The 57671-nt window shown below is 42.3% G+C and carries 54 protein-coding genes, 1 tRNA gene and 1 riboswitch (1 of these 56 running past the window's edge); of the genes, 20 read left to right on the top strand and 35 right to left on the bottom strand.

The features are described 5' to 3' along the window. On the bottom strand, positions 1-253 hold the 5' portion of the coding sequence (locus K1X76_08185; GenBank protein MBX7149051.1) for a hypothetical protein. The gene continues 317 nt to the left of window position 1, outside the view; only the first 253 of its 570 coding nucleotides appear in the window; it begins with the start codon at positions 251-253; its stop codon lies beyond the left edge, outside the window. A 202-nt stretch (positions 254-455) separates the two neighbouring features. Between K1X76_08185 and K1X76_08180 the strand changes: the two genes are divergently transcribed. Continuing rightward, a complete protein-coding gene (locus tag K1X76_08180; GenBank protein ID MBX7149050.1) occupies positions 456-1910 on the top strand; it encodes a DEAD/DEAH box helicase in 1455 nt (484 codons plus the stop codon). Between the two features lie 6 nt (positions 1911-1916). Here the strand turns inward: K1X76_08180 and K1X76_08175 are convergent, their stop codons facing one another. Continuing rightward, positions 1917-3119: a hypothetical protein gene (locus K1X76_08175; GenBank protein MBX7149049.1), complete on the bottom strand. Its 1203-nt coding sequence runs from the start codon at positions 3117-3119 to the stop codon at positions 1917-1919. A gap of 149 nt (positions 3120-3268) precedes the next feature. Here K1X76_08175 and K1X76_08170 point away from each other — a divergent pair, with 149 nt between their 5' ends. Beyond that, the gene (locus tag K1X76_08170) at positions 3269-3844 is read left to right on the top strand and encodes a TMEM175 family protein (protein ID MBX7149048.1); all 576 of its coding nucleotides are present in this window, start codon (positions 3269-3271) and stop codon (positions 3842-3844) included. Positions 3845-3856: 12 nt separating this feature from the next. On the opposite strand, the gene K1X76_08165 is transcribed toward K1X76_08170, so the two are convergent. After that, positions 3857-4162, bottom strand: coding sequence for a hypothetical protein (locus tag K1X76_08165; GenBank protein MBX7149047.1), 306 nt, complete (start codon positions 4160-4162; stop codon positions 3857-3859). A gap of 128 nt (positions 4163-4290) precedes the next feature. On the opposite strand from K1X76_08165, the gene K1X76_08160 reads away from it, so the two are divergent. Both K1X76_08160 and K1X76_08155 read left to right on the top strand, forming a co-directional pair. Beyond that, positions 4291-4947, top strand: coding sequence for a hypothetical protein (locus K1X76_08160; protein ID MBX7149046.1), 657 nt, complete (start codon positions 4291-4293; stop codon positions 4945-4947). A 60-nt stretch (positions 4948-5007) separates the two neighbouring features. After that, positions 5008-6747, top strand: a complete 1740-nt coding sequence (locus K1X76_08155) for a hypothetical protein (protein ID MBX7149045.1) — start codon at positions 5008-5010, stop codon at positions 6745-6747. A gap of 1 nt (position 6748) precedes the next feature. On the opposite strand, the gene K1X76_08150 is transcribed toward K1X76_08155, so the two are convergent. Genes K1X76_08150 through K1X76_08130 form a run of 5 tightly spaced genes read right to left on the bottom strand, consistent with a single transcriptional unit; the run spans position 6749 to position 10412 of the window. Beyond that, positions 6749-7081 carry a DUF1232 domain-containing protein gene (locus K1X76_08150; GenBank protein ID MBX7149044.1) on the bottom strand — a complete coding sequence of 111 codons (333 nt, stop codon included), beginning with the start codon at positions 7079-7081 and terminating at the stop codon, positions 6749-6751. Beyond that, a complete protein-coding gene (locus tag K1X76_08145) occupies positions 7068-8138 on the bottom strand; it encodes a radical SAM protein (GenBank protein ID MBX7149043.1) in 1071 nt (356 codons plus the stop codon). Before K1X76_08145 ends, K1X76_08150 begins: the two co-directional genes overlap by 14 nt. Beyond that, positions 8135-8740 carry a DTW domain-containing protein gene (locus K1X76_08140; protein ID MBX7149042.1) on the bottom strand — a complete coding sequence of 202 codons (606 nt, stop codon included), beginning with the start codon at positions 8738-8740 and terminating at the stop codon, positions 8135-8137. Before K1X76_08140 ends, K1X76_08145 begins: the two co-directional genes overlap by 4 nt. Positions 8741-8742: 2 nt before the next feature. Then, entirely contained in the window at positions 8743-10053 is a 1311-nt protein-coding gene (locus K1X76_08135; GenBank protein ID MBX7149041.1) for a chloride channel protein, read from the bottom strand. Further along, positions 10053-10412 (bottom strand): stress response translation initiation inhibitor YciH, encoded by a 360-nt coding sequence (locus K1X76_08130; GenBank protein MBX7149040.1) that lies wholly within the window; start codon positions 10410-10412, stop codon positions 10053-10055. The genes K1X76_08135 and K1X76_08130 overlap by 1 nt, the downstream gene beginning before the upstream one ends. Before the next feature lie 90 nt (positions 10413-10502). Here K1X76_08130 and K1X76_08125 point away from each other — a divergent pair, with 90 nt between their 5' ends. Together K1X76_08125 and efp are read left to right on the top strand one after the other, a co-directional pair. Continuing rightward, the gene (locus tag K1X76_08125) at positions 10503-11105 is read left to right on the top strand and encodes a DUF4412 domain-containing protein (GenBank protein ID MBX7149039.1); all 603 of its coding nucleotides are present in this window, start codon (positions 10503-10505) and stop codon (positions 11103-11105) included. 4 nt (positions 11106-11109) lie between these two features. Next, on the top strand, positions 11110-11661 hold the full coding sequence (gene efp, locus K1X76_08120) for an elongation factor P (protein MBX7149038.1): 552 nt from the start codon (positions 11110-11112) through the stop codon (positions 11659-11661). A gap of 2 nt (positions 11662-11663) precedes the next feature. Here the strand turns inward: efp and K1X76_08115 are convergent, their stop codons facing one another. After that, the gene (locus K1X76_08115) at positions 11664-12218 is read right to left on the bottom strand and encodes a 4'-phosphopantetheinyl transferase superfamily protein (protein MBX7149037.1); all 555 of its coding nucleotides are present in this window, start codon (positions 12216-12218) and stop codon (positions 11664-11666) included. 54 nt (positions 12219-12272) lie between these two features. On the opposite strand from K1X76_08115, the gene K1X76_08110 reads away from it, so the two are divergent. After that, positions 12273-13352 (top strand): phosphatidylserine/phosphatidylglycerophosphate/cardiolipin synthase family protein, encoded by a 1080-nt coding sequence (locus K1X76_08110; GenBank protein MBX7149036.1) that lies wholly within the window; start codon positions 12273-12275, stop codon positions 13350-13352. Positions 13353-13359: 7 nt separating this feature from the next. Here K1X76_08110 and K1X76_08105 read toward each other — a convergent pair whose 3' ends face one another. Beyond that, positions 13360-13719, bottom strand: a complete 360-nt coding sequence (locus K1X76_08105; protein MBX7149035.1) for a response regulator — start codon at positions 13717-13719, stop codon at positions 13360-13362. Between the two features lie 106 nt (positions 13720-13825). On the opposite strand from K1X76_08105, the gene K1X76_08100 reads away from it, so the two are divergent. Beyond that, positions 13826-14503, top strand: coding sequence for a PilZ domain-containing protein (locus K1X76_08100; protein MBX7149034.1), 678 nt, complete (start codon positions 13826-13828; stop codon positions 14501-14503). A 4-nt stretch (positions 14504-14507) separates the two neighbouring features. Here K1X76_08100 and gstA read toward each other — a convergent pair whose 3' ends face one another. The 3 genes from gstA to K1X76_08085 are packed head-to-tail and all read right to left on the bottom strand — an operon-like array spanning position 14508 to position 18933. After that, on the bottom strand, positions 14508-15113 hold the full coding sequence (gstA, locus tag K1X76_08095; GenBank protein MBX7149033.1) for a glutathione transferase GstA: 606 nt from the start codon (positions 15111-15113) through the stop codon (positions 14508-14510). After that, a complete protein-coding gene (locus K1X76_08090) occupies positions 15110-16885 on the bottom strand; it encodes a tetratricopeptide repeat protein (protein ID MBX7149032.1) in 1776 nt (591 codons plus the stop codon). Before K1X76_08090 ends, gstA begins: the two co-directional genes overlap by 4 nt. Beyond that, positions 16882-18933, bottom strand: a complete 2052-nt coding sequence (locus K1X76_08085; GenBank protein ID MBX7149031.1) for a cation:proton antiporter — start codon at positions 18931-18933, stop codon at positions 16882-16884. The genes K1X76_08090 and K1X76_08085 overlap by 4 nt, the downstream gene beginning before the upstream one ends. Positions 18934-18987: 54 nt before the next feature. Between K1X76_08085 and K1X76_08080 the strand changes: the two genes are divergently transcribed. Continuing rightward, positions 18988-19611 carry a DUF1295 domain-containing protein gene (locus K1X76_08080; GenBank protein ID MBX7149030.1) on the top strand — a complete coding sequence of 208 codons (624 nt, stop codon included), beginning with the start codon at positions 18988-18990 and terminating at the stop codon, positions 19609-19611. A gap of 350 nt (positions 19612-19961) precedes the next feature. Here the strand turns inward: K1X76_08080 and murI are convergent, their stop codons facing one another. The 17 genes from murI to K1X76_07995 form a co-directional block, all read right to left on the bottom strand. Then, positions 19962-20780: a glutamate racemase gene (murI, locus tag K1X76_08075; GenBank protein MBX7149029.1), complete on the bottom strand. Its 819-nt coding sequence runs from the start codon at positions 20778-20780 to the stop codon at positions 19962-19964. Beyond that, positions 20780-21148: a hypothetical protein gene (locus tag K1X76_08070; protein ID MBX7149028.1), complete on the bottom strand. Its 369-nt coding sequence runs from the start codon at positions 21146-21148 to the stop codon at positions 20780-20782. Before K1X76_08070 ends, murI begins: the two co-directional genes overlap by 1 nt. 112 nt (positions 21149-21260) lie before the next feature. Beyond that, the gene (locus tag K1X76_08065) at positions 21261-22820 is read right to left on the bottom strand and encodes a diguanylate cyclase (GenBank protein ID MBX7149027.1); all 1560 of its coding nucleotides are present in this window, start codon (positions 22818-22820) and stop codon (positions 21261-21263) included. Between the two features lie 42 nt (positions 22821-22862). After that, positions 22863-25592 (bottom strand): hypothetical protein, encoded by a 2730-nt coding sequence (locus tag K1X76_08060; GenBank protein MBX7149026.1) that lies wholly within the window; start codon positions 25590-25592, stop codon positions 22863-22865. 138 nt (positions 25593-25730) lie between these two features. Then, entirely contained in the window at positions 25731-27896 is a 2166-nt protein-coding gene (locus K1X76_08055; protein MBX7149025.1) for a hypothetical protein, read from the bottom strand. Positions 27897-29745: 1849 nt separating this feature from the next. Continuing rightward, on the bottom strand, positions 29746-31965 hold the full coding sequence (locus K1X76_08050) for a hypothetical protein (protein MBX7149024.1): 2220 nt from the start codon (positions 31963-31965) through the stop codon (positions 29746-29748). Continuing rightward, positions 31962-32648 (bottom strand): hypothetical protein, encoded by a 687-nt coding sequence (locus K1X76_08045; protein MBX7149023.1) that lies wholly within the window; start codon positions 32646-32648, stop codon positions 31962-31964. The genes K1X76_08050 and K1X76_08045 overlap by 4 nt, the downstream gene beginning before the upstream one ends. A gap of 140 nt (positions 32649-32788) precedes the next feature. Beyond that, positions 32789-33748 carry a glutathione synthase gene (gene gshB / locus K1X76_08040; GenBank protein MBX7149022.1) on the bottom strand — a complete coding sequence of 320 codons (960 nt, stop codon included), beginning with the start codon at positions 33746-33748 and terminating at the stop codon, positions 32789-32791. Further along, entirely contained in the window at positions 33745-34959 is a 1215-nt protein-coding gene (locus K1X76_08035; protein ID MBX7149021.1) for a hypothetical protein, read from the bottom strand. Before K1X76_08035 ends, gshB begins: the two co-directional genes overlap by 4 nt. Positions 34960-35011: 52 nt before the next feature. Further along, positions 35012-35584: an energy transducer TonB gene (locus K1X76_08030; protein MBX7149020.1), complete on the bottom strand. Its 573-nt coding sequence runs from the start codon at positions 35582-35584 to the stop codon at positions 35012-35014. A gap of 38 nt (positions 35585-35622) precedes the next feature. Continuing rightward, complete coding sequence (locus K1X76_08025) at positions 35623-36390, bottom strand: ABC transporter ATP-binding protein (protein MBX7149019.1); 768 nt, start codon at positions 36388-36390, stop codon at positions 35623-35625. Then, the gene (locus K1X76_08020; protein MBX7149018.1) at positions 36383-37378 is read right to left on the bottom strand and encodes an iron ABC transporter permease; all 996 of its coding nucleotides are present in this window, start codon (positions 37376-37378) and stop codon (positions 36383-36385) included. Before K1X76_08020 ends, K1X76_08025 begins: the two co-directional genes overlap by 8 nt. Continuing rightward, positions 37375-38199, bottom strand: a complete 825-nt coding sequence (locus K1X76_08015) for a helical backbone metal receptor (protein ID MBX7149017.1) — start codon at positions 38197-38199, stop codon at positions 37375-37377. Before K1X76_08015 ends, K1X76_08020 begins: the two co-directional genes overlap by 4 nt. Before the next feature lie 311 nt (positions 38200-38510). Continuing rightward, complete coding sequence (locus tag K1X76_08010; protein ID MBX7149016.1) at positions 38511-40454, bottom strand: TonB-dependent receptor; 1944 nt, start codon at positions 40452-40454, stop codon at positions 38511-38513. 25 nt (positions 40455-40479) lie between these two features. Continuing rightward, positions 40480-40611, bottom strand: a riboswitch (cobalamin riboswitch). 21 nt (positions 40612-40632) lie between these two features. Beyond that, positions 40633-41580, bottom strand: coding sequence for a DNA polymerase III subunit delta (gene holA, locus K1X76_08005; protein ID MBX7149015.1), 948 nt, complete (start codon positions 41578-41580; stop codon positions 40633-40635). Between the two features lie 83 nt (positions 41581-41663). Beyond that, the gene (gene leuS / locus K1X76_08000) at positions 41664-44120 is read right to left on the bottom strand and encodes a leucine--tRNA ligase (GenBank protein ID MBX7149014.1); all 2457 of its coding nucleotides are present in this window, start codon (positions 44118-44120) and stop codon (positions 41664-41666) included. A 243-nt stretch (positions 44121-44363) separates the two neighbouring features. Then, positions 44364-44437, bottom strand: a tRNA-Pro gene (locus tag K1X76_07995). 181 nt (positions 44438-44618) lie between these two features. Here K1X76_07995 and mce point away from each other — a divergent pair. From mce to K1X76_07980, 3 genes are all read left to right on the top strand, one after another. After that, entirely contained in the window at positions 44619-45029 is a 411-nt protein-coding gene (mce, locus tag K1X76_07990) for a methylmalonyl-CoA epimerase (protein ID MBX7149013.1), read from the top strand. 73 nt (positions 45030-45102) lie between these two features. Beyond that, a complete protein-coding gene (locus tag K1X76_07985; protein ID MBX7149012.1) occupies positions 45103-46095 on the top strand; it encodes a CoA ester lyase in 993 nt (330 codons plus the stop codon). An 11-nt stretch (positions 46096-46106) separates the two neighbouring features. Continuing rightward, positions 46107-47753: an acyl-CoA/acyl-ACP dehydrogenase gene (locus K1X76_07980; protein MBX7149011.1), complete on the top strand. Its 1647-nt coding sequence runs from the start codon at positions 46107-46109 to the stop codon at positions 47751-47753. A gap of 2 nt (positions 47754-47755) precedes the next feature. Here K1X76_07980 and K1X76_07975 read toward each other — a convergent pair whose 3' ends face one another. From K1X76_07975 to K1X76_07960, 4 genes are read right to left on the bottom strand one after another with little or no spacing between them, the layout of a single operon-like run. Next, positions 47756-48217 (bottom strand): SRPBCC family protein, encoded by a 462-nt coding sequence (locus K1X76_07975; protein MBX7149010.1) that lies wholly within the window; start codon positions 48215-48217, stop codon positions 47756-47758. A 1-nt stretch (position 48218) separates the two neighbouring features. Then, entirely contained in the window at positions 48219-48800 is a 582-nt protein-coding gene (locus K1X76_07970) for a DNA-3-methyladenine glycosylase (protein ID MBX7149009.1), read from the bottom strand. Then, the gene (locus K1X76_07965; GenBank protein MBX7149008.1) at positions 48793-49350 is read right to left on the bottom strand and encodes a hypothetical protein; all 558 of its coding nucleotides are present in this window, start codon (positions 49348-49350) and stop codon (positions 48793-48795) included. Before K1X76_07965 ends, K1X76_07970 begins: the two co-directional genes overlap by 8 nt. Then, positions 49326-49967 carry a hypothetical protein gene (locus K1X76_07960; GenBank protein ID MBX7149007.1) on the bottom strand — a complete coding sequence of 214 codons (642 nt, stop codon included), beginning with the start codon at positions 49965-49967 and terminating at the stop codon, positions 49326-49328. Before K1X76_07960 ends, K1X76_07965 begins: the two co-directional genes overlap by 25 nt. 154 nt (positions 49968-50121) lie before the next feature. Between K1X76_07960 and K1X76_07955 the strand changes: the two genes are divergently transcribed. The 4 genes from K1X76_07955 to yhbY all read left to right on the top strand — a co-directional run bounded on the left by K1X76_07955 (position 50122) and on the right by yhbY (position 53352). Further along, positions 50122-51282 (top strand): MaoC family dehydratase, encoded by a 1161-nt coding sequence (locus K1X76_07955; protein ID MBX7149006.1) that lies wholly within the window; start codon positions 50122-50124, stop codon positions 51280-51282. A gap of 337 nt (positions 51283-51619) precedes the next feature. After that, positions 51620-52015, top strand: coding sequence for a thioredoxin fold domain-containing protein (locus K1X76_07950; protein ID MBX7149005.1), 396 nt, complete (start codon positions 51620-51622; stop codon positions 52013-52015). Continuing rightward, positions 52005-53042, top strand: a complete 1038-nt coding sequence (locus K1X76_07945; protein MBX7149004.1) for an endonuclease/exonuclease/phosphatase family protein — start codon at positions 52005-52007, stop codon at positions 53040-53042. Before K1X76_07950 ends, K1X76_07945 begins: the two co-directional genes overlap by 11 nt. Before the next feature lie 10 nt (positions 53043-53052). After that, a complete protein-coding gene (gene yhbY / locus K1X76_07940) occupies positions 53053-53352 on the top strand; it encodes a ribosome assembly RNA-binding protein YhbY (protein ID MBX7149003.1) in 300 nt (99 codons plus the stop codon). Between the two features lie 51 nt (positions 53353-53403). Here the strand turns inward: yhbY and K1X76_07935 are convergent, their stop codons facing one another. Then, positions 53404-54213, bottom strand: coding sequence for a hypothetical protein (locus tag K1X76_07935; GenBank protein ID MBX7149002.1), 810 nt, complete (start codon positions 54211-54213; stop codon positions 53404-53406). 61 nt (positions 54214-54274) lie between these two features. Between K1X76_07935 and K1X76_07930 the strand changes: the two genes are divergently transcribed. The 4 genes from K1X76_07930 to K1X76_07915 form a co-directional block, all read left to right on the top strand. Further along, positions 54275-55360: a radical SAM protein gene (locus K1X76_07930; protein ID MBX7149001.1), complete on the top strand. Its 1086-nt coding sequence runs from the start codon at positions 54275-54277 to the stop codon at positions 55358-55360. 51 nt (positions 55361-55411) lie between these two features. Then, positions 55412-56332 (top strand): MBL fold metallo-hydrolase, encoded by a 921-nt coding sequence (locus tag K1X76_07925; protein MBX7149000.1) that lies wholly within the window; start codon positions 55412-55414, stop codon positions 56330-56332. A gap of 172 nt (positions 56333-56504) precedes the next feature. Then, positions 56505-56960, top strand: coding sequence for an Rrf2 family transcriptional regulator (locus tag K1X76_07920; protein ID MBX7148999.1), 456 nt, complete (start codon positions 56505-56507; stop codon positions 56958-56960). After that, the coding region (locus tag K1X76_07915; GenBank protein ID MBX7148998.1) for a Fe-S cluster assembly protein SufB at positions 56957-57671 on the top strand (715 nt) is incomplete at its 3' end. The genes K1X76_07920 and K1X76_07915, both read left to right, overlap by 4 nt.

Genomic DNA, 57671 nt, shown 5'->3' with positions numbered 1-57671 from the left:
TAAAGCCATCGCCATTGCTAAAGCGAACAAGACCTTCTTGACTCCCGTTATGGACAAGGGGATTTTTATTTTTACCGTAATAGCCGGTTACTTTATACAAGATGAACTCGTTTTTCCCATCGCCATTATAATCATCCAAGGCATTTTCTTTGACATAATCAACACCATCGACCTGTACAATTTCACTATTCCACAAATGAATATCGGAACTTGAGGGAAATTGACTGTTATAAAGATCACCTATTGAACCCATACTGTATCCTTTCCGTTTTCAGCCTTATTTTGCGGCAATTGCCTGTTTCTTGTTCACACCATAAGGCCGTAACATACGAAAACATTGTTATTTTTTTCAAAACCGCCCCCTCTATTTTTAAAGATAGCAAGCTTCATGCCAAAAAAAGCACTCGAAATATACCTATCTTTATTTGTTCCCCTAGTGTAGAGCAGGCCCCCTTATGACTACTTTTGCTGATTTAAACTTAAGTGCGCCCTTGATGCAGGCGCTTACCGATCTTAATTATGAAAGCCCTACTGGCATTCAATCGCAGGCACTTCCTATTCTTTTGGGAGAACCCACTGATTTTATTGGATTAGCGGCTACTGGTACGGGAAAAACCGCTGCTTTTTCTATTCCTCTTTTAGAACGCATTGATGTTTCAAAACGCGTGACTCAAGCGCTTGTTTTGTGCCCTACCCGCGAATTAGCCCTTCAGGTGGCTGGACAGATTAATCTTTTAGGAAAACATCTGCATATTAAAGCGCTCCCTATCTACGGCGGGGCCGGTTATCACGAACAGCTTCATGGTCTTAAAGCCGGCGCGCATGTCGTTGTCGGCACTCCCGGCCGCTTGATTGATCATTTGGAACGCAAAACTTTAAAACTGGATAATCTTAAAACCTTAGTTCTCGATGAAGCGGACGAGATGATTTCGATGGGTTTTAAAGATGAACTGGAAGAAATTTTAAAAGCCTCCCCGCGCGAAACCAGCAACATCTGGCTTTTTTCGGCCACCATGGAGCCGCAAGTACGCCGCATTGCCGATACTTATCTTAAAAAACCCAAACATGTGCAGATCAATAAAAAAGAAATGCTCTCAACAACTGTCGAGCAAATTTATTATCTGACCCGCGAGGCCTTAAAGCAGGATGTCCTCTGCAAATTAATTGATGCCGCCGATGATTTTTACGGCATTATTTTTTGCCAAACCAAAGCACTGGTAATGGATTTAACCGAAGCCTTGCGTAATAAAGGCTACAAAGTAGATTGTTTGCACGGCGATAAAAACCAGAACGCCCGCGAATACACCATGCAAGCTTTTCGCAATAAACGCGTAAACATTTTAGTGTGCACCGATGTAGCCAGCCGTGGAATTGACGTGAAGGATGTGACACACGTTATTAACTATTCTATCCCCCGCGAGCTTGATAATTACGTACACCGCATTGGAAGAACCGCCCGCAGCGGAAAATCGGGCTATGCCATGAGTTTAGTAACGCCTTCTAACCGAGGTCTTATCCCGCGGATTGAGAAGATGACCAATAGCCGCATGACCGAAGGCAAAATTCCCAGCGGCAAAGAAATTGCTCAGAAAAAATTGGGTTATATCTTAGCTCCCTTTAAAGAACAAAAGGCTCATGGACGTGTAATGGAACTGTTGAGTGACGAATGGAAACAGGGCCTTGCCGATATGAGCAAGGAAGAAATTGTGGGCCGCTTTTTAGCCATGAAATTTCCGGATTTATTTAAGGAACAAGCCACGCGAGAAGAACGTTCACATAAAAAAGAAGATCATCATAAAGAAGGTAATCGCAGCGACGACCATTCGCATTCAAAACATAAAAAGCACAACAAAAAATTTAAACAACGCCACTACTTTGGTGCCAGCGGCAAAAAGAAACACAAAAAATAACTTTCATTAATAGCACAGGCACATAATGTATGCGCTATCATCGCAAAAACCTTCACTATCATTAATCCACTCAAAATCTCTTACATCTGCCTTCCCTGTAGCTGTACTCATCATACTATCGGTAGACGTCCACTCGTCGCAGGTAAAACCATCCGTTACATCACCAACAACGCTACTCCCACTCCACCAATCTACCGTTAGAGCCGTATCGATAATAGGATCAGAAAACTCTATAGGTTCCGCCAACATGGCAGTCCAGGTATCGGCTATAGCCGCATCCGAATTGGCCGCGTCTAGTATAGGTAAATCTGTTTCTACCCCATAGTTATCCGGCATATTGGAAATTTGATCATCGGTATCAACGCTTAAAAAAGCACGTACACCATTAATGCAGTTTAAGTCGGATAAACTCTGATCGTGTGTGACACGACAAATGAAATCGGCAGCCGTACGTCCTCCAAAATCGGCAGTAAAGGCATCATCCGAGTGAAATAAATAAAGATTACTCATGCTACCAGTTGGTTCTGGAGCTTCTTCGGTAGAGTTTCCTTGGCAACTATAACTTCCTAAATTATTACTAACCCAGGTGACACCTGTATCTACATACTTAAACTGCCACGAACTGGTAGCGGCTGTTGCCCCGAAAATGATATGGATATTCATCGTTCTCACCGAACCACTACTTACTCTTAAACCAAAAGTTCCCCAATATTCGGTTTGATCGGCTGTTGTTTTAAACACCCCATTACCCAACACGATATCGGTGGCCTTAATTCCACTGCATGAAAATGAAAGCTTGGTGGCTCCATTTAAAGAAAAGGCAGTGTACTCACCGCCCTTGCCGCAATAACTATCGGTTGTTAAAGTAACAAAAGAACCACTTCTGCCGGCAATACCAAAAGTACCAGCCAGCCCATTTTGCGCTAAATCCATACCACTGCCACCTGATTCGGTAAAATTACAATTTAAATTGGTGGTATCTACGGTTTTACCTAAAGCTTTAATTGCCGTGGGTGCCGACGTTGCATCCTCTAAACCATTAGCCTGGGCCACAATGTTAAACACTTCTTCAGTAACGGGTAAAATTGCGGCTTCAAGATCTTCCTGAGCTTGTTCTTCGCTTGTAAGAGATGAACCCGAGCCGCAGTGAGCTAAGCCCAAAAAAAGAAAAAATAACGCCATTAAACGAATTTTTGATTGAAACATCATACCCCTCCCCCTGATTAAGATGATCGCTTTATTTTAGAGAATAAAATAAAATAGAAAAGATATATTTAAAAATAATTTCTATCAAAAATAAAACCTATACCCCAACAATGTTACTTGCCAAAAAGAAACACTGCTCATAAACATGCCATATGAATAAAAACAGACTGGAAGCTTTTAGCGACGGAGTACTAGCCATTATCATCACCATTATGGTGTTAGAGCTCACCCCACCACAGGGAACACATCTGGATGCGCTCACCCCTCTTTTTCATACCGTTTTAAGCTACATTTTAAGTTTTATGTATGTGGGTATTTACTGGAATAATCATCATCACATGCTACACACCGTACGCCAGGTAAACGGCCGCATTTTGTGGGCCAACTTACATCTGCTTTTTTGGCTATCTCTTTTTCCGTTTGCTACCGCCTGGATGGGTGAAAATCATTTTGCCCCCACCCCCGTGGCTCTTTATGGAGGGGTGTTGTTTATGGCGGGACTTTCTTATTATATTTTATCGCGTAGTCTTATTAAACTGCATGGAAAAGATTCCACCTTGGCCAAAGCCGTGGGAAAAGACGTAAAAGGCTTATTCTCGCAAGCCCTGTACGCACTAGCCATCCCGCTTTCGTTTGTAGAGCCCTGGGTGGCCTTTGCCATTTACTTAAGCGTGGCCTTTATGTGGATTGTTCCCGATCAACGTATAGAAAAAGTTTTAAACGGTTAATCAAAAAAAATATCATTTTATAACTTCGGCGTTTGTTAACCACAACACATCTAATGTACCATACTCACCTTCTATTTTTACTTTTTCGTGATTAATGGTGGCATTAATGTTTTTGCCAATCAGGGGTTCACATTTTATTTTATCTTGAGGCCACAGGGCCATTTCTTCCAATTGGCCGTCTTCCACAAAAAAACAGTTGGTATGATAAAGACCTTTTTCTACTCGTGAAATACGACCTTTTATGGTCATAGGCCAAGTTACCGCATGGGCGTTAAAGGCTATAAAAAGTAAAGAAACGAGTATTATAATGGTACGCATAGATCCCTTTTAAAAATTAAACATAATAAAATCAAGCGTCTTCACATCATAATCCCGCCCTGTAAAAAATGACGTATTGCGTCATTTTTGTATTTACATTTGCTTAGCACTTACGGTAAGACGCGCGCATGGGCACAAATACAAATACTTATCAGGCACAGATTTATCAAGGGTTGCAGGGTTATAAGGTTAATATAGAACTACCACCTTCGCCCCTTGTGGAGGCGTTAGATACGGGAGACTTTTGTCCTTTAGATGACAATTTGGAAACCTGCGATATTGACCCTTTGGGCTTAAGCACCGAAATAGAAACTTTTTTAAAGCATATTCAGTACAGTACCGATGTGCAGCTTACCTATTTTAGCGTTAACAAATACACACATACCTTAACGGCAGGGTTTTACGATGGCACATACAGCTACGAAGTGACTGATCACTATACCAACGAAAACTTTGACTGCAGTGTTGATAGCATTGTTTACAACAACGGAAATGAAACCGTGACCTTAACGGGCAATATCCCCCCCGTTTTTAGCAGTATTTTATGGGTTGGACTTAGTATTTACGACATACAAGGCTTGTATCAATGGCAATGCATGACAGCCGATTCTATGGTTCCCATTTCTCCCATTGGGCTAACCGTACTTCCTCCACAAAACATGGTAATGGATTGCGTGAACATGACCATCGATCCCGATACACTTCCTGCAGGTACAGTTCGTAATACCACCACGGTTTTACAAAAATGCCCGGCGTGGATTATTTCGGTAAACGGGAAAAGATAATTACATTCATTTGACAGGATTCATGCGTTTAGATACACAAATTCTCTAAGGAGACCCTGCATGAAATCATTGTTCCGTTTTTCTTTAATAGTAATTTGTTCCACTTTTTCTAGCTTTGTAAACGCAGCAACATTTACTCCGACGACAGCTGACGAATTTCAAACAGCGCTGACCACAGCCGAAGCAAATGGCGAAGATGATACTATCGAATTGCCGGCAAGCACAATAAATGTATCAGATAAGGCCGGGGATACTACCTTTACATTTTCATCAGCCGAAAACTTTGCACTCACAGTTACCGGCGAAAGTACCGAAACATCCATATTGGCTGGTGGTGGAGCTACCGATACCGTTTTAAGGATCAACATGACGGGTAGTGGCGATATATCGTTAACAAATCTGACAATTCAAAATGGTTTTGATACCGTTACCCCGGGAGGAGCTAGCTTTTCGAGCCAGGAAGGAAGTATTACTGTAGATGCCGTTACATTTTCCGATAACGTTGGTTTAAACGGTGGTGGATTAGCTGCAACCACAGACACGGGAGATATTTCGATCACAAATTCCACTTTTGAAGGTAATGCAGCCAGCGGTGAAGGTGGTGGTTTTAATATTCTTTCAGCTACCGGAGGAACCTTGACCGTGGAAAACGTCGATGTAACCGACAACGAAGCAACAGGTAGCTATGCCGGTGGCCGCATTAATTGCCGTGGTACATGCAACATATCTAACACAACATTTACAGCAAACTCCATCACGATCGGACCTGCCGTTAGCACAGGAGGCTTATCGGTTTTTGGTAATAGTGCTACAATCACCCTCGATACGTTAACGATGAGCGATAATATTAGCGGTTCCGATTCGGGCGGATTAAACTTAGACCTTACCGATACTTCACTCACTCTTTCCAATTCTACTTTCGAAAACAATGAAGCCCCCACGTCGGGTGGAGGCGTAAAAGCGAGGGTTGATGGGGGTAGCCTTACTTTATCGAATAACACTATTTCAGGCAACAGTGCCGACCTTGTGGCTGGTGGCATTCTTGTAAGCGGACTTAACGGTGCCGATATTGTTTTGGAAAATAACATTATTGCCGAAAACACATCGGCCGATACCGAAGGTGGTGCTAGCATTTCTACCGATGGCGACATTATTTTGGTGAGCAACGTTATTGCCGATAACACATCCGCATCCGATGGTGCCGGAGCAACACTTTCCAGCGAACAAACGCTTACCGTAACCAACAACACTATTGCCAACAACACTTCTGGCGATCAGGGTGGCGGGCTTTTTGTTTTGCTGGATGCAAACGACGTTACCATCAACATTTATAACAACATCATCCGCGGCAACACCGCCACCAACGAAGGTGACGATATTTTTGTAAGCCCCGGCATCTTTACTTACACGGTAAATTTATTTAACAACAACTTTACCGAATACTGCGCCTCTACCGATTGTGATTTAGCTTCTCTGGGCGATAATCAGGGTAATAATTTAGATGTAGACCCTCTTTTTACCGACCCCACTAACGGAGGCTACGCCTTACAATCAACATCGCCTATGATTGACGTAGGCGATGATGCTGCACCCGAATTACCCACCGATGATATTATTGGCACCCTGCGCAGCGAAGGCAGCGCACCCGATATTGGGGCTTATGAATTTGATCAGGCGGATACCAGCGGATCCTCCGGGGGCTGTCAGCTTAGAAACTCTGAAGCACCCTTTCCTGCCGTTTTTCTTGTTTTTATTTTAGGAATAACGTTATGGAGAATTCGCAAAACTCTTAAAGCTTAAATTATTTTTTCACGCTTGCTTCATAGCGTTTAAAATCATCTTTAAGGCGCGAGTATATCCATTGGATTACTGCAATATCGTCCAAATAACCGAGCGTAAAAATAAAATCGGGAATAAAATCGGCAGGATTCACAAAATAAATAAGGCCACCGATAAGACTCATCACCGTTTTAGCTGGCAATTTAAAACGACCACGCGCTACATCACCCACCATTTTAATCATGAGGGTAAGATTAGAACGTACAACGCCCACTTTGCCGGAATTGGCATTTAATTTTTCCTGCGCTTTGACTACCAAAGCTTTAATCCAGTGCAGATCTCTATTTTGCTCCATATGTTGCCTCTTCTATTTCATTCAAACGCTTTCCCGCCAACATCCCGCAGGCTGAATGGCGCGCATTCCCTACTGAGTAACGTCTTACAATAGGCACTTTTAAATCCTGCAACATCATTTGAAAGGCTTTGCGCTCGGCATCATCCGCTCTTTTATAGCCTTGTGGACGTGCATCATTCACATCAATTAAATTTAATTTGTAGGGCGTGTCGCCCATTAGTTTTTTGAGCGCCTCTACTTCATCCATTCCGGAATTAAAACCCCGGATGAGCACCCAGGCCAACGTTAAGCGCTCTTTTCTTTTAGCACCATATGCTTTTAGCACTGTAGCCAATTCTTCCAGCGAATACCCAGCAGCCACAGGGAGCATCTGCTTTCTTTTTTCGAGAACCGCGGATGTGAGTGACACAATAAGACGATAAGGATGATTTTCTTCGGTATATTTTTTAATTTGTGGCACCAAACCTACAGTAGAAATGGTAATATTTTTAGAATCAACACGACATCCACTGGGCGAATTTAAGAGCTGCGCTGTTTTGATAACATTGGCGTAATTATTAAACGGTTCACCCTGCCCCATAAACACGGCACCACTCAAGCGCCCATCCGTTTCAGCCCTAATTTGCCAAAATTGAGCGATCATTTCCCACACTTCCAAATTACGTTTAAATCCCAAACGCCCCGTAGCGCAAAAATCACACTTCATGGCGCAACCCACTTGGGATGAAAGGCACACCGAATAATGCCCCGGCTTTAAAAGAGGAATTTTTACCGCTTCAATGAGTGATCCATCGTGCGATTCAAACAAATAGCGCACACTTTTATCGGCCGGGTCTTCGATCCGTTCGATAATCTTGAGTAATGATGTATCCAAATTTTGAGATAAAACTTCCTGCAAACTTTTACGAATAGGACGACGCAGCGTAAAATCCATTTTGCCGTCTCCTAAAACATGCGCCTGCAGACGCGAGGCTTCGGCAAGCGTGATACTTTGTGGTAAATCCTGAGTTATATTGACAAGATCTTGAGGCAATAAACTAAAGAGATGAGGTTTCATGTTTTTAGAGGCACAAACTCAATCTGCTGCTCTACCATGCGGTTAAAGAGTGTAAGCAGAATATCGTGCGGCTTGCCTTCTCTATCGCCCTTAGGTTCAAAATAATCAAGGATATGATGAATAGCCTCAATGGTAGAATAACAATAGGGCTTGGGCTGTTTACGTATTCTAAAAGAAGATGGTTTGGGTGGTGTAAAACAAATGGTGGGCAATTGTTGAAGGTTGCGACTTAACTTCACTGTTTTTTTAGCCGTAGCCCATGTTCCATCCACCACAAAAATAACTTTTTGTTTTGTCTTCTCTTCTTTTTTAACCAAAACCGATAAATCACAAGCCTCATTCCCCGGATACAAAAGAAAACAATCATTCTGTGGATCTGTAATAATTTTATTCACTTCAATATTATCACTATAATCGTGCCCGGTAATTAAACGTGAATTTTTAAGACACAAATGCGCCATACGGCCTGTGGCAATCTTACGCTTGTTTTCGATGGGATGAATAAGAATAACAAACTGCATAGAACTATCCACCGGCGTTATCAGTCCACAATAACATAAAGCTTTTGGCCGACGACAAAAGTAGCAATTATCTCTCAGCATATTTAAGCTTTATCGGGTGGAACAGAAAAAATTTCAGCGTAAAAATCGGAAAGTGTTTTATAAAGATGCTGTGATCCCGTTAAGCGGGCAACCACAACAGCAATCAAGCAAGCCAGCATAACCGGTAACAACATATGATGATCGTTGGTCATTTCAAAAACAATAATAAAGCTGGTCATAGGAGCCTGAATAGTTCCAGCCAAAAAAGAAGCCATCCCAATTAAAGCAGCACTGGCTAATGAAACATGAAGAACGCCAGCCAGAATATTACCAATAGCCGCCCCAACTGCCAAACACGGGGCAAAAATACCAGCTGCCAAACCGGACCAAAACGTCATCAAAGTGGCAATGATTTTTGTGAGGGGGAATAATATTATACCCTTCACAGTTTCTCCCTCCAACAATTGCTTAGCCACAGTATTTCCAGGCCCCATTACATCTGCATGAGACAAGCTGGCAATACACACCAATATCAAACCACAGATAAACGGCCACGCATAAATCCATTTAGTTTTGGTTATATTTTTCTGAACAAATCTTTGTCCCTTCCACAAACACGTAGAAAACCATGCCCCACACAATCCCGATACAATAGCGATAAAAACAATTGCAGTAAGCGACAAATCGCCCCCCGAAATTAAATTACCAAAATAAAAATAATCGCCAGTAAATGCTTTTGCTGTAATAGCCGCTACAATAATGGCAATCAGTACAATTTCTTTCATACTGGTAAAAACATCTGACGAAAGTTCTTCGATAGCAAAAGCAACTCCCGCTAAAGGCGTGTTAAAAGCAGCCGCCAAACCAGCCGCTCCTCCCGCTACCACAGCCGAACGCATGTCAAATTTTAAGCCTGTAAAACGACGAACAAAAGTAAGGGAAAGGCAAAAAACACACATGGCAATATGAACTGTTGGTCCTTCACGTCCTGTAGAAGCTCCCACAGCAATTGCGGCCAACAACGCCATAGACTTAACTAAAAGAGTAGGAAAAGAAATAAGAGGAAACAATCTTTTTTCGGTACCCGGTTTAAAATGGCGAGCCGCATATACAGCCTGAGGGATCCCAGTGCCGGCTGCAAAGGGCGCAAATCTTTTAATCAATATTACAATAATCAAAAATGACAGTGGCGTTACGAGCCAAACATAAGGGCCAATTGTTACAAAATCGAGACGATGAGATAAAACAATCTCGAATAAACGCATAAATTCCACGCAAACAATTCCCGTTAAAATAGCCGCACCAATATAAGCACATGCCTCTATACTGTGCCTAGAAAACAAATTTAAGAATGCCTTTTTAATATTATCCATCAACCTTTTACCTTTATACCTTTTTTAACCAAGGCATCACGTAAAATATCTCTCTTGTCACCTTGTATTTCAACAATTCCTCCCTTTGCGCCAATAAGAGACGTACCGCCCGCCCCACATTTCCTTTTTAATTCGGTACAGAGTTCCTTTAAAAACTTCTCGGCTCGCGGCAGCTCATCAATAACCGTCACAGTCTTGCCGCCACGGCCAGCTTTTTCAATGCGTAATTTGGCGGTAATTTGATTCAGAACCACTGTTTCATCGGCTACACAAACACATTCCGAAATTAACTCCTTACACTTGGGGCATTGTTTATTCAGTGCTGGATCGGTTGAATACACCAGGCGCGTATTGTTCATATTCATGGTCTAGAGCTCCTAAAAAATGAAGTCAAGAAAACGCACAGGTTTTATTTGCCTTTTAGAGCAAGGACTCGTAGAGTACAGCCCATGAAAAAAATCATCTTTGCCTTCTTGGCTTTAATATCATTTAACGTTCACGCTCAAATCCCTACAGCACCCTGGGCGCAACAAATGTCGGCAGAACAGGAAATTAACATCCCTAACGGGCCAAAGGTTACCAGCAAAATTTACGTTGATAACGGCAAAGTACGCGTGGATGTAAATGCCATGGGCATGCAAATGAGTAATATTACACGTACCGATAAAAATTTAATGTACATTATCATGCACACACAAAAAATGGTAACCACCATGCCTCTAACTCAAAAGGATACCGATAGCGCCATGGCTTTTGACACAAAAAACTTAAAATTTGAACTTGTAGGTGAAGGAACTATGGAGGGCGTACAGTGTGACAAATATAAACTCAATTATGCTACCAGCCGCCCCATGATTTTCTGGATTAACAAAGCTAACCGTACTCCTGTTGTAATGGAATCGGAAGCGGGCGATATGAAAATTATCTGGCGTAACGTGGTACCCGGCCCGCAAGATGCTTCTCTTTTTGAACCGCCTGCCGGCTACCAGGTAATGAATATGCCCTCTATGCCGGGCGCCCCCTCTCCATCCACTCCACCAGTAGGACAATAAATATATGATTGTTGCTACCCAAATTCGTGTTGGTCAAATTTTAAAAATTAACAACAATCTTGTGCGCGTTTTAAAAGTGCAGCACATTACACCTGGTAAAGGTAATGCGGTAATCCAAACCGAAGTACGCAATTTAAAAACTAATAATAAAGACAATATCCGTTTTCGATCGGCCGAAACGGTAGAACAAGTAAGTGTAGCCACACGCAACGTTAATTTTTTATACCAAGATGGCAACACCTTTCATTTTATGGATCCGGCCAGCTTTGAGCAGGTAGAAATTGGTCAGGATATATTGGAAGAAGTTTTGCCTTACCTGGTACCCGAAGGTACTATTACGGTTTCTACTTACGAAGGCACACCTGTAGCAGTAACTCTTCCCCCAAAGCTCACTTTTGAAGTTGCCGAATGCGACCCACCCTCTAAAGGAAGCGCCGGCGCCTTTAAAGACGCCAAACTCATCAATGGATTAATTGTAAAAGTGCCCCTCTTTATTAAAGCAGGCGATGCCATTGTGGTAAGCACCGAAACGGGCGATTACATGGAAAAAGGCTAAGCTTAATTGCCCGGATCCCAATAAACAATAGAACCTAATTTTCCTTTTACCGCTATAGAAGCTTGATACCCCTCTTTTACTTCTAATGCTTCTACTTGATAACCCGCAACTTTTTGAGGATTTTTAGAGAGCCCCCCTGCCAACCCTACTCCTTTAGCTTTAACAATGGCTTCCTTTTGAGTCCAAAGCGTAAAAAAGGAATTGGTTTGATTGGCTTTGGGTAAATTTTGAATAAACTCACATTCCTTTTTTGAAAAATATCGCTCAGCAATTTTACCAACACTGACTTTGCGCATTTTTTCTACATCCACGCCCAGCGGTTGATTTAGGCTAATCGCCAAAAGAGCTAAATTGCCAGAATGAGAAATATTAAAGTGGAGTGGCAAACCTTTTAAGCTGGGTTTCCCCCATTTATTTTTAACAAAAACAAGAGAGGTTTTTGGCAAATAATGTTGTAAAATTTCGTGAAAAGCTTTTTCAACTTTTTTACGGTCTTTATGGCTAAAAGGAAGACTCCACACATGCACTTGATTGGGCTTAATCTCAAGATAACTCATACTTAAGCCTTATTCCAGCTTGCATCATTCGTCAAAACTAATTATCCCATAAACATGATCCAGTTTTTCTTTGAGGGCCCGCTTTATTACAAATCCCTCCGCGACGATATTATGGCGGCCACCACCAGCGTGGATATTGAAATGTATTACTTTGCCAGCGACAAAACAGGTTGGGAATTTGCCGAACTTCTAAAAAAAAAGGCTCAACAAAATGTTAAAGTGCGCCTCTTATGCGATAAACTGGGTTGCCAATCATCATCATCCGATCTTTTTGACGATTTAAAAGCCGGTCAGGTAGAAGTTAAATTTTACAACCCACCCCTAACTCCACAAAGACCCTCGTGGCATCGTAACCATCGTAAAATGATGATTATCGATAAAAAAATAGGATTTCTGGGTGGTTTTAACATTGGGTCGGAATATTTTATAGATGACAATGGTCGTGCCCCCTGGCGCGATACGGGTATCAAGTTTGACATTCCCGAGCTGGTACAAGAAATGTTTTTTTACTTTGGCGATGTGTGGAATCACAATAAACTGTCTCTAAAAAATTTTTGGTATAAATCAAAACCTCCTGTTTGGGAAAAAGGCCCCTTTCATCTGGCATCCTCAAAAGGATGGCGTCGACAAAATGCTATTCGCGCCGAGTATGACCGGGCTATTCGTACCGCTAAAGTTAACATTTTGATTACAAACCCTTATTTTGTCCCTAACAGGCGCCTGGCCCGTTTACTGCGTTTTGTTGCAGCTTCGGGAGTTGATGTACGCATTCTAACAGCCGGCATTAGCGATATTAAACTGGTTAAATGGGCCTCCCAATCAACCTACACTCGTTTTTTAAAGTCGGGGGTTAAAATTTACGAATATCAAAACCGTGTGTTGCACGCCAAAAGTGCAGTTATTGACGGAACATGGTTTACCGTAGGCACCTCTAATTTTGATTATTTAAGTTTATATAAAAATTTAGAAATTAACTTTTTTGGGCAAGATGCAAGCTATGGAGAATTACTAGTAAATCAATTTAAAATTGATTTGGAATCGGCACATGAAATTACATTAGCCCAATGGAAAAAACGCCCATGGTGGCAAAAACTTATTGAAAAATTTGCCTATTTTTTTAGAAAATGGATGTGACATAAACTTACGCAGCATTTAGCACCTGCTGCACGGTAATAAGTAGTTTTTCTAAAGATACCGGTTTGGGCAAATAGGCTTTAGCCCCCATCGAAAGCCCCTCTTCAATTTCTTCTCTAGCACCTTTTGCGGAAATAATAATAACCGGTATGGAGGAGTCATTTTTAAAATAACGACATAACTCGTAGCCATCGGGTGATGGCATCATCAAATCAAGCAAAATAAGATCTGGAGCTTCTTTTTCCATTTCCCATAATCCCGAAAGCCCGGAGTCGGCTTCCACCGTGTGATACCCCGCCTTTTGCAAATTAAATGCAAAGCACTCTCTAATATCGGCATTGTCGTCCACAATTAAAATTTTACACATCCCTACCTCCTTTATGGAGAGTCCTTCAACTGGGTGACAAGTCTGTGACCATCTCGAAAAAGATGTGTAACCTTCCATCAAAAAAGACTATAATAAATACTTATTTATGACGCGTATAGCCCCCGGTTTAGAACAACTCATGGATCCCAACCAACTCACGTTTTATCTTACGTTGGGGACGGTTATTCATGAAATTCCCATCCGTCGTGTGGGTATGGACTTTTTAATTTTGGATTTCTCTCCACAACTTAAGGGAATGGATTACGTAAAAGGCTATGTGGTAGCCAAAGATGGCCGCGGCATTATCCCTATAGAATGTAAACTCACACTCGAGAAAACAGATGATGGCAAAATAGATATCTTGATGTTAAAAATGAACCCTGCCGATCTCAAACTTGTTAATCAGCGCGAGTTTTATAGACTGGCTAACGCGGCTCGCGATAAAGCCACTGTATTATCGGCCGAAGGACAAAGTTATACTGTAGATATTATAAATATAAGTGCCGGTGGGGTTGGATTTACAACTTCCGAGTTTTTAAGTTCGGCCCCCGTGTACCAAATTACCTTTCCCCTATGGAACACCGAAACCAAAATCAATTTGGCCATCAAGGTTGTGTTTTACAAAAAGAAAAAAAACGCAAACGACCCCTGTTACCATGGAGCACAGTTTATTAAAAACCAGTCCCTTACATCTTTTCCGGTACTCACCAAAAACGATCAGGAAAAAATAATTCAATCTATTAACCGACGCTTGCTCGATTTGCGCAAAATTAAAGACGACTAATATACTACTTAAGTCCCTCTTCCTCAAAAGACTTGAGGGTAGCTGGGCGTTCTTTTATACGTACCATATAAGATACCAGCTGAGGCCAGGCACTTAAATCTACCTTTAAATAATTGGCCCAGTTGCATACCGTAAACAAATAAGCATCGGGAGCGGTATAATTTTTTCCCATCAAAAAATCATTTATTTCAAAATGGTTTTCTAAAAAAGAAAAGCGATCTTTTAAATTTTTAACCGCAATTTCTTTATAGGCCTGCGGTGTATCCGGCTTCCATAAAGGACCAAAACCTTTATGCATCTCGGTAGCCACAAAATTAAGCCACTCCAATGTTTTGTAACGCTCCCAGCTTCTAGCCTTGGCTATTAAGCCGGCATCCGGCTTTTGATCGGCTAAATACTGTAATATTACGGCGGCCTCCGTTAAAATATCACCGTTATCCAATTGCAATACGGGAACCGCCCCTTTAGGGTTAACCGCTTTAAAATCTTGGCCATTACCGTATGTTTTTTGGCGTAAATCGGTGCGTACCAAATCAACTTTGATATTTAATTCGTTAACAAGAATATGGGGAGCCAGCGAACAGGCGCCCGGTGCATAATAAAGTTTCATAAAAAGTCCCCACTTAATTTTTTACCTATTTTTTCAATCACTCCATCCCAATGACCGGGGGAAGGCTGTAAAAAAAACTGCATAGTTGAAAACCAAGCATCTGTATAATTTATTCCAGCTTTAGGTCCAAAATAATAGGGTAAAATAACCCACGCTTTTTTCCCCAAAGCACCTGTCAGGTAAGCTGTAGCCGTATTGATGGAAATGACAAGATCCAAATTTGAAACCAGCGCTGCAACACTGTCTATATCATTCCATAAATCCAAATCATCCCAATGGTGAAGGGTTTGTTTAAACTCCCGCTCTATAAATTTTCTTTCCTTTACGGTATCTCCATACTGCAAATTGATAAAATCGAACTGTGTATTTTTTAAAACATCCCCCCACCAATCAATTTCGGTAGAAAACTTAGACCTGGTGCTACTACCCAAATCAATCCCCTTACTCGTCCAGCTGATGCCAATTTTGGGTTTATTCCCCAGGAAATTTAGTCGGCTTTTCCAAAAGGCCGTTTTATGGGCATCAGCTTTAAGGTAGGCTTCTCCCGGAAAGGGAGAATATAAATTCAGGCTACCCACAGGAATTTGATAATCAATTTTTTTGTCTTTTGCCCATACCGAGGAACCATCATCGGTCCTGGCCCTTACCTGTGCCTCCGGGAAGTTTTTTTCAAAAAGAGTAACAAGTTTGGGATGACATTCTAAATAAGTTTGTGAAGCCTGACTCACCACCTGTTTTAAGCAGGATGAAAAAAAAATCTCATCCCCCAACCCCTGCTCACCATATATGAGTATTTTTTTATCTTTTAAGGGCTCGCCCATCCATCGAGGCTGAATATAAGCCCGCATCCACTCAAAGCCCGGCGTTTTAAGCCGCCATTCGTAATCGGGCCAGGCGCGTTTAAAATCTTGCAGCAAAATTAAAATTTGTGCCCGGTTTACATAGGCCTCGGCCAAATTAGGCTTTTGCTTTAAAGCCCTGTCATAACAGGCCAGTGCGTCTTCAAAACGGCCCATTTCTTTAAGCGTAATTCCCTTGTTAAACAAAATTTCAACGGTGGGCTCTCCTATCAGTTCAATTTTTTCATAACATTCAAGTGACTTCTCCAAATGATTTAAATCTTTAAAAACAATTCCCAAGTTATTTAAAACCAATATATTTTGCGGATTAAGACTTAAGGCGTGCTGGTAACTTTCAAGCGCCTTGTCAAACTGGGACGCTCTTTTTTGAATATTGCCCAACTGAACCCACAAGGAAAAGTTATCTGGAAATATTTTGAGCGCCTCCCTACATACTTTTTGAGCTTCACTAAAGCGCGCCTGGGCCGCATGATTTTGCGCCAAATTAAGATGGGCATCTAAAAATAAAGGATAAGCCCGGATGGCCTTTGCAAAAAAATCGGAGGCCTCCTTTTTACGATTTTGTTTTTCCCGCAAAATTCCTAAATTATTGAGTGCCGAGGCATTGGGCTTTTTATCGGTAAGGGCAATTTTAGAATAATATTCTTCGGCTTTATCCAGCTCGTTTAAACCTAAGTAAGCATTTCCCAATGAATTATAAGCCTCATCCAAAGATGGATTGATTTGCAATGCCATTTGCAAAAAAGTTAACGATTCTTCAAAGCGGCGGTCCTGACATTGAAGTGTTCCCAATAAAAAAAGCGCCTGTGCATTGTGAGGATCTTTTTCAAGAATAGCCTGATACAATGACTCGGCCCTGGCAAAATCACCCGTTTTATGAAGTGCAAAAGCTTTTTCCAACATTGCATTCATGCTTTATCCTTTAATAATAAACTACGCGCCATATCTACAACCTCCTGCGGCCCTGTAAGAGTTAGAATATCTCCCTCCTGAAGCAATTCATTACCAGACGGCATAACAACACTACCGGTTTTGCGCGTAATAGCGACAACAGTAGCGCCAGTTAAGGCTCTCAAATTAAGCGTCGACAGGGTTTTATCAAAAGCCGGGCTTTGTCTGGTAACGATCACACTTTCCAAAACCCCCAAACCGGGCAAAAGATTGCTAAGTTGCGGAGATTGTAAAGACATGTTGGAAGGCAGGCGCGAGGATAGAGCTTCTATCACCACCTGTGCCCCGGCTTTCACATGCCCCTGCAAATTTCCCACATTGCGCCAGAAAATAACGGCAATCACAAAAAAACTCATCCCAAAAAGAGAAAGACTGAAGGATAAAGGCACAAAGGGCTGGGTTAAAGCCAGAAAAGGCATAGCGGCAATGGCCAGGATCACCATCTGAATACTCACCACAAAAGCCTTGCGCGGCGTGGCAGCCTTATCCATGGAACCTTCTTTTGCCACAGGCAATATTTTGCTGGACATGGCCACGCCTAAACTGCCAGCGCAACGGATAATGCCCAACACAAAAGGAAAACCCAACACGACACACAAGAACAAAACCAACCCTTTTACCCAAACAAGAGAAAGGGGAAAATAAGGCACAATCAATGCCGTTAAGGCATGAAAATAATACGATACCCCTATAATAAAGCCGGCCAGAATTATCACATCCAATACACACAAACCAATAAGACGTTTAATACGCGAATTGATACCTGGCAAATTGTCGGTAATCTGAAACTCGTGAATCCAAGAACCATAGAGAGACAAAAAAGTATGAAACGAGGCAGGCATGATTTTATCAATAAAATGCACAAAAGGAACCGAAGCTTTAATCAATAACGGTGTAGTGAGAGCAGTGATGCATGATACAGCGATCGCCACCGGATACAAAAAATCGCGCGTAGCTCCAGTGAAAAGGCCCATGGCAGCCAAAATAAAGGAAAACTCGCCGATCTGCGTCATACTCATGCCAGCCCTAATGGACGTGGAAAAACTGAACCCCGATAAAAAAGACCCCATGGAAACCCCCACAAACTTGCCTACAATCACAATCAGCACAAAAACCGAAATCATCTGCCAATGTTTCATCACAAGAACAGGATTAAAGAGCATCCCAACCGCCACAAAAAATACGGCGCCAAACATATCACGCACGGGGCGCACCATATGCTCCACTTTTTTCCCTTCGCCCGATTCGGCAATAAGAGCACCCGCCAGAAAAGCACCCAAAGCCACCGAGTAACCCAGCTTATGCGCCAGAAGAGCCATCAAAAAGCAGATACCGATACTGGTGACCAGAGTAATTTCGGATCGGTTAAAACCCACAATCACCCTCATCAAACGAGGCAAAAGCCAAACACCCACAACAAGAGTAAAAACCAGAAAATGTGCCAGCGAAAGTCCAGCACGCATCAAATCAAGAGGATTTATAGAAAAACCCGCCGAAAAAGTGTTTAAAACAGCCAAAAGCAGAATAGCAATGACATCCTCAAAAATAAGCACACCAAAAACCAAATCCGATATTTTTCCGCGTATATTTTTTTCCTCAAAAACTTTTGCGATAATGGTAGTACTGGATATAGCAACAATAGCTGCCGTATATAAACTTTCGGTTCCTGTTAACCCAAATAGGCGGCCGGCAGCATAACCCAGCCACATCATAAAACTCGATTCAATCAACCCCACAAAACCGGTGGTGGGAGCAAGCTTGATAACTTTGGTAATACTTAATTCAAGCCCAATAGAAAACATGATGAGGATAACTCCCAGCTCCGAAAGCGTATGAATCACACGGCTGTCGGCCACCAGAGGAATAGGGACATGCGGCCCCACCAGCATACCGGCAATAATATACCCCAACACAACAGGTTGTTTAAGTTTATGGCAGATAATGGTGGTAAGCCCTGCAACGGCCAGAACCAGAGCCAGATTTTCTAGAAAAAGATAGGGATTATCCATAAGGCATGTTAAATTAACATCTCTTAAAAGTGCATACAAGGAGTGATAAACCCCATGTTGATTTTTTTAAAAATATATATTCCTCTTTTTGGATTGCTGGCTCTGATGGCCGTTTTTATTTTGCCTGTGTGGCGCATCTATCGCCAGACCGGTAAAAATCCCGTCATTTTCAACCGCCAAGATAATGCCCACAACTTTGTCAGCCGAACTCTTTTTTTTCTGGTGCTGGCAACAGGACTCATACTCACTTTATTTAGTTTCTCATATAAACACTATTTATATCTGGCACCGATCGGTTACCTGCAAACCAAACCCGTTTTTATTACCGGTTTTATTCTGGCACATATTTCTCTTATTTTAACCATGGTGGCTCAATACCAGATGAAGAGCTCCTGGCGTGTTGGCATCGATCACACCACCCACACAGATCTCATCACACACGGACTTTTCAGATTTTCACGTAATCCTATCTACACAAGCATGCTCTTTGCCATCCTCGGTTTTTTTATGATGATGCCTAATGCCCTAAGTTTACTTATTTTAGGTGTGGGAATTGTAGTCATTAATATTCAGATCAGACTAGAAGAAGAGTTTTTGGAAAAATTACACGGCAGTAGCTATAAAAGCTATAAATCTAGTGTTTCTCGTTTTGTGGGGCTGCCTGTATCCAAAAATTAGCGTAGCAGTGGCTACAATGAACACTTATCGGCCATTTGGTCTGCTGACGGCTGATTTCATAGAAAACATCGCAATCCGGACACGTTCCCTCACCTTTTAACACAGTACCTTCTACCGACTGTGTTAAAAAAAATGCCACAATACCACCCAAAAAAAATCCCGGAACCAACACAAAATGGGCAATAGGAATAAATATACAAAAAAAGGCAATTAACCAAAAAAACAATAACCTGCTTAAAGCCCGTTTTATTCTTTCGGAGGGTAAATAAGTTTCACATACGGCTTCTCCTTCTGTTTTTTTACCTGAAGGAGATTCAAATAAAAGAGGCATGGCAAATGTGGATGGCATATTAAACAAGACCGGAGGTATCGGCCTGATGCACTGAACCCAAAGCTCGCCCTAAAAAATGGCCCCCCAAACGGGCCATGGTATCCGGATTATCGGTAGCATAAACCTGAAGAGTTCCTTGCAAGGCTGATGGGGACGCTATTTTATTTTGGATTAAAATTTCTTTTAAAGCTTGGGCCGTTTCGTGGGCCGAATCAACAAGCGTTACTTTATTTCCCATGCATTTTTGAACCGCGTTTTTTAGCAAGGGATAGTGTGTACAACCCAAAATAACCGTATCCGGATTTTGAGTTTTTTTAAGGGGGGCAAGATATTTCTCGAGAACCAAATCAACAATATCACCTGTTAACCAACCTTCTTCGGCAAGAGATACCAACAGAGGACAAGCTACACCAAATACTTGGTGCTTATTGGATAAACGATGCAGGGCCTTTTTATACGCTTCCGACTTAATTGTACCTTCAGTCCCCATCACCCCAATAGAACCGCTTACAGTAGCTTTATGGGCTGCCAATGCCCCCGGTTCAATCACACCCAGTACCGGCACACTAAATTTTCCCTTTAAATATTCTAAGGCGTGAGCTGAAGCTGTATTGCAAGCCACCACAACAGCCTTCACATTTTGTTCCATTAAAAAGAGAGTATTTTGAATAGAATAACGGGTAACAGTTTCACGCGATTTAGTTCCATACGGAACACGTGCCGTATCACCCAGATAAACAAGATTTTCGTGGGGCAATAATTTTTGAATGGCTGAAAGAACGGTTAGCCCGCCAATACCCGAATCAAAAACCCCGATGGGAGCATCCAGATTTGGCATTATTTCTTTTTAGCTTTTCTTACGGTAGCACGAGCCGTTTTACGGGTGGTGCGTTTTAAACTTTTAACAGGAATGGCTTTTTTGCCGATATGATCCACGTTTTTTTCGATGCTAAAAAGTTTTTTCTCAAGGCTCGAAATTTCGTTACGCAGAGGAATATCCATTATTTTAAGAACGTTTTTTACATTATCACGAATTACTTTTGTGACTTCTTCCTTGGTTTGCATCACTCTGGAAAGGGCCTTTACAAACATATCGCTTTTTAAAAGCTCGTGTACCACTTTGGAATTTAAAATTTCGGAAGTGATCTCTTCTTTTAAGGTTTCACCTTTTTCCAATGCTTCATCTAAAAAACTTTTTAAGTTCATAAAAACCTCTGTGTTGTTTTCTTTTTTTCTCTCTCACCATAAGGGAAGAGAAATAAAAAGGAAGGTTTGAGCTACAGCGATTAGCCAGATAAGTCAATAAAAGAAGGCTTTATTAGGCCGAAAAACGACGCGATGGCCCCGACCGTTCAAAAGTTTCCTCGGTTTTAGTAACCGTATCCGGATCGTAACCACATACCCTATTACGGCCCAAACCCTTGGCCCTGTAAAGCGCGCGGTCGGCAAACAATAATAACTCCTCTTCGGTAGTAGCTCTTTCAGGGAAAGACGACACCCCAATGGAGATAGTCAAATTCTTGTTTTGCCCCCGCTGCTTTAAGAAAAAGGCCGAATTATTTTGCACTAAATCTTTTAAATTTTCAGCCACGTGTAGCGAGTTTTCAAAGTTGGTGTCTTCCAATAAAATAACAAATTCTTCACCGCCAAAACGGGCCACCGTATCCACCTCGCGCACATTACTTTCCAACACTTCGGCAATATATTGCAACACCGCATCGCCACTTAAGTGACCATAGCTGTCGTTATATTGTTTAAAAAAATCTACATCAATCATAAGGAGCGACAATGGACGCGAAAAACGCGATGCCTTTTTCCATTCCATCTCCAACATATTTTGAAAATAGCGGCGGTTGTAAAGGCCGGTAAGTTCATCTTTAACAGAAAGCTCCCGTGTTTTCATGTACAGCATAGCGCGGTCGTAGGCCATGCCAATTTGATTAGCGAGCGAGCGAAATAATTTAATATCCGTTTCTGTAAATGCTTTAGTTTGAGGATCTCCCACGTTTAACACTCCAATAACTTCGTCACGCACCATAAGAGGTACACTTACAAACGACCCTTCATCTTGCTTATTGGTTTTATAATGCAAATAGTTTTCTTCGTTACGACGATCTTCAATATAAATGGTTCGTTTTTCTAGAGCCGCCCTACCACTTACACCTTCACCCAATCTAAATTTTACCCCCTGAAGTGCATGGGGCACTTCACCCACCCCTTGAAACTGACGTACTTCTAAATACTCTTTATTATCGTCCAAAAACAAAATTCCAGATTCCTTTAATTTTAAAGTTTCTTTCATCACATGGGTGATGGCCAAAATAAGCTCGTTTAAGGTGAGACTTTGCGACAACACTTGAGAAACGGAGTATAAAACCGACAGTTCTTTGAGCGAATGTTCCAGCTTGCTGTTGGTTTCTTCAATAATTTTAGTTTTAGCTTCCAGCTCGTTTTTAATGGCCAGGTTGTGACGTGTTAACGCTAATTCATGTTCGGTTTCAATTTTACGGGCATCCAAGTCGGTAATTTTGGCTAACATCCGGTTAAAGCTTTGAGATAATTCGCCCAATTCATCGGTTGAAACGTGATCTACTCGCGTTAAAAAATTACCATCCTCCGCCTGACGCACCACATTTTTAATTTTATCTAACGGCCGGTTTATAAGCACATTGGTAGACAAAACAACCAGTAAAACCTCAACAAAAACAAGAAGTAACACAAAAGATGTGAGAAGTTGGATGAAGGTAAATTTAGACAGCAAATTAACGTCTAAAAAAAGGAAAAATAACAGAAAAAGCCCGGTCACAAAAAAGAGAGCCCCTGATGTGAGTAAGGCAATTTTAGATGAAACACGCGTAAGGATGAACGACCGTTTCATGGCAAAAACTATAGTCGTATAAAGCCTACAATGTCAAGGTGCTTAGGTTTCGCTTGTGGGGTATTCGGAATCGTAACAAACGTCTTCTTCAAAGATGTCGGACCAGTCTGACGTTTCAGACGTGTCGGAATAGTTAGAATCGTCCAAAGGTTCTTCGGTAGAACATTCCTGCTCACTTAAGGCCAATATTTCTTCCAGCTTGCGGGCATCTTGGGCCATTTCTAATAACTTATCCAAGTAGGCTTCAAGTTGGGGATGCACTGCCACATACTCTTTTAAATGCCATTCTGCTTCGGGACCGGCACTATCCCAGCTGCGCGAAACTTCAAGAGAAGCCGAATAGCTTATCATCATGCTAAGCATTTCGTTATAAAAAATTTCGGGGTAAGCTTCAATACCGGCTCTCACATCCGGGTTTTTTAAAACTTCATTTAACTGATTAAAATCAGGGTTATTGGCACGTCTTCTTAAAAAAGTTCCAAGAGTTGCCATAAACACTTGGAAGCCCCGTGCATAGGTACCGGTTAAGGCAGAACCTTGAACCTGAGACGGCAAAGGTGTGCGCTCTACAGGTTTAGTGATTTGCTCAAACGTTTCTATCTGTCTCGACTTTAAATAACCTGATCCAGCACCCACCAGCGTAGAAATAAGAACAATAGGATTATATTCGGCCGCATAAGTTTTAAGTAAGTGCCAACCCCCTGCAAAAATACCCACGCCAATAGTGGCCCCTGTAGCATTACCTGCCAACTGAATTTCAGCCCGCGTATCAGCATCTTCAACTCCAATATAGTCTGCCAAGTTAACAGCTTGCTCACCACCCCAGCTCCAACCCATCGACCCAGCCACATAAGCACCGGCCGCCGGCAACAAAATTTTACTGGCAAGAGCACCAAATTCACCGGCCATAATTATTTTTCTGGCAACCCACACCGTATAAACAACACCACCAACTGTTAGCAATTTACCGGTAAATTCCATAGCCGCTTTTACTTGGGTACTAGGCTCATAACCCATTTCAATCATCACAATACCACCTGCAGCAATAAAACCTGACGTTAAGGCCGTTGCCTTAACCAAACCTCCCGGCGTGATAAATTCGGGCTCTACAGGCGCTTGTGGTTCACGCCCCATTAACAAATCAACCGCTGCCTGATCCCGCACTACCGGTGCTGCGGGAGCGGCCTGACGCATTACTACATGAGACGGCGATTCGGGAATGGGCATGTCCATACCGCCTATAGCAGCCCCTTGCGGCACCCACCATTCAGGAAAACTAACTTGAGGCAACGAAGGTAATATTTCGGGATAAACACCCAAAGCATACGAGTAATCGATGGGAACACGGGAAACTTGAGTATCATTGGGCACCTGAGGATCACCACCTGCGTTCGCTTCATCTTCAGCGCCAACACAGCGCCCCATTCCCATCATCCCTAAAACATCCATCTTAGCATCGTTACGCGCCTGTGCTATTAAACGATCTCTCAATGCTGCAAAACCTGGACTGGGGATACTAATAAAAATATCCGTTCCATACCGCACAGCCGTAGTACCAAAACCAAAACCGGCACCCACACTGGCTCCTGTATGCACAGCATGCTCTTGCCACCACGAAGGCTCGCTGGGTGCAGTAAGATTGTAAGCTGCCAACTGCTTTCCCAACCCCACATTAGCGGCATTAACACTTGTATTGGCATGATCGAGTGCTGCATACTGGCTTTGCAACTCGGCTAAAATAGCGGCAATTTCTTCTGGATTTTTAGACTCTAGCCCCGTTGTAAAAGCCTGCACGGCAGCCATGGCCTGAGTTGGATCGGAAAAGTCGATGGGGCCTTTTACATTTTCACAGTAATCGGCAAATTGAGGTGGTGTTGGTTGAGATGTAGCAGCAGCGGGGCCATTGTAGCTATCATAAGCCATTTCGGTGCCCATAAATCCTGTGGCCACCGCAGCGGTTGTCACTGCAACTCCTCCCATCGATAAAAAAGCGGGACTTAAAGGAGGACGACCAGAACACTGATACTCATGCATCAAGCGCAATGTTTCCATGTAACGTGCATGACGGTATAAAAGCGACCACTCGCCCATATTTAAACTACCCCAATTGGTGGCACCGTATTCAAACGTTGTAGTTACCGCACCAAAAAGGGCGGCCGAAGTACCAAAAGCGGCAAAACCACGCCCCGTTGTGGAATGACTCACATAATTCCAATAATCGTCCGTTGTTTCTACATTTTCCCACGCAATGGGAGGAGGATTTTGCTCAAACTTTTCTACCATTCTAAAATTAGCAGCATAATCCGAACATGTTTCGGCTAAATCTTTTTGCATGCCCACAGCTAAACCGTAAGCTGGACCTACTAAGGGCTTTAAATCGGGTGGCGGGGGTGGCGCTTCGGCCGGAGCACGTGTGAGGGTCGGCCATTTCATCTCCTCTAAATGAGTAGTAACGGTCATGGTTTCACGAAACGCCATCGCAGAACCTGCTCCCGATAAAGAAGCTGAACCACCGGGAGGTACCACTTGCTGCAGTTGCCTCAAACCAGGAAAAGTTGAACCAGCCTCTACCAACGGGCCAAAACTACCTTGGGGCAAATAAATAGTTCCATCTGAACTAGTACACGCACCATTAGCAGTAGCCCCAGGAAAACCACGATCTCGAATTTGCTGTATTTTACCGTCTATTAAAGTTGAATCGGTAATATCAAGCGAAGTATAAGCAGTTACATCGGGCGGACATGCCCCTATTGTTGTGTCATTATTTCCCATAAATGCCACATCAATTATCGGAAATAACTAGAAAAAGTTGCGTTCTTTTTTCAGAGGATATTTTTACGGAATATGCGGAAAATCAATAAGTTATATAAAGCCACCAGGCTACAAAACATAGTCTGGTGGCTTTATAAGCTAATTCAAGCGTTTACGGCGCATATAAACCTGAGGCACAATAACAAAAGCCAAGGCTATCAATAATGAGCCAATAGGGTACGGCGAAGAAGCCGTGCGGGTGATATCGCATTTACAACCCGCACCCGAAAAACTGAGTGAAGCTCCCTGGCATATACCAAGAGACTCATCCGAGTATAACTCTACCTTATTTTCATCAAAATTTTCGCTTCCCTGATTTAAAATATCGGAAATGGAAGGTGTCCAAACACCGCCTCCACTTTCGCAAACACCTTTAGTAATAAGGGGATCAGCTTTTTCTATTTTACAAACGGACGAACAGCCATCGCCATCGGTACCATTACCATCATCGCATTCTTCGGCTCCGTTATTATTAACCACTCCGTCGCCGCACACTTCCTTATGACACGATATATCGCAACCATCACCATCGCTTTGATTACCGTCGTCACACTGTTCGGGAGCTTCCTTTTCATTATTTCCACAGGTTTCGGAGCATTCGGGAGTAGAATCGGCATCCAATGGATCTTCAATAGGCGCACCTTTACAGGTACCGCCTTGACAGGTAAACACATTGCAATTTTCAGCCTCTGGATCTGAGCTATGGCACAAGGTGCCATCGGGTAAATTGTTTGTGACCATACCCAGTGTTAAGTCGCAAGACTGCGTTGTACACGGATTGTCATCATCAACAATGGGTTTTGGAGCAAACGAACAAAGTCCTGTAGACAGATTACATGTTCCGGTAATACAGGCTGTGCCTGCACCCTCCAGAGCACAATCGGCATCTACCTTACAGCCCAAAGGTTCCGGTTCATCACAACGGGGATCTGTACTTTGCACATCGGTACAAGTACCACCCTGGCAACTGGCAGGCGAACAGAGTAAATCACCATCACCATCTGCACAAATAGTAGCATCACTACCATTTAATCCATCTATTAAAGGAATGTACTCTGTTTTACCTGTTTTGGGATCACAGTAGTCATTGGTACATGGATTGTTATCACTGACTGCGGCAACAGGAACAGTAGGTGCACACACCCCTTGCAAACAAGCGCCGGTGGTGCAGGCGTTTCCGTCGCTATCGGTACAAGAAGTAGAATCGGGCGCTTCTGTAGTTATACAACCCATATAGTCACTCAGGGGGCTATCGGGATCACAGGTTAAGCTGATACACTCGGTAGAAACACCGCAATCGCTGGCAGCCTCACAGTTACAATCTAAATTAAAGCGACGGCTTAAATCGTGCAAATGCATTTGAGCATTGTTTTCGGCAACCAAATCCAAATCTTGGTCTTCTTTATAAACAATACCGTATAAAAAAGTATCCAAAATAGCCACATGGTCATAATTAGGATTTCCTAAAAATCCAAAATGAGCCCCGGAATTATCGTGGTGGCAGGTTAAGCGCTGCATTCCAAAATCATTTGAAACATCCAGTTTGGTTGTTTCTAAAATAGTGGAACCATTATCATTGGGATCATTTGGATCGTCAAATAAATCATCCACATTAAAGTTTTTACCAACACATTCTAGGCTTTTCTTATCACCAATCCACAAATCTCTTCTATGGGTTGGATCGAGCACATTTGATTCTTCAAAGGTTATGGAAACACCTTCACCTTCAGTTGTAGGCTGAGGTCCACCGGCATACTTAGACACCCAGAAAATTAGGTCGTTAAGCAAATTTTTATGTCCCCAATCTGGGTTACCTCTATGTCTATCGGTTCCAGTCAAATACGAGACGCTATGGCAAGTAGTGGTGGGAATATCCATGCCTGTAAATCTGTAATTTGGATATCTATTGTTAAAACTAAGTGTTGTGTAGGCTAAACGAGATACAGGAGGAACGCTTGTATCAACTAACAACAAGTCTTGTTGCGTTTTTAAATCTGCTTTTGCTTTTTGTAACGTCACAATTGCATCATTATACGCAATACAGTCCTGGACTGGAGCAGTTTTACATGTAGTTTGATTAATATTATTTTTTTCATATTTCAAAATAACTCTTTCTGTGTCCTCTATAAGATTTTCCAGCTGTCGAATTTTATACTCAATGGTTTGCTGAACAGGATAATCTTCCATAAGAAGAACAATGGGGGCTTCATTATCGGGGGCCGAAGATAGAAAATATGGGTCAAATTTAAAAATTCCATTCTCCATACTTTTAGAAACACGGTAGTAAGAACCTGGCGTATTGGTCACTTGTTTTTCAAATTTACCGTCAATACGAATAACGCCTATCTGCCTATCTTCATCACCATCGCTGTCTTTCATACTATAGGCAATGTTACGTCCCGAATTTACAAACTGAACATTTGAATACTTTGTTGAAAGAGGTGTTGCGCGAGTACCCTGCTGCCAACCTTGCCAATCTAAACGATAAAGAGAAATACCAGCTCCTATTCTTCTATCAAGAAAAATTGAACCTACTACATATCCATAGGTAAGATTGCCTTGGCTATCATAGCCCTGACCATCAATAATAAGATTGGGGGGATCATAGGCATCATCATTTACATGAGTTGGATCCCACAAAATATGATGAACTTTATCATCCATGGCATCACTAAAAGCTAACTCATATTGCATAAGTACTGTCCAAGGCACAGCCGGGTGACACATAGCCTCTGCCAAATTGGGATAAATTTCAGCCACTTCTTCACATAAACACTTGCCCACCTCTTGTTTTAATTGATCTTTTTGATCGGGTGTAAGGGTAGATGTATCGTCGGGAATAATATCAGAACACGAATCTAATGTTTGCCCAGGAGTCGCTTTAGGTTGATATTCAACATATTGCCATTTCCCTCTTACCATCTCATATGTGGAATTTTGTATAGCCAATTGTTGAATTTGTGCCTTTTGAGCATCTGTTAATTGCTGCATTTGCGCGCTCTGCGCATCGGCAGGAGCTGCGCCACTGCCTTGGGCCGCTTGAGCCTTATTTCTTTTGTAAGCTACAATTTTAGCAAAGATATCTTTTAATTCGTCAAGCAACTCATCTGAAAAAGGGTTACTGATAGTTACAAAAAACAAAGGAAAAGCATCGTAGGAGGTAACATTAAAACGTGTTCTTGCTGGCTCATTTTTTGCGATTGAGGGCATTCCTGTAAGACGAATATCTTCAACAATGGTATCTCCCCCATTACTTTTAAGCCCTTGTGTAAATATAATGCTTGAAGGGCTTGTTCCGCTTGTAAAGTGCATAGACTTCTCAAACTTTGTTTTATCTAAACATACCGCATATATATTTTTAACGCCAGGTTGCCCTCTATAATAAATATACTGACAGTTGCCTGCAGATGGAAGGGTTCTGACGGTAGAATAAAAATTGACCTCATCAACGGCTGGCCCCCATTGAGGATCCGACTTATTAATATCACTAAAGGTAACTTGAAACTCTGCAAATTGCTGATTGGCATCGCTCACGGCACCGGTATTGTAATAAGGGGTGTGGAACTGGATAAAAACCTGATTATAGTCCCCCACTTTTTTAGTGTAGGCCACCACTTCGCCGGAAGGCAAAAACAGTCTTGATAAACCTTCGTAAGGAACCGGCTCCGAACGGCTATTCGTTGCATATTCTGTTGTATTGTGTCGATTGAGCGCCAAGGCTGGCAAAGCAAATATCAAACACAAACTTAGCACTGCTAAAATTTTGGCCGTTTTCTTCATAAGATATCTCCCTATTTTTTTGTTTTCCCCCTTTTGAAAAAACAAAAAACATTACCAACTATTAATGTTATGCAACCTTTGTACCAACACCAAAAACTTTATGGGCATAGGAGAAAACAATTAAAAATCGGCCACTTAAACTAACATGCTGCGTTAAAAATAATTTTTTAGTTGTAATATTGAGGACTTAAGTCAGCAATAAAAACAGAGTAATCGAGGGGAAAAAACTCCAGGCAAAAAATAGTTTTAAGAATAATGCCGCATCACCCCTTTTCGTCATCCATTTGACGATTCTCTTATCAGTTTGAGAATTGTCAGTTTGATTCAATATACATTACCAAACAAAGGGATTCTGCGGTTCTGGGCTTGGGGGATCAGGAATATTGGTGCATGTAAACTCACAGGCTGTTACAGGATGATGCGTGAGTCCAGACGGCTCATTGTAACCTTGAACAATTTTAAATGTAGCTGCGTTACCACTTCTGGTTACAGTAGAAAGCCCTTGATCTAAAAATAAAGTACTACCCAAAGGCTGAGATACACCATTATGAGTGGATGCACTGATCATTTCTATATTGCACTTATTAGCCGCATCCTCCGAACTGGGGTCACAAATAATGGTAAATGTATTGGCAGGAGTAGTAGGATCCGTATATTTAAACTCTACATTCCCTTCGGATGCATACGTAGCTTCAACAGATCCTGTATTCATAGCGTCACATAAATCAACAGAGCCATTAATCATAATGTTATCAAAGAGAGAATTTTGGGTTACCAAATCTTCCGGTTTTTTATCTATTACACTACAGCTACTATATGTTCCCTCACCAAAACTATCACGATAGCCCCATTCGGATAGTCCCATATACAGAGCCAAGCCCAGCACACGGTCGGAGGCACGCGTATAAGTACCGGCCAAATACTCGGCGGTTTGACCACTAGCACCTTCATCCCAAACTTCAGCACCCAGAAGAATGTACTGATTACCTGCCAATGGCACAGTAGCACCATCATAGAGAGGCACACTATCAGTTACAGCTGTACCCAAAAAGAAAGAAAGGAAAGCTGAGCTATCATAGGTACTTCTGGTGGTGTCAACAATACCCAAAAGCCTCATATAATCGGCCGGGTCACCCAGATTAAACAAACTATTGGCGGTTGGGTTGTTAGCATAACTATCTCTCAAGGTAACCAAAGCCAGCTTGTACCAGGCTGCTCTTTCGGCCGAAATATTGCTCCAAAACATATTGGCAAATAAATCTGCCGAAACCGTTGCATTTAATACATCCGCACAATTTTGTGCTAGCTGCGAACCTTGAGCGGTGTCAAGCAGTGAATCTGTTGTTGCTAGTGGAGTAAATGTAGCACTTGGATTATTTGAAAAAACAGCACTGCCATTTTTATTGATTGAACCATGAAAAGGAATATTACCCGACGATGTGCTAACAGTCCAGGTGAAGGATACTTTATCTGTTGTCTTTGTCGGATCAAAATTGGGATCAGATGGAAGTAATAAGTAAGCGGAGTCGGTATTAATATCGGGCGTAAAATCAACGGTTTGACTTTGGGCCACGTCTTTAAACAGTGCTATAATACCTTTCATGGCAAACACCCACGCCTCATCATCAAGAGGGGGCATTTGATACGATCCGGTAATCACGGGTTGACTTGACACGCCTCCAACCGATACGGCCATTTGAGCACTGGCCATATCAAAAGTAGCCGGAATAGCACCAAAAGGCGATGCGGCAATAGCGCTATTGGCCAGAGAATAAATCAGACTCATAATATCGGTAACCCGAATAGCTGCCGTATCGAGCATCACTTTTAAATTTTTAAACGACAGGAAAAAAATCATATCCTTGGAAGCTTTGGGATGCAACTTGAGCAGATTTTGTTTAAGAGCTAAGGTAGCCGCGTCACATTTTTGATCGGGCGCTGAGCAGGTATCATCATCCGGTACAGGAGGATCGGGTGGATAAAGAGTATTACAATCATCTTTAGTTGGAGGGTTGCAAGTTACCTTTGGAGGGCAAATCTCTCGTGGATAAAGGGTATTGCATTGATCTTCTGTTGGATCGCCACAACCTATCGGAGGAAAAAGATTATCACATTGATCTTTGGTTGGATCGCCACAACCTATTGGTGGAAAAAGATTATCACATGTCTCTTTTGTTGGATCAAGATCTGGCACAGGAGTGCAATCTACAGGAGTGCAATCTACAGGCGTACAAGCTACAGGTTCACAAGCAGGCTTTGTACCATCACACAAGCCTGGAAACTGATTCACACATAAACCGCATGTTTCTTCGGTTAATCCAGGAGCTGGAGGACACTCATTATCTACAGGATCTACATTAAACAAATCAGGAAATTTATCACGACAAGCCTGTTCTGTTAACTCGGTACAGGAGGAAGCTGGTCCAGCCTCCTCTGTGGGATCTTTAAAAATATACTCAAGCCCAAGATCATCCTTATTACTATCACCACCGCAACTGATGGCCACTTGGGATAAAACTAACAGACAAAGAGTTTTAAAAATATGTTTTTTCATAAAGGAGCTCCACTTTTTTTAAAAGCTATCAATACCCCTCCCATGAAAAACCCCTGAAATAAAAAAAACAAAAAATTATTTGATGAAAAATTTTGGTTAACTAAAGAACAACCACCAGAAAAACCCAGCCCAATTTCTCCTCCAACCTCGGCCGAACTGAGTAAACTAGCCTGACATTCTGCCGATATCTCGGCTTTGGCAACCGCACCTTTTTCCTCTATCAGTTCGGCTGGCAATTCGGTAACCGGATAACACTCAACTGCATTCACAACCCTAAATCTTACCGTTGTCCCATCACCTCCAACACAAACACTATTTTCCTCACCATCTTCAAAAACAACATGCGATATGGGCTCCAAGATCATTTCCTGGCAATAAAGGCCTTCTACCGAAATTGTATTACAATTTGCCAATTGTCTTAAATTTTTTACCGACAACAGGCTTTTCATAAATCGTTCAGGATTTACATCAAACGCAGCTTCTTTTTGCGCTGCGCTGTAGCCCTGGCACGCTGTGGGCACACCATCATCCTCTCCTGCGTCTGAACGCGTAATGTCTATAAGTGGCTGAATGTCATCTTCGGTATCTATCTCATCGGCCTGAGCGTGCGTGGTAGGCACATAAAAACTGATAAGAATAGATAAAAGGAAAAAAAATGATATTTGTCGCAGACGCACCATCATGACTGATGGGATGTGCAATATTTATGCCGTCAACAAATTGAGTCACGCCTTATATATGTCAAAATAACTGAATTGTTGTAATTATATGAAATGAAACAAATTTATAAGGATTGCGAAATAATAAAAACTCCTTTTAAGCTTTAAATAAGCTTACCAGATATCCAATTGACGATCTTTTTCTCAATGTGAGAATTATCAAGCTGATTTACTTCGTTAATACCCATGGGCGAAGTAGAGTTAATTTCGGTTACAAAACGGCCCAATAAATCGATGCCCACAAAGTATAAACCGCGAGCCTTAAGATGCGGGGCAAGCTTTTTGACAAGTTTTTGATCGGCAACGGTGGAAGGACAAGCCTTAAGGCTAGCTCCACTATGCAAATTTCCTCTAAAATCACCCTTGGCCGGCACGCGTAAAAATGAGCCCAAAATTTTTCCGTTAAAAACCAAAATACGTTTATCGCCATTGAGGGCCGCCGGAATAAATTTTTGCAACATCATGTAACAACTAAAGTTATGCGAGCTTTTCTTAAAAATAGCATCGGCGTTCTTTTGAGATATTTTTACACGTACAATCCCTCTTCCACCCGACAAATTAAGCGGCTTTATCACAATATAACGGTGTTTTTTTAAAAACGCCCTAAAGGCAGACAAGCTAGACGTAATAAGTGTTGGCGCTGATAAACCGGGAATCATGAGCGGAAATATTTTTTCATTACTTTCCAAAACACCAAGTGGAGAATTGATAAAAAAAGTTCTCTTACGTTTTTGCGACACCTCAAACTGATGCAGCATAATAAGATGCTGTGTAAACATCTCATCTACCGGCGGGTCTTTACGTAAAAAAACAACATTAAAAGTATGAAGACTCACCACTTTTGTTTTTAAAATTTTATAAACAAATTTTTTATTTTTTTGAGCAATAGAAACGCGCATTGCCTGGGCTTCAAATTTTTTATCGCCCAGCATCAGTTGCGGGAGTGTAGTCATCCACACCTGCCATTTTTGACGCACTAATTCATGCGCAATAAACGAGGTGGTTTCGGCAACAGGATTAAAAGTGGAAATGGGATCGGCAATAATAAGAATAGAGCGCGTCATAAAATTTTAATACTGTCTTTCTTATCCAGCACCATCTGCCCATCTACCGTATAGGGAGCGTTGGGAGAAATAGGATGGATAACAATATCACCACGACGTATTTTATCGAGAGACGCATTAGACAGCGATTTATTTTTATCAAGACGGGTCACATGATAACGTCCCGGGGGCCCGCATAAAACAAGCTCTTTTTTACCCTTAGATGGCATCACATTGCTAATCACGCGCCAGGAATCTTTGATAGGCTGAGGCATAACTTCACCAGTTGGAGAAAGCACCATGTACGAGCACATCAGCCAGTCTTTTTGATTACCAATCAGCTTATCCACACGTTCAATCAATTCGGGCTTTTCCCAGGCAAAATAAAAATGACACCAATCGCGCTTGTTTATCACGTTAAGCGGGCACTCATTTTGATGCAAACAAGGCGCCTCAACCGTTAAAATTTTATCGTGCACCACAAGCTCGTCGCGCAAATACTGCAAATCGCGCGATGTTTTTTTGGTGGCGGGTTCCACTAAAATAATCTTTCCGTTTTTGGGTTCTAAATGATGTTCCACCAGCGTTTTTAAAAACTGTAACTGTTCATCGCGTGAATGAAACTCGTTCAGCACATTACCGGCCATAATATAATGGAATCGCATATTGCGCAAAAAGCGGTTTAATCCCATACGCCTAAAATCAAAATTTTTAACCGAACATTGCGAGCGAAATAATTTTGATTTTTCGCTTAAATGATCGGCATAAGCATCGTGCATATTTTTGGCATCTTTTAAAATAGTAAAATTTTGATCTACCAGGGTAAAATCGAGCCACACATCTTTTTTAAGAGCCATTATGCGCGAAAAATAAGCCTGCATCATACCCAGCGCCATACTGCCAGGACCACTGCCTAAATCGAGCACGCGCACATTACCTGTAGTAAGAGTAGACGGTTTCATCTCGTTAATAATTTTCACCATCTTGAGAAGATTAACGGGTAAAAAATACAAAATATAACCGGAGCGTAAAATAGGATCGTTAAAATAATTGCCGGGGATAGATTGCTTGTCTTCGGTAAAAGCGGTGGATAATTTATAGGCGCCTTTTGCAAAATACTCGTAATCCTTTTTGTTAAAAGGCGCATCGCGGCCGCTCATCCGCGGCGGAAGAAAATTGGTTTTTAAATAACGAAGGATAATGTCCTGTAGTTCGGGAGAATACGAAAGCATTAACGGTATATTACGGGATTAGCCAAAACTTGCCAGTAAATAATCCCCCAGGCTATTCCTCAATTTCATACTTCATCCCAAGATTAATAGTATCGGGATAATATGGAAACGGAGCGGCCTTTTTTACTGTTTGAAGCGCCCCCTCGTCCAGAAGCGCATGACCAGAACTACTTAAAACTTTTAATCCAAATACCTCCCCTGCCTGAGTGATATTAAAAGACACAACAACAGTCCCTTGTAATTCCTGACGAAGCGCCATAGGAGGATAAATTTTATATTTTAATATACGTGACCGAATGGCACTCAGAACATCAGGGTTGCCACTACCGCTACTCACTTTGCTTTCGCCAGCATTTCCTTTTTTCTCTCCTCCTGTTGGAAGCGCCTGAGGCGCAGTAACTGTTTTCCCTTGATCTTGCGGTTTAGTTTTAACGGGCTGAGTAGTCTCTTGAGGCGTTTTAGATCCCACCTCTTCTTCTCCTGCCTTTTCCTGAGGTGCTAAATTATACCACTGCAAGCTCACATTTCCCTGTAGCTTATTTTGCTCATGACGCACCCACAAAAAAATAGCACCACACAAAAGCAAAAGATGAAATAAAATGGAAATAAAATAAGATTTCTTCATTTGCCATCCACCATTCACTATCCACTATTCACCTAAGTTCATCGTTCAGGAATAAAAACAGGCGCTCCTGCCCGCGATTGATAGAGCGAGCAATCTGTTTCAAACACCTCCTGCATGCGGGATTTGGTCATTTCTTGCTGGAGTGGGCCAGCCGATAACAAAAAACCAGCCTTTAAAAAAATAACTTTGCCGGCATACTGCGACACCAAATTAAGTTCGTGGGCCACACAAAGAGCAATCATTTTTTCTTCGCGACACAAATTTTCAAGAACCTGATAAAAACTTTTTTGATGAGGAATATCCAAATGATTACCAGGTTCATCTAAAAGAAGAATTTGAGCTTTTTGAGTGAGTGCACGGGCTAGCGACACACGCTGTTTTTCGCCGCCCGAGAGCGAATCAAAAGAGCGTTCGGCCAAATGCCAAGAATCTGTTTTTTGCATGGATGTTTTGGCCAGCTGATAATCCTCCAGCGTATCAAAACCAAAACCTTTTTTACGCCCCGCTCTGCCCATCAGCACAACATCCAGCGCTGTAAATTTGAAAGGCAAACTCCCTTCTTGAGGCACAAACGACACAAATTCCGAAACGCCCTTGGGCGTAAGTTTATTAATGTGAGCAAAATGAATGGTAGCAGCACCAGTATAGTCGCGCACAATACCGGCAAAAATTTTAAGAAGCGTTGTTTTGCCGGCACCGTTAGGGCCCATCAATACAGCAAAATCCCCTTTTTCCAGAGTAAAACTTACATCGTTTAAAATGGGTTTGTTATTAATAGAATAATTAAGATGAGAAGCTCTAAGCATTTTTTTTATCTTTCAAAAGAAGCATCATAAAAAATGGCCCACCCATGAGCGCAGTAACCACGCCCACAGGCAATTGCGTTTGAATGCTTTCTACCGTTAATACCGTTTTGGCCAAAAAATCACAAAACATTAAAAAAATGGCTCCTCCCAAAAAAGAAGCCGGCAAAACCAAACGATTATCGGAGCCAAATAAAAGACGAATAATGTGCGGAACAAATAAACCCACAAAACCAATAAGACCCGCGGCACTTACAGAAGCACCCACAATCATGGAAGCCGCCACAAAAACGACGAGACGATGTTTTTCAAGATTAATGCCCAGCGACGTACCCACCTCTTCGCCCAAACTCATCACATTCATTTTAAGGCTTTGTGTGAAAAGAATAAGAAAACCACCACCCACAAAAAGCGCGAGCAGTAAAACAGTTTGGTAATTGGTGACTTCTAAATTGCCCATGAGCACCGCTAAAATTTGCTGCGCCTGCCCCATAGCCGAAAACGACATTACAAGGAGGATGAGCGCAAAGGAGAACGCGTTAAAAATAACACCGGATAGAAGTAATGTGTGAACGGGAATCCGTCCGTTAACAGAAGCCAATCGGTATAAAAACAAAATGGAAAGAAGAGAAAAAATAAAAGCAGTAATTTGAATAAAAATTACCGAAAATCCCAAAAATGAACCCAGCACACTACCCAACGCAGCCCCACCGGAAATACCCAAAATATAAGGATCGGCCAGTGGATTTTTAAGAAGAGACTGGAACGAAACGCCCGATACCGATAAGCCGGCACCCACTAAAGAAGCCATAAGCAAACGGGGAATGCGTATATTGAAAAAAATTTCTTTTAAGGTGGCATCACCGCCCTCACTTAAAACCGAGAACGAGAGAATGGGATTCCCCAAAAAGCTAAGCGCAATGATGCATCCTACAAATAAAAAAAGAAGACCACCAAGCACCACCATCCATTTGCGTTGTAAGGGCATCATTGTTTCTTAAACTGACTTACCAGCTCCGCTAAATCACCAAGGCCATCCAAAAAGCGCATAGACGCTCTAAAACGATCCATATTTAGTTTATACACGTGCTTGTTGCGCACTGCTTTTACCGAAGCAAAGTTTTGGTAAAATTTTTCCAGGGACGTTTCCTTTTCGGTTCCCATCACCAAATCCACCACCATATCGGGATTAGCCGCCACAAATTGTTCTAAACTATAGGTAGGGTACGGCAAGCTTGAAGCCCCCACCACGTTGATACCACCGGCAAGCGTAATCAGTTCATCCATAAAATTATGCCCACCCACTACCACCAACGGGTTATGCCCCACCACTACTAAAAGGCGCGGTTTAATTTTGAGGGCCTGCGCTTGTTGCGTATAGTTTTTTACCGCCTCTTCAATTTTTTGGGCCAGATTATTAGCTTTATCTTCTACCTCAAGAGTTTTTCCTAAACTATGGATAGAGCTTACAATTTGTGCCACCGTGCCAAAGGTATAAAGTTCTACCTTGTGGCCTTGCCCGCGTAAAAATTCAATTTGTTTTTCGAGGCTGTTTTCTTTAGCGCCCAACACGATATCAGGCTTTTTGCGCACAATAGCTTCCACATCTATCCGCACATAATCGGCCACTTTATCTATCTTTTGAGCTTGGGACGGATAATCGCAATAAGTGGTCACCCCAACCAACTTAGAACCCAGACCCAAGTCATAAACCAGCTCAGTAATATTGGGTTTTAACGAAATAATACGTTCGTAGGCCTGAACCTCAAAACTGAAAAACAATAATAATATTAATATTTTAAATCTAACCATCAGGGCATCACCTATAATATTTTATGCGAACCATTGACACATCGCGTTATAAACACTATACATGCTCACGGATCGAAAGTCGGTTTGGTTCACAAGGCCCAACAGCTTTCGAAACAAAAACATCCACCACAACAAGGCTGGATGGTGAAAGAACGTATATGTTACTTGCAGCAACAATTTGGACCGGTTTATTTGTCAGTGCTTTGGGAGCTACGCTTATCGGCGGTAGCCTTTCTCCAAAACCTACATTAAAAAATAAACCTAAATCCCCTGCAACAAAAGTGTTCTATCGCGGCGCTCTCGCCCGATAGTCACTTTTTAAAAGAAATCTTTCCAAAGAAAGAACGCCCCGGAAGGGGAAAACCTACCACATCCACCGTTTTCTCATCCGATAAATTCTTCGCTTCAAAACCCAAAGTGATATTTTTGGTAGCCTCGTAGCTCACACCCGCATTCACAAAACTGCGATGCGTTACCACACGCGTGTTGAGCGGATCTAAATAATTGGCATCCAAATAATTAAACGATACATACGGATTTATCTTTTTATACTTATAATCGGCCTGCACATTTATTTCATGCTTGGGCCTCCCCACCAGAGTGCGACCCGGGTACTGAGCCTTATCGATGGCGGATTGATACGTGTAATTACCACCCAAAGTTAAACTTTTAAACAAGGTAGCACCCGCCTGCACTTCTACACCACGCAAGAGCGCCTCCCCCACATTTTCGGCACGCACCACACCCGATCCAATCTGCAACTGAATCAAATCATCCACACGCCTTTCATAATATGCTGTACGTGCAAAAAATTTATGACGCTTCAGCACAACACCTGCATCCCATTCCAACGATTTCTGTGCTTTTAAAGATGGATTTCCCACAAACCCGCCTCTATCACCAAACAATTCGCTAAACGTAGGCTGACGCAACACACGCGCCACATTACCCTCAAGCGTCATCCACGATAAAACTCCATAACTCACCCCCAAAGATCCCGCCACATCATGGCGCGATTTGGCATTTTCATAGCCGCCCGGAGCCGGCAAAGAAGTATCGTCATTATTTAAGCGATTAAACGTATTCATCAGTGAAACATGCGGCTTTAAAACCACTTTGCCCAAACTCCATACATCGGAAAGCCCCACATTAAACTGATAACGCGAACTTTCTTTTCCCTTTTGGGGAGAGGCCAGATAATTGGTGGGCGCAAAATTTTCACCTTGATACAACACAAACAACTGCGGGGCATGCGTTTTAAAACCCACATAATCAAACACCATCTTATTGCCAAACACAGAACTTGTATCATTATTATCCTGCGCGCGGCCCAAACCGATTTCGGCCAAACTATCATCAAACTGGCTTTGGTAAAAACGCTGATAGATCAGATTGGAAAAATTAAGATTTTTTAGAAAAAAATCTTTCCGATTCACTTTTAATCCAAACAAATAATCTTTTTCGGTAAGACCTGCATGCACAGATTGATTGGATGTAATTCCGGGAATGCCACGATCCTGATAAACAAAGCGGTTTAAAAGCACCACTTCCGTTTTATCATCAAAATCGTAACTTAATTTAAGCAGCGGCTGATAGGTATTAGCTTCATTATTAATGCGACGTATGGTTGCGTCGTCCGCTGTATTTACAGGCGTGCCGTTATTATCTAAAAAGCTAAAATCGCCGTCGGTATGATGAAAACTATTGGACAATAAGAGTCCAAATTTTTTCCATTTTTTAGAAAAAAGTGTATTTGCTTTTATAGTGTTAAAGCTGCCGTACTCTACACTTGCCCCATAATGCGTATCGCCGGGAATATTTTTACTTTCAATCCACACCACCCCCGTTTGCGGAACAAAGCCATCTTCACTCACCGCTCCATTTTTATAAACCGCAATACTTTTAATAGAATTAAGATCGAGCGGCGTTAAATTAACCCCCAAACCATTGGCTGTTTGTAGCGGGATACCATCCAGATACACACCTACTTCGTTAGAACCCGAACCACGGACCGAAAGAGAAGTAGACTCTTCGCTCCCTCCATAACGCGTTAAATGAAGACCCGATTGCTCAGCCAATACTTCGGGAACAGTGACGATACGGTTCTGATAATTTTTAGTGGAGATTTGGATGGTAGATGTATCGGTTTTGGTACTTTTAAGAGAATCAGAAATAACAATGGGCGCAAGCTCTACGTCGTCCGCAAAGGCGGAAGCAGAACAAAAAAGCAGTATTATAAAAAGTAAAAAATTCATACGGAAACCCTTCTCCTCGGAGAGAATCCAAAAAATGTTGCGTGAAAGGTTTCCTGACTTGCTCCAAAATTTTCAGCGGATAACTAAGCTTACAGTGGCGGGACCGCGAAGGACTTTCACCTTCTTCCCTTTAAAATACACGCAGGGACTAGCTAGTCGGATAGAACAATAATGTCAATTATTGTAAACAAAGCTTAAGCGTCAACTCATCCATCCATAAAGCACCCTTTAAGGGGCTGGATTTAAGCTTCAGATCAATTTTTTGTAGATAACGATAGATAGCACGCAGTTTAGAGGGCGAAAAATTGCGGCATTGCCCTGCATAATCTTTAACAAAAAACGGGCTTACACCTAAAAGAGAAGCCATTTCGTATTCGGGCCGGCCTGCATTTTCGGAAGCTAACATAAGAAGCCTAAAATGACGGATGAGCATAATCAGAATACGCACCGGCGGCTCACCGTTTAAAAACAAATCATCCAAAATACGGCTCGCCTGTGTCACACTCTTTTTTCCCAAACTTTCGGCCAAATCAAAAACCGTATGCGAATGAAAATCGCCCACCACAGCCGATACCTCTTTAACATCGGCCTGTTTTGCCGGCAGCACATAAATTTGCAGCTTTTCCAAAGCACTCACTAAACCGGCCAAATTATTGCCCACACTATCTACCAGCGCGCGTATAGCCTGCGTGGTTAAGCCAAGCCCTATGCGTTTCGATTCTATCTGAACCCATTCAGGAAGTTTATTATCGTAAGGCGGTTTTACTTCGGTAACCCAATTCTTTTTAATCGCTTCTTTCCAAATCCCTAAACGCTTATCGATTTTATCGGCGACGAGCACCAATACCGATGCATCCTGCGGGTTTTTAAAATATGTCTCCCAAGGCCCTAAATCATCCTTTTTTGATTCACCCACTCCACTCACAATCACCACTTTTTGCGAGGCAAATAAGGAACCGGTAACAAGATTATCGATAAGAGAAGCTGCCGGGGTTTCTTTGGAGATGTAGCGTTCAACTAAAAGAGGATCGTATTTATCGCCGAGCACTTTTTGAATGATGGCGTTTTTTTCACGCTCAATCAAAAAGGTATCGGTTCCGACTAAAATGTGAATGGGTTGATGCATAAGCTCCTCCCCTCCTTTGTAAGGAGGGGCTGGGGGAGGTAGTGCGACTACCCTCCCTAACCCTCCCTTACAAAGGGAGGGAACTAAGAGTCCTTCACCACAAAGTTAAGCAGTTTGTTTTTTACAAAAATTGTTTTAACAACCTGCTTCCCTTCAAGATACGGCTTCGATTTTTCATTGTCATGCGCAGCTTTTACGGCGTCATCCTGAGAAACATCCACAGGTAAATTGAGTTGAGCACGCAGCTTGCCATTCACTTGTACCACAATGGTAACATTACTCACCTGCAGTGCTTTTTCATCATACTTGGGCCAGGGATAAGTAGCCAGATCTCCACCAACACCCATAATTTCGGCCAACTCCTCGGCCATGTGCGGCACAAAAGGAAAAAGAAGCACCACCAGTGTTTTAAGCGCATCCTTAAACGCCGCCGAAAGCCCGCTTTGCGGCGCAATTTTTTGTAAAAAATTCACCAGCTCCATAATACTGGATACAGCCGTGTTAAAATGAAATTCATCGCCGATATCTTCCGTCACTTTTTTAATGGTTTTATGCACCCAATATAAAAGTTCAGGATGATCCTGATTCCCTTCCCAGCGATTACTAACGGTCTCGTACGCTAAATTCCACACGCGGTTTAAAAAACGATACGAACCTTCCACACCCGCATCCGACCAATCGAGATCGCGTTCGGGAGGCGATGCAAACAGCATAAAAAGGCGCGCCGTATCGGCGCCGTATTGCTCGATAATATGATTAGGATCCACCACATTACCTTTAGACTTACTCATCTTGGCGCCATCTTTAATAACCATGCCCTGAGTTAACAGTTTTTCGAAAGGTTCGGAGAGTTTGAGATAACCTAAATCGGACAACACGCGCGTGAAAAAGCGCGAGTACAAAAGATGCAACACCGCATGCTCGATACCGCCGATATATTGGTCGATAGGGAGCCAGTACGCAGCCTTTTCGGGGCTAAAGGGTTCCGTCGTGGCGTTAGGATCGGTATAACGCAAAAAATACCAGGACGATTCCATGAAGGTATCCATGGTATCGGTTTCGCGACGCGCTTTATTGCCGCACGTAGGGCAATTCACATTTACAAAAGCTTCATGACGCGAAAGCGGTGAGCCTTCTACTCCGGTAAAAGAAACATCAAAAGGCAATTTAACAGGTAAATCAGATTCGGGAACCGGAACCATGCCGCACGCTTCGCAATGGATGATAGGTATGGGTGTTCCCCAATAACGCTGGCGCGAAATACCCCAGTCGCGCAGTTTATAATTTACACTCTTGCGTCCTAATTTTTTGCGTTCCAAGAAATCGACAATCGCATGTTTAGCCACTTCATTTTTCATCCCGGTAAACTGTCCGGAATTAGCAAGATTACCTTCTTCAGTATAAGCGGCCTTCATGGCTTTGCCATCAAGATGCTGGCCCTTGGGTTCAATCACCACATTGATCGGGAGATCATACTTACGAGCAAATTCAAAATCGCGTTGATCATGCGCGGGAACAGCCATCACAGCCCCGGTTCCGTAACCCATCAGCACAAAGTTGGCCACGTAGATGGGCACACGGCGGTTGTTCACAGGATTAATGGCAAAAGCCCCGGTAAAAACCCCTTCTTTTTCCTTTTCGGCAAATTTATCTTCGGTTTTTTCGGCCTTGTTTACTTTATCTACAAAAGCACGCACGCTATCCGCTTGCGGTTTACCTTCAATGAGTTTTTCAACCAGCGGGCTTTGAGGCGCAATCGACATAAACGTTACACCAAACAAAGTATCGGGACGCGTGGTAAAAATAGTGACCTTCTCTTTTGTACCTTCTAAAGTAAAATCAATTTCAGCCCCGGTGGATTTTCCAATCCATTCGCGCTGCATGGTCAGCACACGATCGGGCCAGCCGTCTTTTAATTCTTCAATCCCTTTCAGTAAATCTTCCGCGTAAGCGGTAATTTTAAAGAACCATTGTTTAAGCGGCTTTAATATAACCGGGCTATCGCAGCGCCAGCATTTGGCATCCACCACCTGTTCATTGGCCAACACGGTGGCACAGGTGTTACACCAGTTTACTTCCGATAATTTTTGATACGCCAGCCCTTTCTCCCACATGCGGATAAAAAATTCCTGCTCCCATTTAAAATATTCGGGTTTGGAGGTATTTACTTCGCGCGTCCAATCGTAGGAGAAACCCATACGCTTTAATTGCTCGCGCATTTCGGCCACGTTTTTATCGGTCCAGGTTTGAGGGTGGCTGTTATTTTTAATAGCCGCATTTTCGGCCGGCATCCCAAAGGCATCCCAACCCATGGGGTGCAATACATTAAAACCCTTCATGCGTTTAAAGCGGGCCACTACATCGCCAATGGTATAGTTGCGCACATGGCCCATATGGATGCGGCCGGAGGGATAGGGAAACATTTCAAGGAGATAATATTTGGGTTTGGATGTATCAAAACCGGTGGCGTTTACCTGGGTATCATCCCATTTTTTCTGACGGTTAACTTCGATTAGTTGCGGGTTGTATTTTTGTTCCATAGCACTGAATAAGGTAGATGTCGGGAAGCGTCGAAGGAAAGAATTTGACCCCACTTCGCTACGCTACGGGGACCATTCCACCCTGATCTACGATCAGGGCTCCATGGACCTGCGGCTCCCGTGGTGTTATCACCACTGTATTTTTGTCGGGAAGCCCCACTTCGCTAACGCTACGGGGACCGTTTCGCTTCGCTACACGGACAGGATTTGCCGTTCACGAAACTAATTCCGATTCATTCAATGTCGGGAAGACAGGATTTGAACCTGCGGCTCCCTGCTCCCAAAGCAGGTACTCTACCGGGCTGAGTTACTTCCCGAAACTTCGGGCTGCTTGTCCGCCTCTGGCGGAAGTTACTTCCCGAAACAACCATTATTATTGGAGTTTGCGCTTCTATTCAAGCGCTAAAAATTATTAGAAAAATTACTGAATACCCATTCATATTTTTTCTTGCCTTTTAAGTTTAAATACGCAAAAAAGCGTGCCACCAGAGGATACTTATGACCTTTAAAAAGATCGACCATATCGCCATTGCCGTGCCCGACCTGGAAAAAGCCATAAACCTTTACACCAGCCTCTTGGGTAAAAAACCTGAACATATTGAAGAAGTTGCCGATCAAAAAGTACGCGCGGCTTTCTTTGGTGTGGGCGAATCTAACTTAGAACTTTTGTGGCCTACATCTGAGGCAAGCCCCATCACCAATTTTTTAAAGAAAAACGAACGCGGCGGGCTTCATCATATTTGTATTGAAGTAGAAAACATCGACAAGCATTTGGAAGAATTAAAAGCCAAAGGCGTGGTGTTGATTGACGAAAAACCCCGCCTGGGCGCGCATAATAAAAGAATTGCGTTTGTTCACCCCAAGTCGACGGGTGGCGTGTTAATAGAATTATCAGAACCACAACACTAGTTGTTCGTGCGTTCGTGACTTCGTGCGTTCGAATCGATCGCACGATCGCACGATCGTACGATCGCACGAAAAAATGAGCAAAAACATTCACCCCAACGAAGCCCTCTTTAAAGGCGAAAAACCCTTTCCGGTTATCCCCTCTTGCGAACATTTTGCCGGATCCGAAAAACTCATCACCAAAGCGTTAGAGCTTCAGGCCAAATTAAACGGCGTGTTTGACATTACCATGGATTGCGAAGACGGTGCTCCCGAAGGCCGCGAAAAAGAACACGCGCAGATGATTATTGATATTCAAAAGTCGGCTTTGAACAAACACAAGCAATCGGGCGTGCGTATCCACGATTACTCCAACCAACACTGGAAACAGGATGTGGATATTTTGGTTCCTGCTATCGGCGAAACAGTGGCTTACATTACAATCCCAAAGCCAACCGCTGCTTCTCAAGTTAAAGAAATGATCGGCTACATTCAACAAACCGCTAAAAATGCCGGTATTAAACGCGAAATTCCTATTCACGTTTTAATTGAAACACACGGTGCCTTGGCCGAAGTTTATCAAATTGCTGCCATGCCCTGGATGCAAGTGCTCGATTTTGGCTTGATGGATTTTGTGAGTGCTCACCACGGCGCTATCCCCGATAGCTGCATGAAGTCGCCTGGCCAGTTTGAACACGCGCTGATTGCTCGTGCTAAAGGCAATGTGGTGGCTGCTGCGCTTGCCAACGGCATTATCCCCGCTCACAACGTGACGCTCGATTTAAAAGATTCATACAAAACCTATCAAGATGCGCGCCGTGCTCATACCGAATTTGGTTTCTTGCGTATGTGGTCCATTTACCCCACTCAAATTCAATCGATTGTAGACGCCATTAGCCCTGATTATTCTCAGGTGCAAAAAGGTGTGGCCATCTTACTTGAAGCTCAAAAAGCCGATTGGGGTCCCATTCAGTATGCTGGCGATTTGCACGACCGCGCTACTTACCGCTACTACTGGGAATTAGTACAACGCGCTCATCTCTCGGGACAAAAATTACCAGAAGAAGCTAACAAGGCCTTCTTCGGATAAGGAACATTATTATGGATAAGGCAAAAGTTCTCTCGTTATTAAACAACGGCAACAATCTTTTAGAAACCATCTTGGCTTATATTACCAAGGAAGGAACCAAAGACGGTAAAGTTTCGGTTTCTAAATTAGACCAACATCAAGTACTCAATACCGATTTGGTTTGGCTTAAAAGTGAAGTTTTTGCTGCCCGCGAATTAGTTGAGTATGCCGCCAAAGTTAACGGAGAACTCGAAACCAAATTGGCCGAATTTTATGCCGCCGATACTTTAAATGATATTTGCCAAAAAGTAGTACCCCATATGTGGCGCATTGGACTTACCGAAGAACAAATGCATGCCACTATTTGGAATAAAGAAGTAGGTAATTTTGTTACCGAAAAACTCTCCCCCACTTTTTACGAACCCATTGCTAAACTGATCGAAGACAAAAAATCGGGCGGCACTTACAATTTAACCGACGATCAACAAATGATTGCCGACACGTTCCGCAAATTTGCCGAAGACAACGTGATTCCCAAAGCCGAACACGTGCACCGTCACGACGATTTGATTCCTTCTGAAATTTTAAACGGCTTAAAAGAATTAGGCTGTTTTGGTTTATCTATCCCGCAAAAATTTGGCGGCTTTCAGCCCGATGATAAAGACGATAACATCAGCATGCTGCTTGTTACCGAAGAATTAAGCCGCGGTTCTGTAGGTGTGGCTGGTTCGCTTATTACCCGCCCCGAAATTTTGTCGAAAGCTCTTTTAAAAGGTGGCACCGAAGAACAAAAACAACGTTTGCTCCCTCTCATTGCTACAGGCGAACGCATGGCGGCAGTAGCTGTTACCGAACCCGATTATGGTTCAGACGTTGCTTCTCTTAAAGTTGGTGCTAAAAAAACCGAAGGTGGCTGGCTGATTAATGGTGTTAAAACCTGGTGTACCTACGCCGGTTTTGCCGACACCTTGCTGGTTTTATGCCGCACCGATCCCGATTTATCCAAAGGCCACAAAGGTCTTTCTATTCTTTTGGCCGAAAAGCCCAGCTTTGATGGTCACGAATTCTCTCACAAACAACCCAGCGGCGGTACCATTGAAGGTAAAGCTATTGGCACCATCGGCTATCGCGGTATGCATAGCTTTGAAGTATCGTTCCAGGATTATTTTGTTCCCGATGAAAATTTAGTAGGTGGCCCCGAAGGTTTAGGAAAAGGTTTCTACTTACAAATGGCCGGCTTTGCCGGTGGTCGTTTGCAAACAGCAGCTCGTGCTAACGGTGTAATGCAAGCTGCTTTTGAAAAAGCCATCCAGTACTCGCTGGAACGCAGCGTGTTTGGCAAACCCATCATCAATTATCAAATCACCAAATACCGTTTGGTGCGCATGGCCGCCATTATTCAGGCCAGCCGCCAATTCACCTACGCCTCCGCCCGCCTCATGGACGAAGGTAGAGGCCAGATGGAAGCATCTCTCGTAAAATACTACGCCAGCAAAATTTCTGAATGGGTAACCCGCGAAGCCATGCAGCTGCACGGCGGCATGGGTTATGCCGAAGAATATGCCGTAAGCCGCTTTTTTGTGGATGCTCGCGTGTTCAGTATTTTTGAAGGCGCCGAAGATACGCTGGTGCAACGCGTGATTATTCGCAGCTTGGTGGAAGAAAAGATGAAGCAGTAGTCTTAAGCAAAAATCTTATCCATCACACGCCCACGGTATTCAAAAATTTTTCTTAAATTAAATCCTACAAAGGGCATGGTTAACGCCCCGCCTAAAGGATAAAAAGCTACTTCATCTCTACATACTGTGCCGCCTTTTGAGCTTTCAAAGCTATGCAGATGAATCCATTTTTTATACGGGCCTTTTAACTGTTCATCCACAAAACATTTGCCAGGTTCCCAACGCGATATCAGCGTTTTCCATTTCATGGGCACACCAAATAATTTTATTTTGTAGTCTATTAAAAGCCCTTCTTTCATCACTATGGGCGGTGGCGTGATGATTGAAAAATTAAGCCAGGCGGGTGTCATTTTTTCCAAATTTTGCGCCTCGGCAAAAAAAGAAAAAACTTCTTTAAGCGGTTTATTCGCCCATTTTTCACTGGTTAATTTATAGCCGTCATTTTCTTTTGTAATGATCACCATGTTATTTTTTTGAAATATATTTGTTATCTTTAATATAAAACCGATAAGGCAAGTTTGCGCCCTCTACTATTCCAATACGAGTCGTTGTCACAACATCTTTCTTTTTAATTTTTCCCTCATTCAAAAGATACAAAGGTCCTTCATGTAAACGATGTTTATTATGTTCTTTCTCAATCCCCATCGCCATCACTAATTTTCCTGGTCCGCTACAGAGATCACGGTCTAATTTAGCTTTGGGACGACGCTTAAACATGAGCGGAATTCCCTCCACCGGCTCCAGAGCGCGTATCAACACTGCCTCACCCCTGCCCTTTTTCCCTGTCACTACATTAAAGCAATGATACATGCCGTAAATAAAATACACATACGCAATCCCTGCTTCCTCAAACATAGGCGCATTACGCGGCGTTAACCCGCGGCTGGCGTGGCAAGCTGGATCGTTAGAGAGATAGGCTTCGGTTTCTACAATACGACCTACAGTTTTTCCTTCGGCAGAATCGTGCACTAAGAGTTTACCCAATAAGTCGCGAGCAACTTTTAAAGTGGAATGGCGGGGGCTAATTTTTAAAAAAAAATTAGACAAGTTTTACTTTCCCTTTTTCAATAATGGCCTTTTTATCAAAAACGTCTCTAAAGAATAAGACAACATTATTACGATACTCCTGAGTTTTTATTTCGTGTAAATTCTCATTAAGTCTTTTAAGAATTTTATCTTCGTCCAAATAACCCAAATCCTTCATCGAATAAATATCATCAAAATCCTTAAGCTCAAGCCTGGCTATTTTACCGAGAACAATATCTTCTGCAGAGGCAACATAAATAACAAAATTTTTAAATTTTTGATTGATAGGTTTGGCATGTTGTCGCCAATCAGAAGGAACGGTAAAGTTTATTTCATAAACCGAAGAAACATAAATACCATATTTTAAAGCTAAAGAGGAACCTTGCCCTCCTTTTATAACTATTATTTCAGGAGGATCTATAAAATCTAAATCAACTGTTCTGTTGGAATGGTCATAAACTAAAGTAACTCCTCCACCTCCTATCAAAAAAAGCTCAATGGGTTTCTGTACTTTAATTTCTGCGTCCAGTTCCGTTAAAAAATTAATTATGTTTTCAAATTCAGTAACCATGGCAGATCTTTCTTTATAGATTCCAATTCACAATCGTAAACTCTCCATTTTTTACCTAATTTTGTCTGGTAACTTTTAACTGTCTTTTCCATGTTTTTTGAACGACGCGAAAGAGCCAAAATATGGCGCGAGGGATGATGACGATCGGGCATAAACAAAGGCGATTTATTTGCAGATTCCAACAGCCATCCCAATCTATTTTTTAAAATAATATTTAGCGGCTCATTAAAATAAAAATCTACATTCTCGACAAATACCGCCAACAAAGCCAAAGTACGCGTATCAAGAAATTCTATGCGCAATGTATTTAAAATTACCTGCCCTAGCAACTCAGCAGGCAACACCTGTTTGGAATAATAAACGCTCCATAGATAATCTTGCCACCTGATCAAACCCGTCTCATGTTTCTGTATCTCTAAATAATCACGGATTTTCACACTATATTCCCCATTTGGCTTTTGCCGACCAGCTAGCCAATGAGAAACCGTAAGTGCTGGTACCCGTAATTCTCTAGCCCACCAAGCTTTGCGCCCTCGACCATATTTTTCACAATCAGCTTTTAAATACTTAATAAGCTCCATTTTTTTAATATATATGAGTTCATATATATTAATCAAGCCTCATTTTTGGATATTTCCTTGACCCAAAACCTTATTTTATCTACAGAATCTGACCAAAGAATCTAATAGATAGATTCAGTACTGATGTATCATATTTAAGCAGTCATACCTGCATCAGTAGACACTCCGCACATTTAAAAAAGGAAACTTTATGGCAACCAAACTTCCCTACCCCCTCTTTAAAGAACAAGCACCAGCACTTGCGGCCGATACCTCTAAAGTAAAATATCCCCAATATGGCCGTGTTTTAGAAGACTTTAACGACGGCGAAGTTTTTTGCCATCCTCGTGGCATTACTATTTACCCTTCATTTGCTCAGGAATTTGCCACCACCTACATGGAAATGAATCCTCTCTATATCAATGCGGAATATGCCAAGGCGCATGGTTACCGCGATCTTGTAGTTTCGCCGCTGATGGTGATGAACATTGCGCTTTCATTAGGCGTTCAAAACGATTCCGAAAAGGCGATTGCCAATTTAGGTTATTATAATGTTTGTTTTGCCAAACCCGTTTATGCCGGCGACACGCTGCGCGCGCTGACAAAAGTTTTAAAACGTGATGTGAAAGAAGGTGGCAAACCCGGTATCGTCACCATCCGCACATTAGCCGTAAATCAAAACAACGAAACCGTGTTGCAGTACGATCGCAAAATCATGGTGGCCCCTGCCGGCAAACAAAGTGAACCCACCACCATTCAAAACCAGCCGTTTCCGGAATTACCTGAATTATCTATCGAACTGCCAGAAGCTAAAAAGGAATACGTGAAAAACTTAACCGGCATTAACACTTATTTTGAGAATTTTAATGTGGGCGATATCATTGCACACGCCAACGGCCGTACCGTTACCGACGAACATTTTCCGTGGACTTATCGCGTGATGAACACGCATCCTCTGCATTACGATCGCCTGTATTCTACCGCTCGCACCGGTGCCATGAGTGGAGAACCCATCGTTTATGGAGGTCTTCTTTTCGCTTGGCTTTGTGGCCTTGCTAGCCGTGACGTGAGCGAAAACGCCTTGGCCGATTTTGGCTATACCGAGGGATACCATACCCAGCCTACCGTCTCCGGCGAAACCATTTATGCCATTAGCCGCGTACTTTCTAAAACTGATGGCCCGGCTGGCTACAATGCCGGCGTTGTAACCTTCCAACTTATTGGTGTAAAAGGTATTCGTCCTCAGCAGGTACTGGAAAAATACGGAGCCGATCTCTTTATTAAAGAGAACGATAAGAAGAAATTAGGAAAAGAAAAAATACCGGAAAAAATCTTTGAAATTGAAAGAAGACTACTTATTAAAAGGGCTTAAAAATCAAGTAAAACGCCTATTGTAGCTCTAACATAAAAATGATAAGATAAATCAATATGTTAGAAGATCCGCGAAAAAGCATAAAAAAAGATTATACCAATTTAACCGGCTTTCTTTTTTTCTTAGTTATAGTTTCTGTTCTGCTACTTATTTTTAATTGGGGTAAATCGTACAACAAAAAGTATATGCAATATATTTTTGGCAATACTTCTTCTCAAACTACAACAGAAAAACCCTCTAAAGGGCAATCCACCCAAGTGGTGGATCCTATTCGTATTGATATTCCCTAAGTTTTTTTTCATTTCCCGTAAGCCTTTAAATAATGGTACAAAGTAGTATGATTAAAAAAACTGTTTTTCTAATTTTTTTCCTTTTTTCTACACAGGTTTTATCTGCCGAAGGAGAATGGCTTACAGGGTCGGGCGGTTATAAGGCTTTAGCCCAAAGCAATGCTAAAAAGGGTTTTCTGCTGTATATCTACACAGACTGGTGTTCCTTCTGTAAAAAATTTAACCGTGAAGTTTTATCCGACCCTCAAACTCAAAAATTTTTAGCTAAAATTGATAAAGTAAAAGTAAATCCCGAAGACGGCGATGCCGAAGACACTATTGCTGACGATTGGCATGTGGATGTTTTACCTACAGTACTGGCTATCAAAAACGGTAAAGCAACTCCCATTCCCACAAAAGTAACTCCTGAAGAATTTATCAAAACAGTTAAAAATGCCCTTTAAGCGTAAACGCAAAAAACATCATCGCAAACTTCCTCCATTTTTGAGGTTATTCATCACACTTTTTATAGTGCCTACACTTTTAGTCTGCGTATGGATTATTTTTTTAGAAAAACCATACAGTGGCAATAAACCAAGTACCGATTTTGTAGCTAAGGCCAAGTGGCTGAGCGAACATTCCGAATGTACGTTGGGCCCAGGCCCTCAAATAGAAAATACATCTGAGGAATCAGTTATTACTGCAACTCCAACTACAGCTGCCAATAAAGATGAAGTTACTTTAACGCTATGGGACCAAAATACATGGTCGATGCTTATTAGCCTTACACCACAACAACGTCTGATTAATTTGGGATACGTTATTAAAAACCGCCACATCGTTACCATGCAAGAGCTGTTCACATCGCAGGCTTTGCAAATTGATGAATATGCTGCCCACCCTTACTTTGCTTTTCCTGGCCAAGGCAACACAGTTATGAAAAGAACAGGCTTGGGGATTCTTTCAAAATTTCGTATTACTAAAATCAATCATCATCTTTATACTTCTTCTACGCATTGGGACAGTATTGCCAATAAAGGTGTATTTTATACAGAAATTGATCATCCACAGCTAGGCCTCATCGATGTTTTTACAACACATTTACAAGCTTCTTACGGGCCAATTAGCTACAACGAAGTGCGTGCTACTCAAATACGCGAACTCATCGAATTTTTTAACCGCTACCCAAACGACCGTCTTAAAATTGTAACCGGCGATTTCAACTTTAAACCCGATAACCCTCTTTACGCACAATTACTTCAAACTCTAAACCTCATCGATTTATCCAGTATTTTAAATCCTAATCCGTCAGAACCGTTTGTAACCTATCCTAATAGCAACAAGCAGCTGGACTATATTTTTATTAAACTGCCCATCACTTGGGATATAAACAAAGCTAAAAGTCAAATACGAGCTATCAATTTAGATCTCTCCGATCACCTTTCGTTGTGCGCAAAAATAGTATTAGACAAAAAAGAAACATCCCATTAGATGCCCCTTCATGAAACTCACTGGTTCCCAACGTACTTTTTTAAGAGGCAAAGCCCACAAACTTAAGCCCTATGTCCATTTGGGCAAAGAAGGTTTAACCGAAGCCCTGGTAAAGCAAATAGATCAGGCGTTAAACGATCACGAACTCATTAAAATTAAATTTGTGGAATACAAAGAAGACCGCAAAGAAATTGCGGCCGACATCGAGAAAGAAACCAAGAGCAATTGCGTGGGCATGGTAGGCCATGTGGGGATTTTTTATAAAAAACATCCCAACCCCGAAAAACGGGATAAGTCTCTGATCAAATAAATTAATGCTAAAATGCATCAATTTATTTGTCAGATACTAAGAAACCGAAAATCACTTTTGAATAAACTTTTTTAAATCTTCTAAATTATCTAGCGTCACTTTTACTTCTACCCTCTCCGTCTCAAACGCATCTTTAGGTTCCACCGTCATGCCGGCTGGTATTTTTAAATCTTTCACCTTTTTTCTAAACTCATCCTGCTGCGCGCTAAAACGCGGATAACGTTTTTGGTATAAAAACTCACGCAAGCCATCGGCATCCTGCCCTTTAAACTCTCCCAGCAAAGTATGAGTGGCGATTTTATCACGACGACTCGTTTCGAAAAGATAATCTAAAATTTGAATAATTTTATTTTGATTAAGAGACCAGGTGAAAACCGTCTTTTCCAAAAGCAGAAGCTCTTCATCCTCAAAACGGCCCAGTTTTTCATAAACACTTTCGGCCCATCCATAATTTAAAACAATTTTAAGAATATTTTGGGGAATGAATAAATAACGCGATACTTTTTTAGCCGTAAAGAGATCTTTAAATCCCAATTTCTTTAAAAATGAATCAGGCACGTCATCACCGTAATGCTCTTTAAGCGTTAAAAATATCTGGCCGCGATCGAGAATATTTTTAGGGCTGAATAAATTAAGATTAAATATTTTTTCAAAAAGACCTTCTTGATTCTCGACGGTCATTATCTGGGGTTCAACACCCAGAGCGCTTAAAGCCCAAAAGCGCTTAAAACCATCCACAATTTCTCCACTTTTAAGAGCCCAAATGGGCAAAAGTTGACCCACTGTTTTAAGCGACTCTAATAAGCTGGCGTCTTCAGTAAAAAAAGACCAACGCCAGCGGGGTTTATCTAAAATATCCATATCCTTCCTTTAACGTGAATACGTGTTGACGTCTACCCCCTCTTTTTCGTAGGGAAAGCAGGTGTTAAGTTATACACCCAAAGAAATCATTGTGGACCGCGAGGTTTTAAACGCCCCGCTCACCCAGCGCGTGCTGGCCAAATACCCTCAAATTACACCTGTTGTCGCCGATGATTTAAGCCCTTATAAAAAGCCCATCCCTTTTACCGAGGCTAAAAAGAAATTACTCCTCACCAGCTATAAAGGGGATGCTGTTAAAAACTGCCAGGGGGCCGGCGGTTATGTGTGTTGTAATTATTTTACCGTGAGTTTTGTGAGCAATTGCCCCATGGAGTGCTCGTACTGTATTTTACAAGACTATTTAGCCAATAACCCCATCATTACCCTTTACGCCAACACACAGGATATTTTTGATTCAATCGAAAAACACATTAGCACCCATCCCAATAAGACTTTTAGAATTGGTACTGGCGAGCTAGCCGATTCTCTGGCCTTGGATGATGTTACGGAACTCACAAAGGAGCTGGTTCCCTTTGTAGCACGTCAGAAAAATTTGATACTGGAACTAAAAACTAAATCAAACCGCATTGCTAATTTACTGAATATGGATCATCAGGGTAAGACCGTTATTTCGTGGTCTATTAACCCACAAACTTTTATTGATCAGGAAGAATTTAAAACAGCCCCTCTTCTAGAACGCTTTAAAGCGGCCCGCGCGGTAATGGACAAGGGTTACAAAGTGGGTTTTCATATGGACCCGCTTCTCAATTTTAATAATTGGGAAACCGAATATAAAAATCTGGTAGCCTTAATTGCCCAAAACTTTAAACCGCATGAACTAGCCTGGATTTCGCTGGGCTCGTTGCGCTACACCCCGGGGCTTAAAAAAGCCATTCAAACCCGCTTTCCTAAAAGTCAGCTTTTATATGGCGAACTCTTCCCCTCGCCCGACGGCAAAATCCGTTATCTTAAAAGTATCCGTGAAGACATGTATGCCACGGTAAAAGGCTATATTGATGAATACTTAAATACTGTGCCCCATTATCTTTGTATGGAAACAGATAAGGTTTGGGAAAAAGTTTTTAATTATATACCTGCTGATAGAGATGCTTTAGAGCATAATCTGGCTGAACGCTTTGCCATTTAAAAGCCTGATAATGCTTGATAATCAAGCATTTCCGGACTAATATCACAACCAATGCCTCATGAAATCATTCAAACCGAACACGGCTCTAAAATAGGTGATGTCGAATTCATCTGGGCCCGCAATTCTAAAGAATTTCTTTTTGCGAATTCTATTTATATTCAAGGGAGCCCGTCTATTATTGTGGACCCTTCGGCTACGTTTACCTACATCGAAGAACTCGCCATGAGCCAATCGGTGAATATGGTTTTAAACACGCATTACCATGCCGATCATCGCAGCCTTAATGGCCTTTTTAACAATGTAATTTTTGCCTCACACGAGGCTGACGCTGCCGCCATTCGTGACCATGCCACCTACGAAGAATTTGCCGATAGCGATCCCAATTCTTTTTACAGTCAGTGGCGTAAACAGTTTTTTCAAAAGTACCACATTTCCGATTGCCCGGTTTCTCAATTATACAAGGGCAATGAACTGATCGAAACCGATACCACACAAATCCAGCTGGTGCATATCCCAGGCCATACTCCCGGCCACATGGCGCTACATTTTAAAAATATTTCCACGATCTTTATTTCGGATATCGATCTCACCCCTTACGGCCCCTGGTACGCCAATGTGGTAAGCGACATTGAAGAATTTAAAAAGTCGGTAGAAAAAGTAATGGCGATAGAAGCCGATTATTATGTCACCAGCCACGGCGAACGCATTTACGACCGTGAAAAATTTTTAGAAAAGATCAAACGCTTCCACGCGTACTTTGATGATCGCGATTCTAAAATTATGGATTTACTCAATGATGGCCCCAAAGATTTAGCCACCATTGCCAGCCACGGAATTATTTACAGAAAGATGTTGTTGCAAGATCCTCTCAAAGCCTATTTCGAATGGCTGATGGTAGAAAAGCATTTAAACCGCTTAGTCCTCAATAATCACCTCATTAAAGATGGCGATCTCTATTATATTAAGTCCTAAACATCTGTAATTACATATCAAATTGGCGCTTGACACAGGGCGTAATAAAAATTACACGTAAGCCACTTTAAATATCACTAACTTAGTGTTATTTATTAGATGGGGCTCACGTCGCCCCCTCCACCGGCAAAGCCGGACGGAGCCTCCCCCTCACCGGCCCTTTGGGCCTAGTATGGGAGATAAACTTATGAACATTACCTCACGCGCCAGCGACTATGCACTTTTGATGCTCATCCACATGGCAACTTTGCCCGAAGGAGAAAGCACCAATGTAAAAAAAATTGCCTCTCATTTAGGTTTATCGCTCCGTTTTTTAGCCAACATCGCCGGCAAACTCACCACCGCCCATATTATCGAATCGCAACGCGGCATTGGTGGCGGCATTAAACTTAAAAAAGATGCAAGTACCGTCTCTATCCGTGATGTCATCGAAGCCGTAGACGGCCCTGTTCAAACCATGTTCTGCCAAAACGATCACGAAAACTGCTCACATTTAAGCGCCTGCAACATGAAACATTTTTGGGACGATTTGCAGGGGTTAGTAGTTCACAAATTAACCGCCACCTCTATTGCGCATCTGGCGGCTCAACAAAATAAAACAAAAATGTCGGAGGCTACTTACGTATGACCGAACAAGCCATTAAAGACATTACCGAAAAAGAATATAAATACGGCTTTGTAACCGACATTGAAGCCGACAAGGCCCCTCCTGGCTTAAACGAAGATATCATCCGACTTATTTCGCACAAAAAAAACGAACCGGCATTTATGCTGGAGTATCGTCTTAAATCTTTTAAACATTGGCAAACCATGGCCGAACCCACCTGGGCTCAGGTGAATTATCCAAAAATTAATTATCAGGACATTGTTTACTACTCGGCTCCCAAACAAAAAAAGAAACTGAATTCGCTGGATGAAGTAGACCCGGAACTGCGCAAAACATTTGATAAGCTGGGCATTTCGCTGGATGAGCAAAAACGTCTAAGCAATGTGGCTGTGGATGCGGTGTTTGATAGCGTATCGGTTGCAACCACCTTTAAAGGAAAATTAAACGAGTTGGGTATTATTTTTTGCTCGTTCTCCGAAGCTCTTCAAAATCATCCCGATCTCGTTAAAAAATATTTAGGATCTGTTGTTCCCTATACCGATAATTTTTTTGCCACCTTAAACGCAGCTGTTTTTACCGATGGATCGTTTGTTTACATTCCCAAAGGCGTTAAATGCCCCATGGAGCTCTCTACCTACTTCCGCATTAACGAAGCCAACACCGGCCAGTTTGAACGCACGCTGATTGTTGCCGATGAAGGAAGTTATGTAAGTTATTTGGAAGGTTGCACGG

This window comes from bacterium (assembly GCA_019695305.1).
Classification (GTDB): domain Bacteria; phylum UBA10199; class UBA10199; order UBA10199; family JAIBAG01; genus JAIBAG01.
Note: the sequence above shows the minus strand (reverse complement) of the source record. Positions and strands in the feature narration are given on the sequence as shown.

What these genes read in the sequence shown, in the direction of transcription:
- K1X76_08180 (MBX7149050.1), top strand. Translation starts at nt 456, where the DNA reads ATGACTACTTTTGCTGATTTAAACTTAAGTGCGCCCTTGATGCAGGCG.
- K1X76_08175 (MBX7149049.1), bottom strand. Translation starts at nt 3,119, where the DNA reads ATGATGTTTCAATCAAAAATTCGTTTAATGGCGTTATTTTTTCTTTTT.
- K1X76_08170 (MBX7149048.1), top strand. Translation starts at nt 3,269, where the DNA reads ATGAATAAAAACAGACTGGAAGCTTTTAGCGACGGAGTACTAGCCATT.
- K1X76_08165 (MBX7149047.1), bottom strand. Translation starts at nt 4,162, where the DNA reads ATGCGTACCATTATAATACTCGTTTCTTTACTTTTTATAGCCTTTAAC.
- K1X76_08160 (MBX7149046.1), top strand. Translation starts at nt 4,291, where the DNA reads ATGGGCACAAATACAAATACTTATCAGGCACAGATTTATCAAGGGTTG.
- K1X76_08155 (MBX7149045.1), top strand. Translation starts at nt 5,008, where the DNA reads ATGAAATCATTGTTCCGTTTTTCTTTAATAGTAATTTGTTCCACTTTT.
- K1X76_08150 (MBX7149044.1), bottom strand. Translation starts at nt 7,081, where the DNA reads ATGGAGCAAAATAGAGATCTGCACTGGATTAAAGCTTTGGTAGTCAAA.
- K1X76_08145 (MBX7149043.1), bottom strand. Translation starts at nt 8,138, where the DNA reads ATGAAACCTCATCTCTTTAGTTTATTGCCTCAAGATCTTGTCAATATA.
- K1X76_08140 (MBX7149042.1), bottom strand. Translation starts at nt 8,740, where the DNA reads ATGCTGAGAGATAATTGCTACTTTTGTCGTCGGCCAAAAGCTTTATGT.
- K1X76_08135 (MBX7149041.1), bottom strand. Translation starts at nt 10,053, where the DNA reads ATGGATAATATTAAAAAGGCATTCTTAAATTTGTTTTCTAGGCACAGT.
- K1X76_08130 (MBX7149040.1), bottom strand. Translation starts at nt 10,412, where the DNA reads ATGAACAATACGCGCCTGGTGTATTCAACCGATCCAGCACTGAATAAA.
- K1X76_08125 (MBX7149039.1), top strand. Translation starts at nt 10,503, where the DNA reads ATGAAAAAAATCATCTTTGCCTTCTTGGCTTTAATATCATTTAACGTT.
- efp (MBX7149038.1), top strand. Translation starts at nt 11,110, where the DNA reads ATGATTGTTGCTACCCAAATTCGTGTTGGTCAAATTTTAAAAATTAAC.
- K1X76_08115 (MBX7149037.1), bottom strand. Translation starts at nt 12,218, where the DNA reads ATGAGTTATCTTGAGATTAAGCCCAATCAAGTGCATGTGTGGAGTCTT.
- K1X76_08110 (MBX7149036.1), top strand. Translation starts at nt 12,273, where the DNA reads ATGATCCAGTTTTTCTTTGAGGGCCCGCTTTATTACAAATCCCTCCGC.
- K1X76_08105 (MBX7149035.1), bottom strand. Translation starts at nt 13,719, where the DNA reads ATGTGTAAAATTTTAATTGTGGACGACAATGCCGATATTAGAGAGTGC.
- K1X76_08100 (MBX7149034.1), top strand. Translation starts at nt 13,826, where the DNA reads ATGACGCGTATAGCCCCCGGTTTAGAACAACTCATGGATCCCAACCAA.
- gstA (MBX7149033.1), bottom strand. Translation starts at nt 15,113, where the DNA reads ATGAAACTTTATTATGCACCGGGCGCCTGTTCGCTGGCTCCCCATATT.
- K1X76_08090 (MBX7149032.1), bottom strand. Translation starts at nt 16,885, where the DNA reads ATGAATGCAATGTTGGAAAAAGCTTTTGCACTTCATAAAACGGGTGAT.
- K1X76_08085 (MBX7149031.1), bottom strand. Translation starts at nt 18,933, where the DNA reads ATGGATAATCCCTATCTTTTTCTAGAAAATCTGGCTCTGGTTCTGGCC.
- K1X76_08080 (MBX7149030.1), top strand. Translation starts at nt 18,988, where the DNA reads ATGTTGATTTTTTTAAAAATATATATTCCTCTTTTTGGATTGCTGGCT.
- murI (MBX7149029.1), bottom strand. Translation starts at nt 20,780, where the DNA reads ATGCCAAATCTGGATGCTCCCATCGGGGTTTTTGATTCGGGTATTGGC.
- K1X76_08070 (MBX7149028.1), bottom strand. Translation starts at nt 21,148, where the DNA reads ATGAACTTAAAAAGTTTTTTAGATGAAGCATTGGAAAAAGGTGAAACC.
- K1X76_08065 (MBX7149027.1), bottom strand. Translation starts at nt 22,820, where the DNA reads ATGAAACGGTCGTTCATCCTTACGCGTGTTTCATCTAAAATTGCCTTA.
- K1X76_08060 (MBX7149026.1), bottom strand. Translation starts at nt 25,592, where the DNA reads ATGGGAAATAATGACACAACAATAGGGGCATGTCCGCCCGATGTAACT.
- K1X76_08055 (MBX7149025.1), bottom strand. Translation starts at nt 27,896, where the DNA reads ATGGAGAATGGAATTTTTAAATTTGACCCATATTTTCTATCTTCGGCC.
- K1X76_08050 (MBX7149024.1), bottom strand. Translation starts at nt 31,965, where the DNA reads ATGAAAAAACATATTTTTAAAACTCTTTGTCTGTTAGTTTTATCCCAA.
- K1X76_08045 (MBX7149023.1), bottom strand. Translation starts at nt 32,648, where the DNA reads ATGATGGTGCGTCTGCGACAAATATCATTTTTTTTCCTTTTATCTATT.
- gshB (MBX7149022.1), bottom strand. Translation starts at nt 33,748, where the DNA reads ATGACGCGCTCTATTCTTATTATTGCCGATCCCATTTCCACTTTTAAT.
- K1X76_08035 (MBX7149021.1), bottom strand. Translation starts at nt 34,959, where the DNA reads ATGCTTTCGTATTCTCCCGAACTACAGGACATTATCCTTCGTTATTTA.
- K1X76_08030 (MBX7149020.1), bottom strand. Translation starts at nt 35,584, where the DNA reads ATGAAGAAATCTTATTTTATTTCCATTTTATTTCATCTTTTGCTTTTG.
- K1X76_08025 (MBX7149019.1), bottom strand. Translation starts at nt 36,390, where the DNA reads ATGCTTAGAGCTTCTCATCTTAATTATTCTATTAATAACAAACCCATT.
- K1X76_08020 (MBX7149018.1), bottom strand. Translation starts at nt 37,378, where the DNA reads ATGATGCCCTTACAACGCAAATGGATGGTGGTGCTTGGTGGTCTTCTT.
- K1X76_08015 (MBX7149017.1), bottom strand. Translation starts at nt 38,199, where the DNA reads ATGGTTAGATTTAAAATATTAATATTATTATTGTTTTTCAGTTTTGAG.
- K1X76_08010 (MBX7149016.1), bottom strand. Translation starts at nt 40,454, where the DNA reads ATGAATTTTTTACTTTTTATAATACTGCTTTTTTGTTCTGCTTCCGCC.
- holA (MBX7149015.1), bottom strand. Translation starts at nt 41,580, where the DNA reads ATGCATCAACCCATTCACATTTTAGTCGGAACCGATACCTTTTTGATT.
- leuS (MBX7149014.1), bottom strand. Translation starts at nt 44,120, where the DNA reads ATGGAACAAAAATACAACCCGCAACTAATCGAAGTTAACCGTCAGAAA.
- mce (MBX7149013.1), top strand. Translation starts at nt 44,619, where the DNA reads ATGACCTTTAAAAAGATCGACCATATCGCCATTGCCGTGCCCGACCTG.
- K1X76_07985 (MBX7149012.1), top strand. Translation starts at nt 45,103, where the DNA reads ATGAGCAAAAACATTCACCCCAACGAAGCCCTCTTTAAAGGCGAAAAA.
- K1X76_07980 (MBX7149011.1), top strand. Translation starts at nt 46,107, where the DNA reads ATGGATAAGGCAAAAGTTCTCTCGTTATTAAACAACGGCAACAATCTT.
- K1X76_07975 (MBX7149010.1), bottom strand. Translation starts at nt 48,217, where the DNA reads ATGGTGATCATTACAAAAGAAAATGACGGCTATAAATTAACCAGTGAA.
- K1X76_07965 (MBX7149008.1), bottom strand. Translation starts at nt 49,350, where the DNA reads ATGGTTACTGAATTTGAAAACATAATTAATTTTTTAACGGAACTGGAC.
- K1X76_07955 (MBX7149006.1), top strand. Translation starts at nt 50,122, where the DNA reads ATGGCAACCAAACTTCCCTACCCCCTCTTTAAAGAACAAGCACCAGCA.
- K1X76_07950 (MBX7149005.1), top strand. Translation starts at nt 51,620, where the DNA reads ATGATTAAAAAAACTGTTTTTCTAATTTTTTTCCTTTTTTCTACACAG.
- K1X76_07945 (MBX7149004.1), top strand. Translation starts at nt 52,005, where the DNA reads ATGCCCTTTAAGCGTAAACGCAAAAAACATCATCGCAAACTTCCTCCA.
- yhbY (MBX7149003.1), top strand. Translation starts at nt 53,053, where the DNA reads ATGAAACTCACTGGTTCCCAACGTACTTTTTTAAGAGGCAAAGCCCAC.
- K1X76_07935 (MBX7149002.1), bottom strand. Translation starts at nt 54,213, where the DNA reads ATGGATATTTTAGATAAACCCCGCTGGCGTTGGTCTTTTTTTACTGAA.
- K1X76_07925 (MBX7149000.1), top strand. Translation starts at nt 55,412, where the DNA reads ATGCCTCATGAAATCATTCAAACCGAACACGGCTCTAAAATAGGTGAT.
- K1X76_07920 (MBX7148999.1), top strand. Translation starts at nt 56,505, where the DNA reads ATGGGAGATAAACTTATGAACATTACCTCACGCGCCAGCGACTATGCA.